We start from the raw sequence: 47,356 nt of genomic DNA, 5'->3' as shown, positions 1-47,356 counted from the left end.
TGAAAGCAGGTGTCTACGTTTCAGAAACGAAAGCCGTTATGCAGCAAAAAACGAAACCGGTTATAAAAGAAGGGGAAGCGCTTGTAAAGGTATCCCATGCTGGAATTTGCGGAACGGATATGATGATTTATTTTGGAAAACATCCTAGAGCACAGGTGCCACTGACTATGGGACATGAATTTAGCGGAGTGATAGAAGAGATTCGGGGAGAGACGGAATTTTCTTTAGGTGACCGCGTAGCAGTTGAACCTACGCTTAGCTGCGGAACGTGCGAAGCCTGTGTAAGAGGACAGTTTCACGTTTGTAAACAGTTAAAACTAATCGGCATTGATCAAGATGGAGGGTTTGCGCAGTACGTGGCTGTTCCGGTGAACCGCCTTCACCTCTTGCCAGAGAAACTGTCTAGCGCGCATGCAGCTCTTGCAGAACCTGTAGCGGTTGCCGTACATACAGTACGACGCTCACGGTTGAAAGTAGGAGACCAAGCTGTCATTTTAGGAGCAGGACCTATTGGACTGCTGATCGGGATGATTGCGAAACGAGCAGGAGCAAAAAAAGTAATGATCTCAGATATTAGTTCTTATCGCTTAACTAAAGCGAAAGAACTTGGCTTTATACCAATTGATGCAATGAAAAAAGACGTCGTAAAAGAAGTGCGTTTGCTTACGAATTACGTCGGTGCAGATGTTGTATTTGAAGTAGCCGGAAATCAAATTACAGCAAAACAAATGGTTGAAACAAGCCGTATTCAGGGAGAGATTGTGGTGGTGAGCGTATACAAAAACGCTCCAGAAGTAGATTTAGCAGCGATGCACTTTAAAGAAATTTCATTAACTACAACGAGATGTTATACAAGGGAAGATTTTCAGACGGCTATTGATTTACTGGCAAGCGGTGAAATAGCAGCAGATTCTTTAATTTCTCATAAACTGCCGCTTGAAAATATTCAAGCGGGGTTTGAGTTTATGCAGCGGCCTGATGAATCACTTAAGGTTTTATTTGCACCAAATGGAGAGGAGAATGAACAATGACAGTAGATTTATTTTCTTTAGATGGTAAAGTAGCAGCGATTACGGGAGCAACAAGAGGAATTGGAAGATCAATGGCGATTGCTTTGGCAGAAGCAGGTTCGGATATCGCTCTTTTGCAGCGATCAAAGGAATTTCTTGGAGTAAAAGAAGAAATTGAACGTCTTGGAAGAAAATGCTTTATTGTTAATTGTGATCTGGAAAATGCTTTTGAAGTAAGCGAAGCGATCTCATCGGTTGCTGCTTATTTTGGCAAGCTCGATATTTTAGTGAACAACGCTGGCATTCAAAGACGTTCACCCGCTGTAGACTTTGCAGAGGAAGATTGGGATGCTGTTATGAATGTTAATTTAAAAACCGTATGGCTGTTATGTCAGCAGGCAGGCTTCCAAATGCTTAAACAAGGAAGCGGAAAAATCATTAATATGGCATCTTTGCTTTCTTACCAAGGCGGTATTACCGTTCCGGCCTATGCTGCAGCAAAAGGCGGAGTTGCTCAGCTTACAAAGGCTTTATCTAATGAATGGGCAGCAAAAGGCGTAAATGTTAATGGAATTGTACCAGGGTATATTGCTACTGATATGAATGAAGCACTTATTAACGATGAAACGCGCAGCAGACAAATCATTGAACGTATTCCCGCAGGCAGATGGGGGGAAGCAGATGATTTTAAAGGAGCGGTTGTCTTTTTAGCATCTGATGCATCTGCCTATATTCATGGGCACTTACTTGCTGTAGACGGAGGCTGGCTAGGAAGATAACGCATGAATGAACGAATTTTTTCATATCATGAACAAACTTAATTAAAAGGAGCGTTCGTGGTATGAAAAGGTGGATGTTAAATATGGGTATTTCTGTCACAGTGCTCATAACTGCTTGGGCGGTGTATACAAAGCCTGAAGAGAAAGAGATTTCGCTATTTTCTTACGATCAGCCTTCTATCATTGTTCAAAAAGAAAGCACAGACTTTGAAAAAGCGTTAAAAGCTTTTTTGACGCAGCATGGCTTTCAAGAAGTTAGGGTGCTGAATAACTATGCGGAAGCTCAAATTCTAGTTCTTCTGCCCCGCGAACACCTTTCTTCTCATAAGAAAAGAGAAATTCAGCAAATGGTAAATCAAGTTGCCAAACAGTATCACGTTCATCCTGATGTAGTTAATGTTCAGCTATATGAAAAAAAGTAAAAAGCCTTTTAGAAAGGGGAATCCCCCTCGATAAAAGGCTTTTTTTACTCTTTCTTCTTCTCTTGTTCAGCGAGCTCTTCTTGTCTTTTAAAATGTGATTTTCCTAACGCATACACAAAACTAAAAAACAAAGGAAGTAAAATAGTCAGCAGCACAAGGCGGGTAAGCATATCGCCCAAATCATTTCTTGTTAAGTAAATATTAATAGCTGCAATGACAATATAAACAAAAATACCGAGGTTTCGTAAAAATCTCTTTAGCATAGATGCATTCATTTTTTTCACCTTACTTTTATATACTCACATTTAAGGTAAAGGAAACGATTCATAAAAGCAACCTATTTACTACAAAGCAAGAAGGAATATAGGAATTTATAATGAATATTTATAGGTTGCCTGAAAATCATGGAAATAAAAATCCTAACATGAAGTCGTTTTATAAAGCAGTTCGCTCCGAGTACACTGAATGCGCCGAGTCAGCTATAAACAGCTACCTTCTCTTCAATCAGCTTTATTTCTTAAAAAGGTAAGGTGATGAGATGAAAAGAGTACTGGTAATGGGCGTCTCTCCAGGAGTAGGAAAGTCTACATTTGCCAAGAAATTAGGGGAAAAGCTTGATCTAGAAGTATATCATTTAGACAGCCTGTATTGGCAGCCTGGCTGGACGGAAAGAGACAATGATAGCTTTAGAGAATTGCAGGAGCACATTGTAAAAAAAGACAGCTGGATTATCGACGGGAACTACAGCAATTCGTATGACGTGCGAGTGAAGCGTGCAGATACCATTATTTATTTAGAGCTGCCGCTAATCGTTTGTGTGTACCGAGTAATAAAGCGGAGAATCGTATATGCAAGAAAAACGCGTGAAGATATGGCAAAAGGATGCCCTGAAAAAGTAGATTGGTCATTTTTTACGTTTATTCTTACTACGTATCGAGAACGGAAAAAAAAGATGAGAAACCGGTTTAAAAAGCTTAAAAATGATGAGGATTACAAGGTTTTTATGCTGATGAACAGAAAGGACATCGAGAACTATATACACAACCTATAGGGGGAGTATGTGCTGAATTTTGAGCGAAAATAGCCACGTAACAAGTTCGCTTGTTACGTGGCTTTATTAAAAAAACAATCATTCTTGCGTAATCTTCAACATTCCTTCTTCGTCGAGCGCAAGCGTTAGAGAATGATTAACCTTTACCATTAATGGATGAACTTCAGAGTCTTGGTTCGAAAAAAACCACCGTCTTTTAGGCATCCCTACAAGAAAAAACGCACTGCCGCTTCCTAAAAAGTTAAAGGTCTCGTTTAATAGCCTGTTGTTGCGCACGTTGATACCGGAGTTAATAAGCTGTGTCCCTACAGAGTGGACATGAGGAGTTGTCAAGTTGATTTCTCCTATGCTTAAAAGCGACTTAGAAGAAAAGGGGTCCTTGGATGACGGGCAGTCCGAATGTCTTGAAATGTATTCAACAATATTATGAGCAGGGTCTTCAAAATAAAAGGAATGAGCATCAAATGCTTCAAAATAAATCTCATCTTTCTTCTCTTCCGTATTGAGGAAGACTCTCTGAGTAGCCCATTGCTTTGCTTCCATAAATCGGTTTGCTGGAACATTAAAAGCAAAATGGTAAAAGGGCTTTGTATGTAGAGAACTTTCTTTAAAGGTTAGCTCACTTTCACCAACCTTGATGGAAAAAGAATGCGGTGAAGCGGCGGTTAATGGGAAATCGAGAGAATTTACATAAAAATCCTTCATTGTGTCCAATAAGTGGGTGTACAGGACAGCTTGATTAATGATCATAAACCATTCCTCCTCGTTTAAGCGTTGTCTAAAATGGTATTACACAAATTTTTCGCTCTCTTTTTGATTACTGCTTTTCCAATGAAGCTGAAAAGAGCCTTTATGCTCAGAGCCTACAAAATTAATACGATATCTCCTCGTTTTTTCGGGTGTTAAATAAAGAGAGTTATTAGTCATTTCAAAAAATCGTGTCTGTTTTGGATCTTCTACGTACAGGGACAGGTCTCCGCTTTTGGTATTTTTAGATAGCGTAAAAGCGTAGGTTACACCTTTTTTGAGTTTAATGCTCCGGGAGTAGCGGCCCGTAAAGCTGTCGTATTCGCCAAAGAAAACCTCACTTCGCTCCTTTTTTATTTTGCCTCCTACAATTTGATTTTCCTGGCCGTTAAAGTTAATAAGTAAAAAAGCGATAAGAACAATAAGAAAACTATATTTAAACATAAAAACCTCCATCTACTAAATTATAGATAGTTTTGGATTTCGTCAAATAGTGTTATAGTTTAAAAGGGAAAAATTAACAAAAAACGAATTATCTTTTTGCATGTTACGTCTAACAGAAAGGAGAAAAGAATTGACTCAGCGTTTTTATCTTTTAGCAGCAAGTCAAGTAACCGCAAATGTAGGTTTTGTTCTTTATACATTGGCTGTCACTTCCTATATAAAGGAAAACACCGGTTCAACAGCTCTTGCGTCGATGATTACGATGACGAGCTTACTTGCACGGCTCCTTAGCGGCCTTAGCGTACCTTTACTAGACGATATGTATAAATCCATTCACATTATGCGGTTTGTTCAAGTGATACAGATAGGGATGCTTGTTGGATTGTATGTGCTGCTTACACAAGAATTTACAGTCACAGTACTAACGATGGGTTTTATCATTGTTGGAATCATTTCTTTTTTTAACGGCTTTTTTTCCATTTTTAAAACGTCAGTTGTACGCAGCTTAGTAAATGATAGTCAAAGAATGCAGGCGAATAGCTTGCTTTCAACAATTGATCAAACTTTTCTGTTTGCAGGGTGGTCGCTTGGTGGTTTCGTTTTGTCCTTAACGGGATCCACTCAGTCTCTATTTATAACGGCAGGTCTTCTATCGATCTCATTTGTTTGCTTACTGTTTATAAAAGAAGCCCACACATATAAACAAACACAAAAGCGAAGAGCGGCAAAACTAATGGAAGGATGGCGCTTTTTATGGATACATAAACGCATCAGAGCCCTCGTTATAATGGACATCATCGAGTCGCTTTTTGGAACCATTTGGATTGGAGCTATTACTCTTTCTTTTGTGAAAGAAGTGCTTGAAAAAGGAGAAGCGTGGTGGGGATATATAAACGGTGCGTATTATTTTGGAAGCATAGTTGGAGGAATTATTGTGTACCGCATGTCTTCTATGGTAAAAGGAAGGCTTTTGCTTTTTATGTTCTTAGGCTCAATTGGTTATGCTGTTTTAACCGGTTTTTACGGTCTAGTAACGAACCCGTATCTAGCTTTAGTACTTTTGATCATGATGGGTCCTGCCTATCAGCTTCGAGATGTAGCTCAGGAAACCATTTATCAAAATACCTGCAGCAACGGGATGTTTCCTAAAGTAATAGCGGCAAAATCAACTCTTGTACAGGCTGTGTTTATACTTTCCATCGCATTTGTAGGGACAGTAGCCGATCTGTTTGGGGTAAGGTTTGTATATCTATTTTCAAGCTTCATGCTACTTTTAACGGCTCTAATAGGCATGGCAGGATTAATGTATAACAAGCATTCTATCGAAATAAACAAGACACCTGCTGAACGGAGAGGAGGTATATGAGAATCATTAGGCTAACGTATCTTGTGGAGCATGATATAAAAGAGCTGTTAATAGAAAGCCAGGAGGCAGGCTTTTTCTTTCTTACCAAGCTAGTAGCGGAGTATAAAAACGGGCAAAACGTATTTAACAAAACAGGCGAAAGATTGTGGGGAGTTTACGGTAAAAAAAACAAATTAATTGGCGTAGCCGGCCTTAATCAAAATCCTTACAGCCAGTATGCTAACGCTGGGAGAGTAAGGAGGTTTTATGTTTCAGCTCAGTTTCGCAGAAAGGGTATAGGCAAACAACTTTTAAAAGAAATTATTCACTATGCAGAGAATTATTACGACAGTCTCGTTCTCTATACAGACACGGACAAAGCGAAACTATTTTATGAACGAAACGGTTTTAAACGCGTATACAATCAGCATAAAATCACTCATGAATATAAACTAAAAAATGTTCATTAGTCAAACTAACGAGCGTTTAATTCAAGTAGGACATTAAAATAATATACGAATAACGCCCAGAAAAAATCTGAGCGTTATTAGCATAAATCAACCGAACCCGTTACTCTTGTTAGTTTGCTTTTTTAAGTTTAAGAGCTGTTTTAGGAGCAGGGCTTTTTTTGACAATATACAAACCGCTAAAAATAATAAGTCCTCCAAGCAGCTGCATAGCATTGATGGTCTCTCCAATAGTTACAGCAGCAAAAACAACGGCGAACAAAGGAATAACATACATGTAAACCATTACTTTTGTCGAGCCGATTTTTCCAATTCCTACATACCACATCACGAGTCCGTACACCGTCACAAATAGAACAGAGTATGCCAGAGAGCTCCAGCTGACTATATCTGTGGGCCAGATAAGCGTTTGATAGGTGAAAAGACAGTAGACAGTAAGCGGAATAGCGCCGATTAAAGCAGACCACGCAGTCACGCGCAAAGCAGAATATTTTACGACTAAAGGTTTTGCTAAAATCGGGTACCAGCCCCAAGCAATGGCTGCCACAATCCCCATGATGTTTCCGAACCATGCAAGCTGCGACAGTGCATGACTAGAGTGACCAAATAACAGTACAAACGCAGCCCCGAAAAAAGCAAGCACAGAGCCTAGCTGTGTTTTTAATGAAAAAGCTTCATGCTTATATAATATAGCTAGGATTCCTGTGAAAATAGGAGACATCGAAATAAGTAAAGAAGCATTGGTAGCTGTCGTATACTTAACAGATACCATAAACAGCGTTTGGTAGAGCGTAACGCCTACTATACTGACCGCTATTAAGCGTCCCCAGTCTTTTTTTTCAATACGAATGCCTCGCTCTATTATTCCTGTGATAAGTAAAAGAATAGGAGCAACCATTATAAAACGCAGTGCGCTAAATTGAATGGAAGACATATGAGCAACTCCAAATTTTCCGATTGTATAATTAGCTCCCCAAATTAACGCCACGGATAATAATACCCATTCCAGCCAGCCTTTTTTCATGTAATCACCTCGAGTAAGTATAGAAACTAAATAAGTGCGAATATCCTTAGTTACAAAGTATACAGGAAGAAATTATGTAAAAGGCCAGCCAATTCAGCTATTTTTATCTCATCCACTTGTTTTTAATACAAACAAAAAAGCAGCTGCATTAGCTGCGTTCATGACTGTTATCCACATTGTTCTATCTCGTCTAATCGCACAAGTTCGACTTTAAAAGCATGATCAATCGGTCGGATTTCACAGTATCCTGAATCATATACGTGAATCAGTACAAAGCGTTTTCCTTTATATAATACTTCTTTGTAGGCTGTCATGAGATACACCCTTTCTTTTCATAGGTTTGTTTTTCATTCTATGAACAAAAAACGGCGTAATTGCCTAATATAAAAAGAATTTTTAAGGTTGATAAAATTGCTTGGCAAAACGAGTTCGCTTATACTGTACTGTGATTCTAGTTACGTATAAGTTCTAATTACTAGAACAGCTTTAGCATATAGACAACGAAACCAAACAGCAGTACATAAGGAGCAGCATATGGATATTAACTATTTATATACATTCAAAGAAGTAGCGAAGTGGGGGAGCTATACACGAACGGGCGAGGAGTTAGGGTATGCTCAGTCAAGCGTTACCACTCATATAAAAAAATTAGAGGATCATTACGGTCAAAAACTATTTGAACGAACAGGACAAAAAATGAAGCTGACTCAGCCTGGTGAAGAATTGCTTTATTATGTGAATCAAGTAATCGAGTTATTAAATGAAGCAAAAGAGCGCCTTACTACGAACGAAGATGCTAGAGGAACCGTTTCAATAGGAACCGTGGAGTCGCTGGCCGCTTATTTTATTACACCGTATATTCGTGAATTAAAAAAGCAGCACCCTTCTCTAAAGATTATGCTAGAAGCGGGTTTATGTCCAAATTTAACACAAGGAATTATTGACGGAAAGTATGATGTAGCCGTTTTACTTGATCGCCTTCAAACATCTTCAAGCTTAGAAGTGATTCCTATTCGAAAAGAAAAAATGGTTATGATTGCTTCGCCTTCCCATTCTTTTAGTAAAAGAAACAGCGTTCTAATGGAAGAGTTTGAGGGAGAGACCATCATTTTAACTGAGAGCGGCTGCCCTTATCGCACGCTTTTAGAAGAGATGATGCGCAGCAGCGGTATTCATATGCAATCGGTCATATCATTTAGCAGTCTTGAAGCGATTAAACAGTGCGTAGCGGATAATTTAGGTATTGCTCTTGTACCGGAAATAGCGGTAAAACAAGAGATGGAAAGTGGAAAGCTGATTAAAGTTCCGTTTGACCACGAAGAATTTTATCTTTATTCACAGCTCATATTCAAAAAGAAAAAATGGCTGACGGCACCTATTCAACAATTTATTTCACTTGTTCAAGAAGGTTATCAAAAATATTGATAATAGATATAGAGAATCTTCAATAATGATGAAGTTGTTTTCGTGCTACACTTTTTATAAGACATGAAACTAGAGGTGTAGAACATGAATATATTTTTGCAGCACAATCCTACAAAATTATACTTTGGAAAAAATCAAATTACGAAGCTATCGCAAGAGCTTGCTTCTTATCATAAACAAGTAAACGTTCTGTTAGTATACGGAGGAGGAAGCATCAAACGAAATGGCGTATACGACGAAGTGAAAGCTGAACTTCAGTCTATTAACGCAGTTGTTCACGAGCTGTCTGGTGTAGAACCGAACCCTCGTTTGACTACGGTTGCTAAAGGCGTTGACATATGTAAAAAAGAAAACATTGATTTTCTCTTAGCCGTTGGGGGAGGAAGTGTGATCGATTGTACAAAAGCTATTGCAGCTGGAGCCGTGTATGAAGGAAATACATGGGATTTAATTACACGTAAAAAAGAGATTACAGGTGCTCTTCCTTTTGGAACGGTCTTAACACTTGCAGCAACTGGGTCTGAAATGAATTCAACTTCTGTTATTACAAATTGGGAAACAAAAGAAAAGCTAGGTTGGACGTCTTCTCACGTATTTCCCGTCTTTTCTATCTTAGATCCGGCGTACACGTTTTCAGTGCCGCGCGACCAAACAGTCTATGGAATTGTTGACAGTATGTCGCATGCGCTTGAACACTATTTTCATCGCACGGAAAACACGCCGATGATCGACGGCTTTATTGAATCTTTACTAAGAACGGCTGTAAAAGAAGGTCCTAAGCTTCTTAAAGACCTGACTTCTTATAAGTATCGTGAAACGATGATGTATATCAGCACGACGGCATTTAACGGAAGCTTAGCAAACGGAACGGACGGAGGAGACTGGGCTACTCACCGTATCGAACATGCTCTGTCGGCCGTATATGATATTCCCCACGGAGGCGGTCTTGCTATCTTGTTCCCTAACTGGCTGGAGCACGTCTTAAAAGAAGACCCTTCCCGTGTAAAGCAATTGGCTGTAAACGTATTTGACATTGATCCAGCAGGAAAAAGCGATGAAGAAACAGCAATGGAAGGAGCAAAAGCGCTGCGCACTTTCTGGAATGACTTAGGAGCCCCGAACTGCTTGCGTGACTATGATATTGATGATCGTGAATTTGATGCGATTGTTGAAAAGACCTTTGTAAAACCAGGTGTTGGCACTTATAAAGAGCTTGACTATGCAAGCGTTCGAGATATTCTAGAAAGATCCAAATAAAAAAAGACGAGCTGCCTGCTCGTCTTTTTTATATGTACTCAATAATCCATTAGAAAATAAAGAAAAAGAAAAAAGCACAGCACAATGAATCCTGCTCCTACCGTTATTTCGGAAAAACCTTGAATAAACGTACTTTTAGGACTGCTTCCATCGTTTTGCAGATGAAATACACGTTTTCTTTTGCGCTCATGTACGATTACCAACGAACCAAAAGCAACCGATAATAAGGTGAAGAGCGGCACCGCGATTAAAAACAGTTTAATAGAATACGCCCAGTATGATAGATACAGCATATAATACATTGCTCCGGTACTTAAGGCAAAGAGTATTAAAGAAAATAAAAACCACTTCGTAAAACGGTTTTTGCTCATGTATCGTTCACTTCCTTTTATCAAGTGCGTCTTATGATGTAGACAATAAAATACGTCTATCATTTTACCAAAACTTTTTGGTACATTCTATTTTAACGGGAAAATAGGGTTTGTAAGTTTCTTAAAAGTGGTATAGTTCCTAAGAACTATCCATGTATACATACAAAAAACTGATGATAAATGAGGGAGAAGATGAGCTATGGGGTGCGACGCGTGTCTGCCAATTAGGACAGGATATACGGTTTCTTTTCAGAAATCAAGCGATGTGAAGAAATTGGAAAAATACTTTAAAGATATTTCTCAAAGCCAATGGAAGACTCTTGGAGAAGATATGGTCTGGATGAGGGAAGATATCTTTTGGAGTTTTATGGATTATGTTCATCAGCATCTAGACCCTCGGCATGTGTGGGCTGTAGAAGCCCAGCAGCGGAGCCCATTTGAAAACCTGCGGGGTATGGAGCCAATCACCGTTTTTCAAAAAATGAAAGATGCCTTGTGGATTGATGAGCTGATTGAAGACAAGCGAATTTGCTCATATTATCAGCCCATTGTATCGATTGATCACGAACGCGTGCATATCGTTGGCCACGAAATTTTATCAAGAGGATTAGAAGAAGATGGAAGTATTATACCGCCTTTTAAAATGTTTGAAGCTGCTCAAATAAGAAATAAAACCTTCGCTCTTGACCGAGCCTGCCGCTTAGAAGCTGTAAAAAATGCTAGTATTATTGATCGTCAGCTGATTTTTATTAACTTTATTCCTACAGCAATATATAATCCCGAGCATTGCTTGGCATCTACATTTGCGTTAATTCAAGAATTGAATATAAAACCCGAACAAATAGTGTTTGAAGTGATTGAAACCGAGGATGTTCAAGATATTGAGCATTTAAAAAACATTTTGAATTATTATCGTTCCCACGGATTTAAATATGCTTTAGATGACGTAGGGGTTGGTTATAACACGCTGAAGAGGCTTTTAGAAGTGGAGCCTGACGTGGTGAAGTTAGCATTTGAATTCACAAACGGAGTCAGTAAAAATGAGAAACAGAAAAAAGTGGCCCAAGAGATGTTAGCTATCACCCATAAAATGGGGGCGAAGGCTCTTGCGGAAGGAGTAGAGACAGAAGAAGATTTAAAATGCCTGATAGAGATGGGTTATGATTTGTTTCAAGGGTATTATTTTGCAAAGCCTAATCCTAAACCTTTAAAAGAGATTCATTCTATTTACGCTTAGCAGCAAAAAGCAGAAGAACAGAAACTTCTGCTTTTTGTATGACTAAAGGTAAGAATATTTAAAAAATAAACAATTCACTTTCATTTTGCTAAACAGTTTACAGGAGAAGGGAAGTGCTATAAGATGATAAATATTAATTCTTAGTATTTCTATCAGAAAAGGAGTGGATGGTGTGTCGCAAACGTTGCACTCATCATATAAATCAAAGCCTACTACTGTTGTAACAGAATTAAGTCCTATGCAAAAGCCATTATTTGCAGGAGGGGTTATAGCAGCAGTTATTTTATTTCTTGCGATTGTGCTCACGACTAATTGGACGCAAGGTGTTTTATTTATTATCGGCCTAGCGTTAGGGATGACGCTTCTATACGCACGTTTTGGCTTTACATCAGCATTTCGCCGCCTTGTATCTGTCGGCAATGTTCAAGGCTTGCAAGCGCATATGCTTATGCTTGCAATTGCGTCAACGCTGTTTGCTATTATTTTAAGTACAGGCTTTAGCTTTACAGGGGTAACGCCAAAAGGATATGTTTCACCTGTAGGAGTAAGCGTGATCGTTGGTTCGTTTATGTTTGGAATTGGCATGCAGTTAGGAAATGGATGTGCCTCAGGGACGCTTTATTCGTTAGGTGGCGGCTCTTCTTCTATGATTTTAACGCTTTTAGCTTTTATTGTAGGTTCTATGTTTGGGGCGTATCATTTGCCATTTTGGCAAAAGCAACCTTCGCTTCCCCCTATCTCATTAGCTGAATCGACAGGTCTTGGTTATTTTGGAGCTTGGATTATACAGCTTATCGCGTTCGCAGCGATTTACTGGATTACGATTCAAATTGCTAAAAAGAAAAATCCGCCTATGATGAAACAGCTTCCTACTACAAAAGGGTGGAAAAAGATTATTCGCGGCTCTTGGCCTCTATTCACAGCAGCGATTGTGCTGGCCGTATTAAATGCATTGACGCTTGCTGTAAGAGGAAACCCTTGGGGAATCACTTCTGCTTTTGCATTATGGGGCGGAAAAGCGATGATGGCAGCTGGAATAGATGTATCAAGCTGGGGATTTTTCCAAGGTGCAAATGGAGAAGCGCTAACGCAAAGTGTGCTAGCAGATTCTACCAGCGTGTTAAACTTTGGGATTATATTAGGTGCCTTCATTTCAGCGACGGCGCAAGGGACGTTCAAACCAGGAAAGATTAAGCCCGGAGTTGCAGGTGCAGCTGTTGTTGGCGGCCTTTTAATGGGGTATGGTGCGCGTCTTGCTTTTGGCTGTAACATCGGCGCTTACTTTGGCGGCATTGCTTCATTTAGTCTCCACGGATGGGTATGGATGGTTATGGCAATGCTTGGCACAGGCTTAGCACTATTTATCCGACCGATATTTGGACTCAAAAACCCTAAATCTAATGATTCGATTTGTTAAGTTTAGATAAAACCTTCTTTGCATGGGCAAAGGAGGTTTTTTATTTTAGATGATGTTTGAAAATCTCTATATTTTTGTAAATTCCTTGACGTTTATCAAAGATCATCAGTTTTCTTCATAACGCTTGTATTACAAAAACCTCTTGTTCTAACCCAAAAAGAAGATAGGAATTTCCTTTTTTTATAAAAATTTCACTTATTTTGCCGATATAACAGGAAGATTGTATGTATTTGGCGAAATGTACATTAAACACCATGTCCAAACACAGTTATTAAAACGTAAAAAGGGGTTTTAACGTTACATGAACAAGTATTTAAAAAAAGCTGTTATTTATGGAAGTTTGTGTTTTTTACTGGGAGCGTGCGGAGGAGCAGGAGAACAAACATCTTCTGAACCGCAGAAAAAAGAAGAAGCTGTAAAATCTAAAGAAGAAGCGACAAAAAAAGAGAAAAAAGAGGGCATTAATACAGCCATTAAAATTAGCGCAGCGGGAGATTTTACTTTAGGAAATGATGAAAGCTTCAGCTATGATTCTACTTTTAATGACGTAGCGGCAAGAAATGGCCTGCCGTATTTTACGCAAAATGTAAAGTCGATTTTTGAACAAGATGATTTAACAACGGTTAATTTAGAAACGACGCTGACAACTGCAACCGAAAAAGCAAGTAAAACATTTCGTTTTAAAGGTGATCCTTCTTTTGTGAATATTTTAAAACAAGGAAGTATTGAAACCGTTAACTTAGCTAATAATCATACACGTGATTATTTACAGCAAGGATATGATGATACAAGAGAGAACTTGAAGAAAAGCGGAATAGGCTATTTTGGCTATGAAGATACATACGTCACAACGGTAAAAGGAGTCAAAGTAGGGTTGCTTGGATATCCGGGCTGGGATGACACCAAAGAAATAAGAAGCCAGATTAAAGACGGAATTAAGTCTTTAAAAGAAAAAGGAGCTAAAATTATCATTGTGCATTTCCACTGGGGATCTGAACGACACTATGTTCCTGATACAGCGCAGCAAGCATTGGCAAAATATACAATTGATAACGGAGCAGATTTAATTTTAGGTCATCATCCTCATGTTGTTCAAGGAATTGAAGAGTACAAAAATAAATTTATTGTCTATAGCTTAGGAAACTTTATGTTTGGCGGAAACAAAAATCCAAGTGATAAAGATACATTTGTATTTCAGCAGACATTTACGATTAAAGATGGAAAGCTAACGACGAATAAAGACATCAACGTCATTCCATTCCGTATTTCTTCCACAACAGCACGAAACGACTACCGACCTACGCCTTTAACAGGACCGGAAAAGGACCGAGTGAAAAATAAACTAATTGATGTTTCCAATCAAATCAAACAGGAAAAGTGGACAGTTTACGATGAAGATAGTAAATGAAGCTCTCAGCATTGAGAGCTTTTTTTTATAAAATAAAACAAAAACAACCAAAAAAATGATATAATGTAAAAAAATAGATTAAAGGTGGAGTTATGGTTAATACAGGTGATATAATTTTTCAAATTCTTATGATGCTTATCCTGATAGGAATAGCAGGAGTAATAATTGCATTTATTATAGGCTTAAAAAGGTTGATTCAAAAGCAGGGGACAAATGAAAAAAGGCTTCAGCGTATGGAGCAAAAGTTAGATGATATGCTGAAAAATAAAGAGTCTTGACTATACAGAAGCACTGTCAATACATCAGTGCTTCTGCACTTGACATTTTATAAAAAAGCAGTAAGATATGTATACATCATTTATATAGGGAGGAAGTTACATGGCAAAGTCAAAAGCAAAAAAAATGCGTGATAAAATGACGCGTGAAGGAAAGCGAAATCCAGAATTAAACCGCAGTCTGTTTGTATTTGCAGACATGGAAACCCGCAAAACCAAAACAAAGAAGGAAAAACTTCAGCATCAGCAAACAAAACATAAAAAACGATTATCAGACGGAGCGTACAGTACCGGAGATGATCGTTTTTTTATTGCGTTTCATACATCTACAAAATGAAAAAAGAGCTTTTTGACTATCCATCTTCACTTTGCCCAAACATTTTTACTGTAAACTTTCACAAAAAACCCTTATGATAGGAAAAGAAGGGGATGAACTAAGAATGCTTACGATTGAAAAAGTACCTAAAAACCAAGCGGGCGTTTTGCAAAATTTGTATTCTCTTTATCTCCACGATTTATCTGCGTATACACCTTCTTTAGATATTCGCGAAGATGGAGCTTTTCACTTTGAAGAGCTGCCGCTGTTTTGGAAAGTAGAAGGTCTCTCGCCATACTTTATTAAAGTAGATGATAAGCTGACGGGCTTTTTTTTACTTCTTGAACAGCCCGCACTTCAGCAAGAAGCAGATTACTGCATCAATGATTTTTTTATCTTAAACAAATACCGAGGACAGGGCATCGCTTCCAAAACGGTAAAAGACATTTTCTCTCATCGAAAAGGAACATATATGATTATTGAGCTTGCAGGCAATAAGCGGGCTATTTCATTTTGGAAACATATTTATAAAAGCTTACATATTTCCTTTCAAGAAAAGAAAATTGAACTTGACGGAGAGCCAACTCTTATTCAAACATTTAGTGTGTAAAACCCTTCTGAAAAACAGAAGGGTTTTTTATTTAAACTAAATATTAACAATTTTCAACAAATTATGTATAATTAAAGATGCTTGTCGACATTTATTCACAGGAGTATTCCTGTAAAGGAGGAGTAAAATGAAAGCGTTATCTAATTTTTTTACGACGCTTGTGCAGCGTTTTTTACCTGATCCGTTTGTATTTGCTTTAATCCTGACGCTGATTTTATTTGTCTCAGGTATTGTTTTTACTCCTCACGGGCCGATTGAAATGGTTCAGTTTTGGGGAAGTGGCTTTTGGAACCTTTTGGCATTTGCGATGCAAATGAGCTTAGTCCTTGTCACGGGACATGCGCTTGCCAGCTCGCCGCTTGTAAAGAAGTGGCTTGTGAACATAGCACTATTAGCCAAAACTCCGGCACAAGGGGTAATTCTGGTCACGCTCGGCGCAGCTATGGCCTGTATGATTAACTGGGGGTTTGGCTTAATTGTAGGTGCGCTGTTTGCGAAAGAAGTAGCGAAACGCGTGCCGGGATCTGATTATCGGTTTTTAATTGCCTGTGCTTACATAGGGTTTTTAACATGGCACGGAGGCTTGTCGGGTTCGATTCCTCTTGTCGCTGCTACACCTGGAAACCCAATGGAAAAAACAGCTGGACTTATTCCGCTGTCAGACACGATTTTTACAGGCTACAACTTATTTATTACCCTCGGATTATTAATTGTCCTTCCTATTATGACAAGACTGATGATGCCGACGGGAAAAGAAGTGGTAGAAATTGATCCAAGACTGTTGGCAGAAGATGAAATGGCTCCGGCTACAGTTGTTGAGACAACTTCTTCTAAGCCAACATTTGCTGTACGCATGGAGAACAGCAGGTTTTTAAGTCTGACGATTGCGCTTCTTGGGTATTCATATTTAATTTATTATTTTGCTACAAACGGTTTTAAAATGGATATTAACACAGTGAATTTATTGTTTTTTACAACGGGTATTTTGCTTCACCGCACGCCTTTATCCTATATGAATGCCGTTTCTAATGCGGCGAAAGGAACCGCTGGGATTGTGATTCAGTTTCCGTTTTATGCAGGTATACAAGGCATGATGGAGCTATCAGGTTTAGGCGGGAAGCTAACAAACGCATTTATCTCGATTTCAAATGAAACGACATTTCCGTTTCTTGCGTTTTTAAGTTCTGGCGTTGTGAACTTTTTTGTTCCGTCTGGAGGAGGACACTGGGTTGTACAAGGACCTTTTATTATGCCGGCAGCTGAACAGCTCGGCGTAGATCCGGGAGTCGCTGCGATGGCCATTGCTTACGGAGAAGCATGGATGAATATGGCGCAGCCGTTTTGGGCACTGCCTGCACTAGCTATCGCAGGGCTCGGAGCACGCGATATAATGGGCTACTGCGTGACGACCTTAATTGTATCAGGCTTTATTTTTGCTATAGGACTAACGTTTTTCTAATACGAAAAGGTCAGCTGAAAAGCTGACCTTTTTTTATTCTACATTATAAGCCAACTTCGCGTGCACTCCAGTTCCAGAATTCTTCTGCAAGACGTTCATTTTTTGCTCTTGAAGAAGTGGGAGTCACGCGTTTTTTATAAAAGTAAGCGCCGCTAATATGCGTCACTTCCGGGCTGTCTGCTAAATAAATAGCTGTTTCGGCACCTTGAAGAGGTGTTAAAAAGAAAGGGCGAAGCACGGCGTGAACGCTTTTTCCAAAACCCGTTTGACGGTTAACGCCGATAGCGGTAGAGACTGCACCGGGGTGTAGGCAATTTACGGTTACAGAAGTATCTTTTAGCTTTTTACTTAAGTTGACCGTAAATAAGTTATTTGCTAATTTAGACTGAGAGTATCCTCGCCATATTCCGAATCCTGTTGTTAAGTGAGGGTTGTTGAAGTCTATTTTTCCAGATTTATGAGCACCGGACCCAACGTTTATAATGCGTCCTTGCTGAGATTTTTTCAGCAGCTCTAAAAGTAAATTAGTTAATAAAAAGTGACCTAAATGATTAACACCAAGCATCATTTCGAATCCGTCTTGTGTTGTTTCCCGCTTAACTGTCACCACGCCAGCGTTATTAATCAGCACGTCAAGCACGCTGTAGCGAGACATAAAATCATCACTGAAAGCCCGGATACTAGCGAGAGAAGCTAAGTCGCAGGTCATAAGAGATATGGAATCCGATCCGCTTTGACGCTTCGCTTCTTCTAAAGCCGTATTTCCTCTTTCTTCATTTCGGCATACCATAATGACTTCGAATCCTTTTTTAGCTAGTTCAATCGTTGTGGCCAGCCCCATTCCAGAATTGGCACCCGTAATTAACGCTCGTTTGACTGTCATGCGTATGTTCCTCCCAACTACATCTTTTTTCTAGTGTATAAGATAAGAAGATACGCCGTCCACTTCTAGCTTTTCTTTCATACATACTTTAAAAAAATGCGTAAAGTGTGCACAGGGGAGAAAATGTTGCACAAAGGTCAATATTTTACACCCTACTCGTCAATTAAAGCGGTTTCATAAATAACTGATTTCGCTAAAATAAGACATAGGGAGGTGCTAGTAAGATGAATAGCCAAAGTAAATTACAGGAGACAGAATATGTTCCTTTAGAGCAAGAACTTAAAAGAGAACCATCCATTAATACGAAAAGACGTAAAAATTTGAAAAATGTAGGTTTATTTGCACTATTTGTAGGACCCGCACTATTAGCATTTTGTGTGATTGTACTTATACCATTTTTTACAGGGATTTATTACTCATTTACAGACTGGAACGGAGTAAACGGTACGATTAACTGGGTGGGACTTGATAACTTTAAGTACTTATTCACTGAAGATAAACAGTTTCAGCAATCGTTTTGGATCACAACGAAATATACGGTCGTTGCAATTATCTTAACGAATGTGGTTGGGTTCGTGTTAGCAATCCTTGTTACTCAAATGTTAAAAACACGAAACATTTTACGTACGGTTTTCTTTATGCCGAATTTAATTGGCGGACTTTTACTAGGATTTGTATGGCAGTTCATTTTTGTAAAAGGATTTGCATCTATCGGACAAATCACGGGAATTTCGCTTTTTGAGCTTCCTTGGCTGGGAGACGCAAAAACAGCATTTTGGGGCATCGTGATTGTAAGTGTATGGCAAGGAGCGGGTTATATCATGCTTATTTACACAGCAGCACTGCAAAACGTACCGCAAGAGCTAATTGAAGCAGCAAAAATTGACGGAGCAAGCAGATGGCAAATTCTTCGTCACATTACAATTCCAATGGTAGCACCGGCAGTAACGGTTTGTTTATTCTTAACGATTTCATGGTCATTCAAAGTATTTGATGTCAACTTATCATTAACAAACGGTGGTCCATTTAAATCAACAGAAATGTTAGCGCTTAACATTTATACAGAAGCATTTGTTAATAACAGATACGGTCTAGGTGAAGCAAAAGCCTTAATTTTCTTCATCGTCGTAGCAGCAATTACAATTATTCAAGTAACATACACCAAGAAGAAGGAGGTTGAATCGTGATGGGAAACAAATATACGAGCAAAACCTTTATTGTTGAAATTTTAGCAGTCCTGCTTGGACTGGTGTTCTTGGTTCCATTTTATTACGTGCTTTCAAACTCACTGAAGTCATTTGCAGAAATTTTATCAAACACATCGGCGCTGCCGACAACGATTCAGTTTCAAAACTTTGTTAATGCATTCAACCAAATGAATTACTTAAAAGTGCTTAGCAACTCGCTGATCATTACAGTCATCAGTAACGCAGTTCTAGTCATCTTCTGCTCAATGGCCGCTTACATGCTGGTTCGAACAAAGAAAAAAATCAGCAGTATTATTTTTATGGCATTCGTAGCGGCAATGGTTATTCCGTTTCAATCTATCATGATTCCGCTTGTAAAAGTAGCAGGAAACTTAAATCTGTTAAACAGCATCTGGGGTATTGTGATCATGTATTTAGGCTTTGGTTCAGGTATGACGATTTTCTTGTACCACGGATTTATTAAAGGAATTCCAGTTGAGCTAGAAGAAGCGGCAATCATCGACGGATGCTCACGTCTAGGCGTATTCTGGAGAATTGTGTTCCCGTTATTAAAACCAATTACAGTAACCGTAGTTATCTTAAACAGCCTATGGATTTGGAATGACTTCTTACTTCCGTCTCTTGTTCTTCAAGATCCTGAGCTAAGAACGATTCCGCTTGCGACATTCTTCTTCTTTGGTCAGTATACAAAGCAGTGGGATTTAGCACTAGCAGCACTTGTAATCAGTATTATCCCGCTATTAATCTTCTTCTTTGCAATGCAAAAACACATTGTTAAAGGAATTACAAGCGGTTCAATTAAATAATAGTATCGGCAACAGGGCTGGTTTTGAGGCTGTGGCGTCAAAACCAGCAGCAAATAGGGAGGAACGGAAAATGGCATTTAAAATGAAAAAATGGCCTTTAGCAGCAGGTGTTTTATCGGCTACGCTTTTATTTTCAACCGCGTGTTCAAACGAAAGCGCATCGGGTAATAAAAAAAGCGGCGGAGATCAAGTAGTAGTAGATGTATTTCAAGGAAAAGTAGAAATCGCTGATCAGCTAAAAGCTCTAACTGATCAATACACAAAAGAACATCCAAATGTGAAGTTCAATATCCAAACGGTTGGTGGAGGAGCTGACGGTGCAGCAGCTTTAAAAGCGCAGTTTGCGTCGGGGAATGCACCTGACCTTTTCACAAACGGCGGATATCAAGAGGCAAAAACGTGGAAAAATAAATTAGAAGATTTATCCGATCAGCCTTGGATTGATGACGCGTACGAAAACACACTTACACCAATGACGATGGACGGTAAAGTATATGGACAGCCAATCAGTCTTGAAGGCTACGGATTTACATATAACAAAAAACTGTTCAAAAAAGCAGGCATCAAAGAACTTCCAAAAACATATTCAGAATTAGAAGCAGCGGCTAAAAAGCTGAAAGCTGCCGGTATTACGCCATTTTCTATCGGCTACGGCGAGTGGTGGGTGCTTGGAAACCACGGCTTAAATATTCCATTTGCTAGTCAAAAAGATCCGGATGCATTTATTAAAGGATTAAATGACGGCAGTACGAAAATCGCAGGAAACGAGCAATTCAAACAGTATGTAAAGCTGCTTGATTTAACGGTAAAATACGGAAATAAAAATCCGTTAACGACGGACTACAACACGCAAGTAACGAAGTTTGCGAACGGTGAAGCAGCGATGATTCAGCAAGGAAACTGGATTCAGCCAATGCTTGATAAAATTACGCCGAACATGGATGTAGGCATTCTGCCTATGCCGTTAAGCGATGATGCAGCTGTAGCTGACAAACTTGCAATCGACGTTCCAAGCAACTGGGTTATTCACAAACAAGCACCAGCGGCAGATAAAAAAGCAGCAAAAGACTTCTTAAACTGGATGGTCACATCTAAAGAAGGCCAAAAAGCACTAGTAGAAGACTTTAAGTACATTCCAGCCTTTAAGTCAATCGAAGCAAAAGACATCGGACCTTTAGGTGAAGAACTTCTTAAATATTCTAAGGAGCAAAAAACGCTTCCTTGGGAATGGACAAAATTCCCTGAAGGCGTAACGCAAAAATTTGGAGCGGATGTACAAGAATACATCGGCGGCCAAACGTCTGAAGAGGAGCTATTAAAATCATTAGATAAAAGATGGGCTGAATTGAAGTAATGAAAAAGACAACCTTTGGGTTGTCTTTTTTTGCAATCAAAAGCCTAATACTTTTAGGTTTCTATCCTTATGGTAGAATTAATTGTGAGTAAAAGGTTATATATTCCTATTCGGATAGAACAGTGGAAATTTTATAATGGATACACTTCCTATATAGAAACTAGAGGTGTTGTTTATGAAAATATGGAAATTAAGTACAAGTTTAGAAAGTGAGCAAATAGCCGCTGCTAACAAGGAAGATGACGAAATACTATTTAGAAATTTGCTGCAGCAAGGAGAGTATCTACATAGTAAAACAAATCTTCCAGTTGAAACATATGAAAAAGGAGGGTTAAATAACCTTTTAACTTATAAAGGTTTTGCAACTCCTCCAATTATCGATGGATATGCTGTTCAGAGCTTAGAAAAACTAATTTCTGAGTTTGTAGAATTTGTTCCTCTTACTCACCCTGAATACAAGTGCTACGCTGTTAATATTGTTAATGTGATAAACGAATGTGTGAACTATTCAGAATCAATATCTGATGATTTTGGAGGGTTTGAAAAGCTATCCTTTATAGAGGATAAGGTAAAGAGACAGCCAATTTTTCGAATAAAGTATACCGAACATAGTCTAGGAGATTTTCCTATTATCTCTCCAGAAATTTATGTTTCTGATGCATTTCGAGAGGTAGTGTTTGAGAACGGGCTAACCGGTTTTACTTTCTATGAAGTATGGTCATCACAAGAAGAAGAAGCATCAGTTGAAGAGGTAAATCCATTTGTTCGGGAATCACTCGATGAGGATATGGAAGCTCACTTACAAGCATATTATGGGCCCATTATCCGCCGTGTCGAAGCAGAATCAGCTGAGGTGACAGAGGCAGGTTTTTATGAAATGGCTCCTACAGAATCAGTGCCGTTTTATACGGTCGCAACACATGGTTATAGTACGCTTCGCCTGCCGACACCCCCTGGATTAGACAGCGCGTACGTTGAACTGGTGATGCATGCAGATCAAGATCCGTTTGAAGATGAAAAGTACAGCTGGATTCCACAAGTCATGCATCAAGTAGGAAACTTTGCGATAAACCATATGAATTGGATTGGTCAGTGGATGGTGTTTCCAAATCAAGAGCTGGATCGCTACGTGGATACTTATGAACGAACGTTAGCAGGTGAAAAGGTGAAGTTTCCTTTACACGTTAAACCGTATTCACCAGAAAGCGGCTTTTGTGGTGTTATGGTCGTGCCGCCTCTGCCGCAGTGCCAAGAGGCATTTACGATGTCGTATCTTGAAAATGGAAAAGAAATTGACGGAGAGTGGCCAGTCTATTTCCACACGCTTCTCCCTTTGTATGAAGAAGAAATGGAGTACTATTTCCAGCATGGACAAGAAGCGTTGCTAGAAAAGATGATGGAAAATGGCATCGAACACTTATTTAACTTACATAGACCTAATACGTTTAAGGAAAAAAGAAAAGGCTTTTTCGGCAGATTCAACAAGTGATAAATAAAAAGTAGCCTATATATAGGCTACTTTTTATTTTGGTTTCTCTTACAAAAAGGGAGAAAGCGCGCTCCTTTCTGTGTGATTACTTAACTTCTTGGCCAAAGCATAACGGCTACGCCAATCAGACACACAAGTCCGCCAATCCAATCATATGTATCGGGCATTTTTTTATCAACCCACCACGCCCAAAACAGGCTTAAAACAATAAAAATACCGCCGTAAGCTGCATATACACGTCCAAAGTCCGGGAACGACTGCCACGTAGCAATGACGCCGTACAGCACCAAAGCAATACCGCCCAGAAGTCCTAACCAGCTTGATGCTCCTTCGCGCAGCCACTGCCAAATCAGATAGCCTCCGCCAATTTCAGCAAGACCTGCTAAACTAAAAAGAAAAATTGCTTTAATCATAAACTATACTCCTTATATCATCATTCCATCTCTTTATTCTATCTTACTTTCTTAGATTGATGAATCATTCGTTTGCTTTAAATAAGTACACTGGAAAGCATTCCTTTATCAATTTGTCTTCAAACCTGCTAAACTATTAATAGTATGAGTTTATGTAGAATGTTTGTGAGAGTACAAAGAGTCATTCAATTATTGATGCTCAGGGTACTTTTACAAAAGGTAGAAGTTAGCAGTAAATGGACTATATAAAAGAATGCAGATATAGGGGTTTGGTAAAATGAGTTTAGATCATAAAGTAATACGCATTGAGCTGCCTACGCCATTTCCAATTGGACCAGTGAATGTGTTTTTATTAAAAGCAGACAAGTTAACGTTAATTGATGCAGGGATGAAAACCGAAGAAGCGTGGAATGTTTTTGATGAGGCGCTTCGTAAAGAAGGATATAAAGTAACAGATATTGAACAAGTGATTCTTACTCATCAGCATCCGGATCACACTGGATTTTTAGAATGGCTGCCGAGTGATATACCGGTTTACGGTCATAAGCTGGTGGAGCCTTGGATTTATCAAGATGAAGAGTTTGTTCAGCAGCATAATGAGCTATACCGTAATTTTCTTATGGAGTTTGGAGTTAGTGATGATGTAATGGATACATGGCTTCGTAAAGCAACGGCTGCGATTCAAGTGTATTCACCTAAAGGGCAGAAGCTAACCGGGTATTTACAGGAAGGAGATACACTTCCGTATGCGAGTGAGTGGGAAGTGATTGAAACGCCGGGACATTCCTTGAGTCAGCTGATGTTTTACAATCGAAAAGAAAAAGTCGCGTTTGGCGGAGATCATATTTTGCCAAAAGTACCGTCAAATCCATATTTAGAGCCGACCATTCAAAATCCTAAGCCAAAGCCGCTATTGGACTACTTGGCGTCTCTTGAAAAAACGTTGAACTACGACATTGATTTGATTTATAGCGGACATGGTGAACCGCTTAGTGATATTCATTCTTTAATTATGGAACGTATTCAAAAGCAGCATAAATGGGCGCTGCGCGTGTTACAAGCAATGGGGGAAGGAAAGAAAACAACGCTTGAAGTCAGCGCAGCTTTTTTCCCGGATATGTATCAAAAAGCACCGGACTTTATTTTCTCAGAAGTGTACGGCCAGCTTACGTATTTAGAGAAAGAAGGATACGTTGAATTAACAAAAAGTGAAGAAGGCGTCTTGCTGTGGGAAGCTGCACGTGTGCTTGCTCCTCAGTCATAACATAAAAAAACCAGCTTCTTTAAAGAAGCTGGTTTTGTCTGCTTACAGTGAATGCAAGCGCTCAATGCGTTTTTCAAGCGGCGGGTGAGTAGAGAATAAGCGTGAGAATTTTTCTTTGCCGCTAATTTTAAAAGCGGCAATTGATTTTTGGCGGTCATCTACTAATGAAGTAGTATGACGAAGCGATTCTAACGCATAAATCATTTTTTCTTTACCACCGAGTTTAGCTGCAAGCTCATCGGCTTTGAATTCACGTCTTCTTGAATGCCAGAAGATAATTGGGCTGCTTAAGATACTAAAGAGAATCTCAAATACAATCGATGTAAGGAAATAGACAACCATCGCAAACTCTTCTCGCACAAAGTTTGACACCGCTTTGGCTACTAAACGAGAGAAGAAAATAACAAATGTATTTAATACTCCTTGCAGAAGCGTAGTTGTGACCATATCACCGCTTTTAATATGCGCTATTTCGTGAGCGATAACGCCGCTGATCGCATCGCGGTCCATTCGTTCAAGCATTCCGCTTGAAACGGCAACAAGCGAGCGTCTTTTACTTGGTCCTGTTGCAAAAGCGTTAACTTCCGCTGAATGATAAATTCCGACCTGAGGCATTTTTCTTAATCCTGCAACAGATGCAAGTCGGTGCGTTTCTTCTAAAACAAATCGCTCATATTCACCTTGAGGAGAACGTTCATCAATAACTTGAACACCCATCATCCACTTTGCCATCACGCGTGACATCATAAGAGAAATAATCGCGCCGCTGAAGCCGGCAATTACGCTAAATGCCAGCAGGCCGCCGTAACCGCTGCTTCCCATATAGCTTTGAACACCTAATAAAGATGTAATCGTTGTGATTGTAATTAATACTAAAATATTAACGAAAATAAACAGTGAAATTCGTTTTAGCACAAGTCTTCCTCCTTTAACTAATACGTGCATGATAGGTATACGGTTGGAAGAGAGAAAAGGTTTCAATTATTTATTCAAAGTTATTAAAAAGGTTATTATGCTAAGTTATTAAATAGGAAATATCAAATTACAAAATGAGATACACGAAGTAGCGGAATGGATGATTTACTCTATAATTAAAAGAGCTTCATCTAAAAAATTTTATAATTTACGTCTATCTTCGGACGAGACGTATTAAAATAATAAAACAAGGTGTTCAAATCATGAACACCTTGTTGGCAAAAATATTTAAAGATTAATAGTAAATAACTTTATTACGCTTAAAAATTAACCTTTGGTTCTGTACCTAATTTAATACGTTTGAAGTTTTTAATATGCTTCCATGTAATGAAAACAAAAATAACGGCTGCAAATACCATTAATACTACATCCCCTACATAAATTGATGCTAAAAACGCAACCAATGCGCCAATAGGTGAAGATAAGGATACGTATTTAGAAATTTTGAGAGAAATTAAAAAAGCAAGAATTCCTAGAATGAAAGCTAATGGTGAAAATGCAAGGAATACACCAGCCGCAGTCGCTACAGATTTTCCTCCTTTAAACTTTGCAAAAACAGGATAGCTATGTCCAAGAATAGCGATAAATCCAGGGACAAGCATATGCAAGTGGCTATTCATCATAAGCGGTAAACAGACAGCTAGCGAACCTTTTGCTATATCGCCGATCAATACTATAATACCTGCTTTCTTTCCTAAAGTGCGAAAGGTATTAGTGGCTCCTAAGTTACCGCTTCCGTGCTTGCGAACATCGGTTTTGTAAAAGCCTTTTCCAATCACTAAAGCAAAAGGAATGGACCCAATTAAATAAGCTAATAAGATAATTATAGCGTTTGTTAATACGTTCATTGTTGGCACCTCAAATTGTGTTGTTATTATTCAATTTATAGCAAGATATCAAGAGTAAAGTTTATTTTGTTTCTGAACACTTCTATCAGTATGTATTGCTTCCCAGCGAGTAAATTGTGGTTTCTTAAATAGTGGAAGGCAGCTTTTATATGGATAGAGGGTGCTGGCTGTTTCGGTAGAGTATTTGTAAATTCAACTGTATTTTTAGCGGAATAGCTTCATGACTTTATGCTGAGATGTTTTTGAATTTTCAAGCCTTCCTACGTATTAGGACGAATCCATATGTCCATTATAAATATGTAAAAAAGAAAAGAGAGTAGGCGGAAAGGCAAAAATAAAAAACTTGCTACAACACCAGCGAAGTTTTTTGCGCATCAGCCGTTCTGATTTTTTCTGCAAAAATAAAAAACTTGTAATACAATTTTTAAAATATAACATAAATGTTTAAGGATTAAAAGATATTTTGGGTATATTGTATTAGAAGGAATGTCTTTTAATATTTTTTTATAAAAAATAAGACAAATAAATTAACAAATCAAAAAAAATATAATAGAATGTAAAACAGTGTTTCGAAATATTAACTTCTTAAAGTTGAAAGGGGTTCTGCACTTGTTGTGGACAGATATCAAAGAACGAGAAGTAGTTATGTACAAAAACTGCCAGGCGAAAATTTTGGAAAAAAAGGTGCCGAATAAAATAGTCGTGCGCAATCTAGAATTCCCGGAAAAAGGCGATTGGATATCAGCCGAGCTTGATTTTGAAGCTGTTGAAAAATTTGAGAAGAGTCGAGAACACTAATACAAAAAACATTTTACAATAATTCTATTTATCATATAAGAAAAAGCCGAGCTGACATTTTGAGTTCGGCTTTTTTGTTTATATCTCATTCGTTCTCTTTACGAAGAGCTCCTCGTTATTACATGTAAAACCACGCCTTTTCCTCTCATTCATTTTCCACTATTACACTAGTCCCGTATAAAAACGTATCTTTATAAGGGACTATCGATTCATTTTTAGTACACGTATTTTTGCCATTTTTTTCATATGCTAACGTTCAGAAATAAAACCTCTGTGCATACATTGAAGACAAAGGGGGAGGATACATTGGGAAAAACAAGTCGTATATTGAAATGGGTCAGCGGGGGATTAGAGGCTCTTTGGGGGATTCCCCTCTTAGGCGGCACCTTGGTTATAAGCCTAGCCTACACGCCGCTTATTCTAATGCTCGCATTGCACATCGTAGGTTTAGTATTTTCGATTAAAACAAACAAAGTTCGGACAGGGCATATCATGGGAATTGTCTGTTCTGCTATTGCGTGGATTCCAATTGTCGGCATGATTATGCATATTTTAACGGCTATTTTCTTACTTATAGAAGCAGCCAAAGATAACGAGCCATCTGAAGACGCAGCATAAAAGAAAAGCCGCCTGATTTTTAGGTGGTTTTTTGTATTTAACACCACAGACTTGGAGGCTATATTGTTTTGGAAAATCCTTTTTATGTTAGGATATTAGAAGTATTTTCTAAAAAAGGGGGTAAACATAATAGGCAAAGCCAATCGAAAAAACAAAAGACTTTTTACAGTAGGACTCATATTAGTCGCTCTTGTAAGCTTTATATTTTTACTATGGAGTAAAGGATGGGTAATTCCTAATGCGATAAGTGCCAACCGCTATGATGTAAAAGGCGTAGACGTATCTTCTTATCAAGGGGAGATTGATTGGAGTGTGCTGAGTAAACAAGATATTCAGTTTGCTTTTATCAAAGCAACGGAAGGAAGTTCATTTCAAGATCCTTTATTTAAACAAAACTGGGAACAAGCAAATCGGAAAAACATGCGGATCGGAGCTTATCACTTTTTTAGCTACGATAGCAAAGGTTCCACACAAGCGGCTAATTTTATCAAAGCGGTCTCTCTTAAAAATAACGATTTGCCTCCAGTGATTGATGTAGAATTTTACGGAGATAAAAAACAAAGCCTGCCGTCTCAGAAACATGTATACAAGGAGCTTTCTAGCATGATTAAATATCTTGAATCTCATTATGACAAGCGCGTCATTCTTTATACGACGCCTAAAGCGTATAACTTGTATATTAAAAACAGATATCCTGAGTGTGATATTTGGATTCGCGATGTTGTGAAAAAGCCTACTCTTGAAGAACAGAAGAAATGGGCGTTTTGGCAGTATACGGACAAAGGGCGGTTAAGCGGCTATAAAGGTAAAGAAACGTTTATTGATTTAAATGTGTTTAACGGAAATCAAGCAGAATTTGAAAAATACTAGTTTACTAGAAAGGTAAGAGATGGAGGGAAAAATAATGCCTACTTATAACAAGCTAGTGCGAGATAAAATTCCTACGGTTATTGAACAAAGCGGAAAAACCTTCAAATCACGTGTGCTCCAGCGAGAGGAATATCAACATGAGCTGACGAAAAAGGCAAAAGAAGAACTTCAAGAGTACGTAGAAGCCCAAACGCATCAGGAGGCAATTGAAGAGCTCGCGGATTTACTAGAAGTTATGCAGGCGCTAGCAGCTGTGCACGGGGCCACGCCAGAACAACTTGAGAAAGTGCGTGAGGAGAAGGCCAGGGAGCGCGGGAAGTTTGATGATCGGATTTATTTAGTGGAAACAGAAGAAGTGTAGACCCGTGTTTTGTTATCTTAAATTGGTCACCGTCCTTCCTTAGTATTTCTCTTTTCAACCCAGTTACAAAATCCCCTCTTGAAATTTTGTTCACCAAACAAGTAAACTAAAGACATAAGTTTGGTAAAATTGGGATAAGAAATTCATGAGGTAGGGGAGAACAAGTCGATGGAGATGGATCAAGAGAAATTTAATAAAGTGATTGAAGCGGCAAGGATGTATTATATTCTTGATTATAATCAAAGTGAAATTGCAAAAAAGCTTGGTGTATCAAGGCCTACGGTTTCTCGATTGCTGCAAACAGCAAAAGAAGAAGGCATTGTTCAAATTAAAATTGTGGATTCATCTATCAATAGTGAAAAATTGTCTTCTCAACTTGAACAAAAATTCAATTTAAAAAAAGCAATCGTCACACCGGTGCCTCAATATGAAAATCACATTATTAAAAGTCATCTAGGCGTGGCAGCAGCTGACTATCTCTATGACATCGTAAAAGACGGAGATATTATTGGGGTGACGTGGGGAACAACTCTTTATCAAGTGGCCATCGATTTAAAACAAAAGTATGTGAATGACGTGCAGGTTGTGCAGTTAAAAGGCGGAGTAAGCCATTCGGAAACGAGCACGTATGCTTCTGAAATTATGTACTTATTTGGAAAGGCATACAATACGCCTCCTATGCATCTTCCTTTGCCTGTAATTGTCGATCACGTGGTAGTCAAAAAAGCAATGGAAACGGATCGTCATATTAAGCGCATTTTAGATTTAGGCAAACAAGCCAATATTGCCGTCTTTACTACGGGACCCATTAAAACCGATTCGCTGCTTTTTCAGCTTGGCTACTTTTCCGAACAAGATGTAGAGATGATTTCCTCGCGAGCAGTAGGAGACATTTGTTCACGTTTTTTTGATAAAGATGGACAAATTTGCAATGAAAGCCTGGATGAACGGACGCTTGGACTTGATCTGGAAGAACTAAAGAAGAAAGAGTACGCCATTTTAGTAGCGGGCGGGGATCAGAAAATTGACAGCATTTACGGAGCACTGCAAGGGAATTTTGCAAATGTGCTCGTTACAGATCAGTTCACGGCGCGCTTTTTGTTAGATAAACAAGAGTAAGGGAGATGAAAACGCTGTTTTTTCAAGAGCAAAAGCTTCATCGAATCGAAATAGTAGAAGATATTGTATCTTATTCGGCGTCATCTCTGCAGGCGCAGCGAAACCGGTATCCTTTTCAAACAGACGTCTCAAAAGACGGGGTAATTGCTAAAGGAACCACAGGCTATATTATTAAACGGTGGGGAAGAATGTATTTCTCTCCGGATGCTAATCAAAAAGGAATTGAACGATTTACGCCGCCTGATCAGCCATACGTATTAATTCCTTATAAAAAGGTAAAGAATAAGTACCGAATCATGTTGTCATTTGTGATAAAAGCTGAAAAATAAGGGAAGACTTCCGAGTGCGGAAGTCTTTTTTTATTCACTAAAACAGCGGCTATAAATATTTTTGAACAAATGTAAATATATCTGTTTACAATTGTTCAAAGCTATTATATAGTAAGGGTGTAAGTTGTTGAAAACGTTTTAGTGGATGCACAATATGCAGATACTTTTAGGGGGAAAACGTCATGAGAATGGTTGACTTAATTGAAAAAAAACGTAATGGACATGAATTAAATAAAGCTGAAATCGATTTTATTATCGAAGGTTATACAAAAGGGGATTTACCTGATTATCAGCTATCGGCATTTGCGATGGCGATTTACTTTCAAGGAATGACGCAGGAAGAACGCGTAAATTTAACGCAAGCAATGGTTGAATCAGGCGATCAAATCGACTTATCAAAAATTGAAGGTATTAAAGTAGACAAACACAGCACAGGCGGCGTAGGTGATACAACAACACTTGTATTAGGACCTTTAGTAGCTGCGGTTGATGTACCAGTTGCCAAAATGTCTGGCCGTGGCTTAGGACACACTGGCGGTACGATTGATAAACTTGAAGCAGTGCCTGGCTTCCACGTTGAAATTACAAATGAAGAATTCATTCGTTTAGTAAATACAAATAAAATTGCCGTTATCGGTCAAAGCGGAGACTTAACGCCGGCGGATAAAAAACTTTATGCACTTCGTGATGTAACAGCAACGGTTGATTCGATTCCGTTAATTGCAAGCTCAATTATGAGTAAGAAAATTGCAGCTGGAGCAGATGCCATTTGCCTCGATGTAAAAACGGGGAACGGCGCATTTATGAAAAAGCTTGAAGACGCTGAAGAATTAGCAAAAGCAATGGTTGAAATCGGAAAAGGCGTAGGACGAAACACAAAAGCAATCATTTCCGATATGAGCCAGCCTCTAGGTTTTGCGGTGGGTAATGCGCTTGAAGTGAAAGAAGCGATTGACACGTTAAAAGGCGAAGGACCTGAAGATTTAACAGAGCTTTGCTTAACATTAGGAAGTCACATGGTTGTACTTGCTGAAAAAGCAAGCAGCTTAGATGAAGCGCGTGTAATGCTTCAAGAAGTAATTAAAAACGGAAAAGCATTAGAATCATTCAAAACGTTCTTAAGCGCACAAGGCGGAGACGCTTCTGTTGCAGACGATCCGTCTAAATTACCTGATGCAGCGCACAAAATTGAAGTGCCAGCAAAAGAAGATGGCTACATTTCAGAAATCGTTGCAGAAAAAATCGGCGTAGCAGCAATGAAGCTAGGTGCAGGACGTGCAACAAAAGAATCTGAAATCGACTTAGCAGTTGGTATCATGCTTAATAAAAAAGTTGGCGATTCAGTGAAAAAAGGCGACTCTCTTGTTACAATTCACAGCAACAGTGAAGATGTACAGGAAGTAATGGATATCGTTTATGATTCTTACAGCACGGTCGCTGAAAAAGTGGAAGCTCCAACGTTAATTTATAAAGAAATTCATTAAGAGACAGAGAGGAAGAACAAAATGAGTCAAAACATTACGGGTATTATTGATCATACATTATTAAAAGCAGATGCAACAGAAGAGCAAATTACGGTTTTAGCACAAGAAGCAAAAGAATATTCATTCGCTTCAGTTTGTGTAAATCCAACGTGGGTAAAAAAAGCAGCTGAGTTATTAAAAGATGCTCCAGAAGTGAAAGTATGTACGGTAATCGGCTTCCCTCTTGGAGCTACTACTTCAGCAGTAAAAGCATTCGAAACAACAAATGCAATCGAAAACGGTGCAGATGAAGTAGATATGGTAATCAACATCGGCGCGTTAAAAGATAAAAACTATGACTTAGTGCAAAGCGACATTCAAGCAGTAGTAGATGCTGCAAAAGGCAAAGCGCTAGTAAAAGTAATTATTGAAACAGCTCTTTTAACAGACGAAGAAAAAGCAAAAGTTTCTGAGCTAGCTGTAAAAGCTGGAGCTGATTTTGTTAAAACTTCAACGGGCTTCTCTACAGGAGGCGCAACGGTAGAAGACGTAGCGCTTATGAGAAAAACGGTTGGACCAGATGTAGGTGTAAAAGCTTCTGGCGGCGTTCGAGGCTTAGAAGATGCAAAAGCAATGATTGAAGCTGGTGCAACACGTATTGGTGCAAGCTCTGGCGTATCAATTGCAAAAGGTCAATTAAGCAACTCTAATTATTAATAAATGACAGCAGGTTAGTACTAGCTAACCTGCTGTAAACTAAGCAAAGGATGATGACGGTGGAGCCAAAACAATTAATAGATGAAGCAATCGCAGCAAGCAAACAAGCACATGTACCATATTCTCAATTCCATGTTGGTGCAGCTCTTTTAACAACCGATGGGAAGATTTATCGTGGATGCAATATTGAAAACGCTTCCTATGGATTGACGAACTGCGCTGAGCGAACGGCTATTTTTAAAGCTGTTTCAGAAGGGGACAAGCAGTTTTCAGCTATTGCAGTTGTAGGAGATACGGACGGCCCAATTTCTCCTTGCGGCGCATGCAGACAAGTATTAGCTGAGTTCTGTGATGATCACACACAAATTATCTTAGCAAACCTAAAAGGAGATTTTGTGATTACCAACATCAACGAAATCTTACCAGGCTATTTTTCATCAAAAGACTTACAAAAATAAGTAAGCAGTGGAGGATACTATGAAATATTTAATTGGCATCTTAGGGTTACTCGTTGTCTTTGGATTAGCGTATCTTGCAAGTAATAACCGTAAAGAAATCAAATATAAACCAATCGTTATTATGGTTGTCATTCAAGTTCTTTTATCAGCTTTACTTCTGAATACAAAGTTTGGCTTGATTATTATCAATGCGATTGCCAGCGTTTTTGGAAAGCTGCTTTCATACGCAAATGAAGGCGTAGAGTTCGTATTTGGCGGAATCGCGAACAAAGGATCAATGCCGTTTTTCTTAAACGTGCTGCTTCCTATCGTTTTTATCTCTGTCTTGATTGGGATTTTACAGCACTTTAAAATCCTTCCGTTCATTATGAAATGGATTGGCTTAGTTCTCAGCAAGATTAACGGAATGGGAAAATTAGAGTCTTATAACGCAGTAGCTTCTGCGATTGTAGGTCAGTCAGAAGTATTTATTACCGTTAAAAAGCAACTAGACAAACTGCCGCCAAATCGTTTATATACGCTTTGTGCATCAGCTATGTCGACGGTTTCAATGTCTATTGTCGGTGCTTATATGACAATGATTGAACCAAAATATGTAGTAACAGCGATCGTTATTAACTTATTTGGCGGATTTATTATTTCTTCTATTATTAACCCTTACACAGTAACGGATCAAGAAGATATTTTAGAAGTACAAACTGGTCATAAACAAACGTTCTTCGAAATGCTTGGCGAATACATTATGGATGGATTTAAAGTAGCGATTATCGTAGGTGCGATGCTAATTGGTTTCGTTGCGCTGATGGCTGCGATTGATAACGTGTTTGAAATGTTATTTGGTCTATCGTTCCAGCATTTGCTTGGCTATGTGTTTGCACCGTTTGCATTCATCATGGGTGTTCCTGCTTCAGAAGTTGTGGCAGCGGGTGGAATTATGGCAACAAAACTTGTAACAAATGAATTTGTGGCAATGATGAGTCTGTCGGATATGGCTTCAACATTCAGTGCTAAAACGCTTGGAATTGTATCTGTATTCTTAGTATCATTTGCTAACTTCTCATCAATTGGAATCGTGTCAGGAGCTGTTAAAGGCTTAAGCGAAAAGCAAGGAAATACAGTAGCGCGCTTTGGTCTTCGTTTACTGTACGGAGCTACGCTTGTAAGCGTACTGTCAGCAATTGTTGTCAGCTTTATTTTATAAGTGTAATAGAAACAGAAAGAAAAGCAGTTTCCTTTTTAAAAGGAATTGCTTTTTCTTTTTTACATGTAAACCACAACTCCGTACATCCTAAAAAAAAACATAGACGCAGAGGAGGACAAGAAAAGCTGGGGGCTTTTCTTACTGAAAAATGGATCAAATTGGACTGTTGCTGTCAGGTGCAGCGTTATTTTTAAATGGCCTTATGCTGCTTGGGAAAGCAGATGAAAAAAACGTAGGCGTATTTAACTTGTTTGTTGGAGCTTTTCAAGTTATTGTTCCGTTTTATTTAATTATTACGTCAGATCAAAGCAACTGGATTTTGTACGAAAGAACGGCGATTTTTTTATTTGGTCTTACGTATTTATATGTAGGCGTGACGGTATTAAAAGGAATGCAGGGAACAGGACTTGGCTATTACTCGCTTTGGGTATCGATTATCGCTTTAGTGTACGTGACCGTTTCTCTTGTTCATTATCATGACGTAGTGAACGCCATCACATGGATTCTTTGGTCGTTTTTATGGTTTTTATTTTATGTGCTTAATACGAGCAAAAAAGATGTATCTGCATATGTTGGGAAAGTGGCGATTGTCCAGTCGTGGGTGACGTTGACGATTCCAGCGCTGTTTTCACTAACAGGCGTATGGGGAAATAAGGATATGTACAATATGTGGGGAATCGTGCTGGTGGCGTCCATCATTTATTTCGTATATCTAGGGTATCGACTATTCTTTTCTCAGCCGCAAAAAATGATTTTGAAATAAAGTATTTACAAAAAATAGATAATAATGGTAAGATGTTAGAAATTAAATGCCGTGAAGAGAAAAGTAGCCAGCGCGTATTCTTAGCAGAGAGCTCCGGAAGCTGAAAAGGAGCAAGAGAAACGCTGTTGAAACAAGCCTCTGAGCAGCGCATTGGATCTAACGTGATAGTGCGACGGCTGCTTCCGTTACAAAGCTAGAGTATAAGCGAAAGCCGTACTCGATAAGGTTTATATGGCGACATATGAACAAACTAGGGTGGCACCGCGATTCATAATCTCGCCCCTAAGACACATGTCTTGGGGGTGGGATTTTTTTATTGACCGAAATCAATAGTGAAGCGGAGGCCTTTCTTTTATGAAAAGTAAGCTGTTGTCTTGGAAATACCCGTGTTTATTGCTGTTTGGAATTGGTACTAGCAATATCGGCGACTGGATTTATTTAATTGCTTTAAATGTAATGATGCTTGATATGACGAATTCGCCGCTTGCGGTTTCAGGGCTATACATGATAAAGCCGCTTGCTGCGCTATGTACAAATATATGGTCTGGAAGCTTAATTGACCGCATGAACAAACGGAAGCTTATGATGGTTTTAGATTGGACGCGCGCTGGAATTATTGCTTGCCTTCCGTTTTTCTCATCCATACTGATCATTTATGTGCTGGTATTTATCATCAGTATGGCAAGTTCAATGTTTCGGCCGGCATCGATGGTTTATATCACAAAGCTTATTCCACGTGAAAAACGACAAAGATTTAATTCGCTGCGCAGTTTGATTGACTCAGGCGGTTTTCTTATTGGACCAGCCGCAGCAGGTGCGCTATTTATGATTGGAACGCCTGCGTTTGCTATCTATGCCAATGCTGCAGCGCTGCTATTGTCAGGGGGAGTTACTTTGTTTATGCCAAACCTGGATACAAAAACAGAAGTTAAAGAAAATAAGCTGTCTGTAAACACCATTAGAGAAGACTGGAAAGCGGTGTTTCGTTTCAGTAGAGCCAACAGATACATTATAACCATTTATGTATTATTCAGTTTCTTGATGGTCATGGCCACGGCAATTGATTCTCTTGAAGTTTCATTTGCAACAAAATTCATTCATTTGTCCGAAAGCGAGTACGGGTTTTTAGTGAGCATAGCAGGTGCAGGCATTATGATTGGCGCAGTTGTGAATACACTGTTTGCTAAGAAGCTGTCAACGAACTTTCTCATAGGCGCCGGCAGTGTAGGAGTATCGCTTGGCTATTTGCTGTATGCGTGTTCGTCTTCTTTTCAAACTATCGGAGCAGGATTTTTCAGCTTATCCTTTGCGTTAGCTTTTGCAAGTGCTGGTTTTCAAACCTTTTATCAAAATAGCATTCCCGTTGACATGATGGGTCGAGTAGGAAGTATCTATGGACTGCTTGAGTCATTTCTGATCATTATCATGACTTTTTTATGCGGCATGGCTGCGCACATCTTTTCGATTCAAGGAGCTGTAATTGGTGGAAGCCTGATTATGCTTTTAAGTACAATTGTATTGTTTTTGTGCACGTTAAAGCCTACGTTTTATAAAGTGAATTTGGTCAAAAAGCAAAGAATCTAACGCAAGGGTACTAGTGGACAAATAAGCTAAGAAGCCGATAAAAAGAAATGAATACAGGATAAAGGATGGAAAAGCACAGTGAAAATGAAAGATGCGTTAAAGAAAAAAGGAATGTTTGTTAAAAAGTTATCGAATCAAGGTGAACTCTTTCGAAAGAGATGGGAAAATGAATTTGCAAATGCTTTAAGCGCATCGCAAAAAAAGAAAATTTATATGGACCAATTTTTATGGCATGCGTTTAGCTATGAAAAGCTACCTTGTTTACAAGGAGAACAAGCGGTTCAAGCGTTTGAGCACCAAGTTAAGAACGACTGTTATTTGTTATTTGAGCATGATGAACGAGTGCTGCAGCTATCTAAATGTAAGCATCTAACAAGCGCTGATTTAAGTGAAAATACAAACATGTATTTAGAAGATTTATATGTGGTTGATAAAAACTTCACGTGGACTTACGTGATTACCCATGAAAGCTCATGTGGACCTTACTTTTACCGCACGTAAGTAAAGATAGAGCCTGCCGTGTTTATCAACATGACAGTTTTTTCTATAAAAGAACATTTTATTAATTAAAAGTAATTTTAGGTATAAAATGGTTTTTTTGATCTGAAAACTTTGGGTGTTTATTACTAACTATTATCCATCTCTCTCCTATATCTATATTACCATTTGGGATTTTTTTAAAAATAGGATATGAAATTAATTTTTGTATTCTAAGGTAATTACTGCTAGTAAGCTTGTCTTACAAAATTCGGTTTAAAAAGGAGGTTTTTATATGAAGTGGTATTTACATGCACTAAAAAACTATGCAACGTTTCAAGGAAGAGCAACGCGTAAAGAGTATTGGATGTTTGTCTTATTTAATTTTATTATTTCGTGTGTGCTTTCAGCTATTGAATTTATGACAGAGAAGCCTACGTTTTTGCTTACCATTTACGTTGTGGCAGTCTTCATTCCATCACTGGCTGTGACAGCACGCCGATTGCAAGACACTGGAAGAAGCGGTTGGTGGCAGCTCATTAGTATCATTCCAGTTATCGGAAGTATCTGGTTGTTAATTCTTCTTTGTCTAGGAAGTGAGTCGCAGCTAAATCGTTTTGATGTACCTAATAAAGTTGCGTAGGACTTAAACGATTAGATAATTTAATTTAATAAATAAAGAGAGGGTTTAAAAATGCACTGGTATATAAAAGCGTTAAAAAATTATGCAACGTTTCGAGGAAGAGCAACGCGTACGGAGTATTGGATGTTTACATTGTTTAGTTATATCTTTGCGCTTGTTCCATTTATATTTATTTTCATTGATTCACTTACAGTCTTTGCACCTATTTTAATATGGTTATACGCAGCAGCAATGATTTTGCCTTCACTTGCCGTTACTATTCGCCGGCTGCATGATACAGGAAGAAGCGGCTGGTGGTATTTAATTAACTTTGTTCCAGTTATCGGAGGTATTTGGCTGCTCATCTTACTTTGCCAAAGAAGCGAAGTAACAGCCAATATTTACAATACAGACACGCAGGCATCTTAACCAGAGTAGTTTATTAGTTTAAAAGTTGATAAACTAATAGCCAAATTATTTTTAGCTAAAAAGAAAACTCCTGTTAAAAAGGAGTTTTCTTTTTTTTATTTTCCCACACGCTGCTGGGAAGTTCTTTTCGAAGAACAGGTGCAATATCATCTGCAAAACGCTCTAGCTGTTCGAGCTGCTCTGCTTCGCTTAGACCGTCTACGCTGATGCTCAGCACTTCGTTTCCATAAGCATGGTGATAGTCTATTATTTTTTCAATGATTTGCTCAGGGCTTCCTACTAAAGCAGGACCATGTTGAACGATATCTTCTAGTGACGTGAACGGCGATTGATTATGTTTGGCTGCTTCTGTATTGCTAAAGGCGTTATAATACGGGCGATAGCGGCGAATCGCTTCTTCCCCTGTATTAGAAATATAGAGGCTACTCGCCCCCGAACCGACGATGGCCTTGCGTGGGTCATGGCCATAATAAGCCAAACGTTCGCGGTAGTGGTCAATCAGCGCTTTATATTTAGCCTGAGGATGGAAGGAATTAGATGAAAATAGAGGCTCTCCGTATTTAGCCGCCAGTTCTGTAGACAGCGGGCTTGACGCGCTTCCATGCCAAACGGGAATAGAAGTTTGAAACGGACGAGGCTGAGTCGTAACGTTTGTCAAAGGCGAACGATAACGGCCGCTCCACGTGACATTTTCTTCTGTCCAAAGCTGTTTTAAAAGAGCGTATCTTTCAGCAAGAGATTCCCATTGTTCTTCTTCTGTAATACCAAAAAGCGGATAATGACGCGGGTCATTGCCTTTTCCGATAATCAGTTCAAGGCGTCCACCCGATAGGTGATCAAGCGTTGCATAATCTTCAGCTACTCGTACAGGGTCTAAAATGCTTAGAACGGTAACGGTCGTAAGGAGACGGATGTGTGACGTTTTAGCCGCAATTGCACTTAAAACAACAGGAGGAGAAGAAGACAAAAAAGGAGTTCCGTGTCTTTCGCCGACTCCGTAAGCATCAAAACCTAACTTTTCTGCCAGCACTGCTTGATTTAACACATGCTGAAACTTTTCTTGAGCAGTGAATGTTTCTCCAGTAACCGGGTTCGGGATGTTTTGAATAAGACTAAATAAAGCAAATTTCATACGTTTTACCTCCAAAAGATAAAATGGTGGACGAAAATAAAAAAAGCAAACGTACACGCATTATCGTGTCCATTTGCCTCCAGTTGACTGGTAGATATGTAGTTTCAATGTTTTATTAGTTGTATCTTAAGCGGTAGATACCAAGCTGTCAAGATAATCTTTTTCTAAAAACCTACTTGATTTATCGGTTAACTAGTATTATGATGTGAATAATCTTACACGAAGTAAGCCCACTGGTTAACCAGAGGCTCTTGAGGAAGCAGCTGCTTCCTCAAGAGCCTCTTTTTATTACATAATATAGGGATTTAGGGGAGGAACGTATGAAAAAATATTGGCTGTTTTTACTTTCAATTGTAGTAGCTGTGAGCGTGGCAGGATGCGGAACAAACGCATCTTCAAGTGCAGGAGAAAAGAAAGAAAAAGATGTTCAAACGATTGTGGTTGGAACAGGCACTCAGTTTCCTAATATTTGCTTTATCGATGATAAAGGCAAACTGACCGGCTATGATGTAGAAGTAGTAAGAGCAATCGACAAAGAGCTAAAGGATTATAAATTTGAATTTAAAACGATGGAATTTTCAAATCTGCTTCTCAGCTTAGAAAGTAATAAAATTGATATGATTGCTCATAACATGGCTCAGAACGCTGAGCGAAAGAAAAAGTTTTTATTTAATGATGAAACATATAATTATTCTCCGCTTTATGTAACAGTTCCTAAAAATCGAAATGATATTCATTCATTAAAAGATTTAGAAGGTAAAAAAATGATTGTAGGAGCTACAAGCAATGCGGCAGTTTATCTAGACAAATACAATCAAAAACACGGCAATAAAATCGATGTAGTTTATGCCGGTCAAGGTGCGGATGATGCTACTACTCAATTAAAAACAGGCCGGGCAGATGCTACGCTTGCAACACCATTTTCCATCGACTTTAGCAATCAAGCGCTGAAATTTCAGCAAAAAAAGGTTGGAGACATCGTGATTAATTCAAAAGTATATTTTATGTTTAACAAAAAAGACGAAAAGTTAAAGTCGGAAGTCGATCAGGCGATTAAAAAGCTGAAAAAAGACGGTACATTAAAAAAACTCAGCACAAAATGGCTAGGAGAAGACTATACCGTGCAAAATTGACTATAGCAAAAAAGCAGCTGCCCATACAGCTGCTTTTTTTGTATGATATAAATCCAATAGATAGAAGAAACGATCTGCAAAGAAAACAAAAATTAGTGTATAGTAGAGCTATAAGTACTATAAAAGCAGGACCGCAGTAGGAGGCAATTCATTGATTACGGATTTACAGCGCGGAGATTTCTTTCAAAAAGGACATCGTTATCGCAGAAAACAAATTCATAAGCTTTATAAAGGACAGGAACAAAGTGAAATATCAACGCCGAAAGCGCATCCATATATTTTTATTTTCACAAAAGAAAGCGGAAGTGAATACGGAACAGGACACGGATGGAATAGAGATAAGACCTCTTTTTTCTATACCGGAGAAGGTCAAAGAGGATCAATGCAGCTCATTAAAGGCAATAAAGCGCTTCGTGAACATTTTTTATCAGGAAAAGCCGTTTACTTGTTTCACTACGTGGAGCCGGGAGTAGTCGAGTTTATTGATGAAGTGACGTATATTAATCATCAATTAGAAATTATGTGGGACTCAGACGGAGAGCTTCGTGAAGCCATTATTTTTGAACTTGAACGAAATCCTGTGATGGAGGAAAAAGCAGCAAAGCTGGATGTTTCAGCTTACTCAACTGAACAACTTTGTCACATAGCGCTAGGGGAAGACAAAAAGACAAATATTTATGAGCAAACCGCAGCTCTTAAACAATATGTTTACAAACGCGCAGCTGGTATTTGTGAAGCCTGCGGAGAAAGCGCGCCGTTTATCGCAAAAGATGGAAGCTCCTTTTTGCAAATGTATTATCTTTCAAAGCTGTCAGAGGGCGGGCTCGCTAAGCCAAAGGACGCTGCGGCACTATGTCCCAACTGTCATAGCCGTCTACGCTACGGGAAAGATAGTGAAGTATATAAAGAAGAGCTGATTATTAAAATTAATGAAAAAGAAGCAGGAAAGAAAAATGAGTAATATCGTCTCTTTTCATTTTATAAAAAACCGTCTCTAAGCAGGTCAGCTGCCGAGGCGGTTTTTTTGTATATAGAATGACTTCAAAAAATAAAGACAGTAAAGCGTATAAAAATAATAGAAGAACAGATAATGAAAAACTGAAGCTTTCGTTTAAAAATAGTAAAAGCTGGGGTGATGTGCTGTGGCAGACAAGTATGACTGTGTCATTATAGGTGGAGGAATTGCAGGACTTCAAGCTGCTATTCAGCTTGGAAGATATAAGCGTAGTGTATTGGTTATTGATTCAAACGATGGACGTTCCAATCTTTGCAAAAATTATCAAAATATATTGGGGTGGCCAGAGGGAATAAGCGGTCAAACTTTAAGAGAAACGGGAAGGCAGCAAGCAAAAAGCTACGGCATTCAATTTGCAGAAGAGCGGGTCCTTCAGTGTGAAAAAGAAATAGAAGAGTTTAACGTCATTACAAACTCTGCGAACTACGAAGCAGCTACTTTACTGCTTGCGACGGGAGTAGTAGATCGGATTCCGCCTGAACTTCAGCAAGAGCTATATCCGTGCATGGGAACAACCGTATATGTATGTCCCGACTGTGATGGGTATGAAGTAAATAATAGAAGGGTATTAGTACTAGGGTCAGGAAAAGCAGGAGCCAGTTTATCTCTTACGTTAACATATTGGACAAATGACATTACATACATTAATCACGACAAAAAAGAAATTGGACCTTTAGCAGATACCTTGATGCAAAAAGGAATTACCTATAAAGAAGGGGCCATAAAAAAAGTCATAACTGAAGCAGAAAGGTTAAAAGGAGTCATCCTCGAAGACAATGAATTTATCTATGGAGAAAGAGGTTTTTTAGCGTTCGGAGGAAATAAAGTTCGAACAGAATTAGCGCATGGGCTCGGAGTAGAACTCCTAGAAAATCAGCACACTATCGTAAATCCGCGTACAAAAGAAACAAATGTTTCAAACGTGTGGGCAGCAGGAGACATTGTGGCTCATTCTGAACAAGTTACGGTAGCGATGGGAGAAGGTTTACAAGCCGCTATTTGGATACACAAACGCTTGTTAGAGCTTTATGAAAAATAATTGGTTTTTTATCCGTTTCTGAACACGCTACATTCTAAGTGGGAAAAGTCGATTTTTAGTATTTTGTTTGTAATAAAACTCTGTACAGTATTCTGTGTTCAATAACCTTTCTTAGTCTATTTTATACTACAATCGGATAAGACAAAAATAAGAAAAGTGATAATAGGTGTTTATTGGATATGCACGTGTATCAACAGGATTATAAAAATAAAAGGTATTTTCTACAAATAGAAAATACCCCCCGTTGGTTGCTACATTAAAAAGGTTAGGTTTGTTATAGCGTGACTTTATTTACCTGATAGCATGGATGATTTAGGACAATAAAAAGGGTTAGATTTTCTCAATGACCATTTAAAAGATGAACTATGTATAAATTTGAGAATAGAAACTTTGCAAAAACGAATAGAAGAAAGTATTAGAGCTTTTGATTTACGAAAAGTTGGATTTATTGTAAATGAATTGGCTAAAGACTCCAAATCTGACGTTAGTAAATATTCTGCACGTTCATTTGCCCAAGCCATAGCAACAGGACATATGAGAAGACAGGCAATGGTTAGCAGTGACTACGCAATAAAGGTAACAAATCTTTTAACACATAACTCCTTAGATTCCTCAACAAAGGAAAGGGTAAGGCAATTAAAGATAATAGATGAATTGTTAGAATCGCCAAGCTGATAATCAACAATAAGAAACAAGGACACTATGTTTTATTCCATATAGTGTTTTTCTTTATTCAAAAAATCAACAATAAAGTTTAACAGAGCCTTATAAAACTATTCTTTTTATAATTTAGTTTGTTATTTTACTCCTTTACATAGAAGATGTGATCTTTTTGTTTTTAATAAATTTTATCTTATTTAAAGTATATTAACATTAGATACTTTATTATTTACTTAATGTAACGTACTTTCTGGGAAGATAGGAAGGTAATAAAAGTAATGACCATCTTTTGAAATAAATGGGTATGATATATAATAAATCTTTAATCAAAACATTTTGAAGGGAAATAGAATATGATAATTTCTAAGCCGCGTAAAAAACATAAAGTGAAGCATCTGGAACCTGCAAGTATCTTGTTCGTGGGGTTTTTAGGATTAATATTGCTCGGCACCGGCTTATTAATGATTCCTGCTGCTACAAGCGATAGACATCATCTAAGCTTTATTGATGCTCTTTTTGAAGCCACTTCTGCTGTATGTGTAACAGGCCTAGCCGTGGTAGATACGGGGACAACATTTACTTTATTTGGACAGCTCATTTTGCTTGTGCTCATTCAAGTTGGTGGCTGGGGATTCATGACTATTGGTATACTCATGTTTATTGTACTGGGTAAAAAAATAGGATTACAACAAAGATTAATACTTAAGGAATCTCTAAATGCTTTTTCGCTACAAGGCGTTATTGCATTAGTCCAACGTGTTGTGCTAATTACATTGGCTGTGGAAGGTATAGGAGCGCTTATCCTAGCTATTCGTTGGTCCCGAGAAATGAGCTGGGGAAAGGCTATTTATTATGGCATATTCCATTCTATCTCTGCTTTTAATAATGCAGGATTTGGTTTGGAACCAGATAATTTAAGCAAATGGGTAGGAGATCCAACCGTAAATATTATGATTACGTTACTTTTCATAATAGGAGGGACTGGATTTTTTGTCATTGCAGACATTTTTCAGAAACGAAACATAAGAAAGTTTTCTCTTCACACTAAAATTGTATTAGTTTCAACTATCCTACTAAATGCCGTGAGTACACTCATTATTTTTACTCTAGAATATCATAACTCTCATACTTTAGGTCAATTAAGCATGGGGGATAAATGGTGGGCAGCTTACTTTCAGGGTGTAGTTCCTCGTACTGCTGGTTTTAATACCTTGGATATAGGGGCGCTCACATTGCCTTCAAAAGTGTATATGATGGGTCTTATGTTTATTGGAGCGGCTCCAGGTTCAACAGGCGGTGGAATTAAAATAACTACGTTTGTCTTAATATTGTTTGCTTTATGGTCAGTATTGACAAATAAAGAAGAGATTAATGTTTTTCGACGCCGAATTCCTAAATCGCTTGTGTATAGAGCTTTTTCTATTGCTACTTCTGGCATTATTTTTGTTTCTATTATTTTCTTTCTACTCACAATCACAGAAAAAGGTATAGATATGTCTACCCTTTTGTTTGAAACGTTCTCTGCTTCTGGAACAGTTGGATTAAGTGCTAACTTTACAGGAGATTTAAGTCCTATAGGCCGAATTCTGATTACAATTATGATGTTTATTGGCAGAGTGGGACCTCTTACCATTGGCTTTGTACTTGCGATTCGTTCAAACAAACAATCTAAAATTAGGTATGCAGAAGAAAAGATTCTTATTGGTTAAAAATTTATTTTAAATATATAATTTGGTCAACATATTCATGATTTAGGCACAAGTAGCCTAAACCACGAATATCTCTTTTTATTATGAACAAACTACTCAAGTTGCTGAGAATTATCTTCGATCTAAATCTCATTAACCTGTAGAAAAACTCCCTATTTATTGGAGGGAGTTTTTTCTAATTTTAAACTGTATATGATTTTAGTTAACATAAACACTCTTTCCGGAAGACATACAAAAAAAGAACCCTTATCGCAGAATGGTTCTGCCAAGGGTTCTTTTTCCGGAGTATTCAGCTTTTTATACATCCTTGATATGACGACATTTACTCGATACCTAAGTGGGAGGTGGATGAATAAAAAGTGCACCTTTTATTCATATGCCTGTACGGTAAAATATAGTCTATATGGAGACTGAACCCCAAAAAGAATTGATATTTAATATAAGTTTCATTAAAAGAAATACTTACTCATGCCATTTTTAAATATAGGTAGGGTCTTAGTCACTAGCTCTTCTGGTGAAATAGGTCTTCCATCTTTATTCCATGAGTATGTAGCTCCGTATATACTCCAACTCAGTATAGTAGATAGGGTCGTTACCAATTGTTTGTCCTCTAATACAATGGTATTTTTAGTGCCTTTTAGCACAAGATCAGCTATTAGCTTTTGTAACTCTTCTTTAATTTTACTTTCTATAATAGTTCCTAAAGAATTGTAACCTTTAGGACATAAGTCACTTAACTCTTTATGGTGATCACACATGGCTAGAAAAATATTTGCAATGACTTCTTCATTGAATTCCTCGTGACCATTTAGTCCTTTTTTCAATTTGTCTGTAAAAGTATTGGTGATGGTGGAATGTAATAAATCAAATTTATCGTCAAAGTGCGCATAAAATGTAGCGCGGTTAATAGTAGCCTTTTCAGTGATATCACGTACCGTTATATTGTTGAAATCTTTTTCACTAGCTAACGAGATAAAAGAGTCTACAATCAATTGTCTTGTACGAAGTATTCTCGGATCTTTTTTTGGCATAATCAATTTTTTCTTCTCCTTTTTAGGCTACACAATGGTGTTTAAAAACGACAATTCAATAGAAGTGTTGTGTAAACAACATATTAGCCATTTTGGTGGTTGTTAATAGTTCTTTTTCATCTTATCATCAACTATACAACGCGCGTTGCTTAAATAACACATGTTTTTGTGGAAGGGTTTTTGATCAAGTAAATTGTTGTGACCATTCAGAATCATACCCAAAAGATTGAAAATACGATTGGTTCTTAATAAATAAAGTAGTACCTATTGTAACAAATGAACTCTCTTAGAAAAAAGAATTAGCTAAGAAGTTATGGAGGGAATTATATTATGAAAAATATTGTAATTGTTGGGGCAGGACCAGGATTAGGAATGTCTATTGCGAAGAAGTTCGGAAAAAACGGATTTCGTGTAGCGCTTATAGCCCGTAATGAAGAAAAGTTGAACCAACTGGTTATTGAACTAGAACAATTAGGCATTGAAGCAGCATCATTTCAAGCTGATATATTAAATAAAGATCAAATTAGTTTAGCTTTCACAACGATCAAAGAGAAATACGGATTTATTGATGTGGTTGAATACAGTCCAACTCCAAGTATCGATACAGTAACAAACGCATTAGATGTAACAGAAGAAAATGCGCTATACCAATTTCAATTCAACGTTTTAGGTGCGATATCGAGTATTCGAGAAGTGCTTCCGGATATGTTGGATAAACAAAGTGGAGCTCTGTTATTTACGACAGGTGGAGCCGCAGTCAATCCAGTACCAATGATGGGCAATGTCGGAATTGCAGTTTCCGGTCTTCGTAATTATATCTTCAATTTAAATAGTGAATTAAAGGACAAAGGTATTTATGCAGGGCACATTTCAATCGGAATCTGGATGCAGCCGAATTCGGGAGTTCAAGACAAAATCGCCGACATTTGGTATGACATGTACACCAAAAGAGATCGAGTCGAAGAATTTATTACGGAAGATAAAGTATGAATCGGACAGATTAAAAATCAATCATCTCGGTTATGAATTCGGCATCAATCACCAAAAAGGTAGCCGTTTTTGATGTGAGAAACGGATACGCTGATCGAAGCACAGAAATGGGTGGATTAACCCCAACTCTACATGTAGAGTTGGGGTTAATGCGTTTTTATGTGTCCGTACATGTATTTTATTTTATTTACTATGATAATTACTTTAACGTCTTGTAATAGAATTGAATATATCGTTCGCAAAAGTATACCTTTACGGACTTTTCTTTTATATAAGGAATCTATCACTTTGATCGTTCGTTTTAGTTTTAAAGCAAATTACGAGCGTCTTCATATGTTTATGCACTTTTATGAACGTTTTTGATGAAATAAAAGGAGTTTGATATTTGAATAAATAAGTTAGATTGGAAAAGCTGGCGCAGGGAAAGCAATTTCAATACCTCAAGTAGTATTGGACGGTCCTAAAGAAATTGTTGATAGAAGATGCATCTATGTTATTATGTATACTAATGCTCTAAGAGACCGTATAAAAAAT

At 38.2% G+C, this 47,356-nt stretch carries 52 protein-coding genes, 1 pseudogene and 1 other annotated feature; of the genes and pseudogenes, 41 read left to right on the top strand and 12 right to left on the bottom strand.

From position 1 onward, the window contains the following. The 3 genes from AC3WJG_RS25800 to AC3WJG_RS25790 all read left to right on the top strand — a co-directional run. Positions 1-1,031: zinc-dependent alcohol dehydrogenase (locus AC3WJG_RS25800; RefSeq protein ID WP_492588860.1), on the top strand; the 1,031-nt coding region annotated here is incomplete at its 5' end. Continuing rightward, complete coding sequence (locus AC3WJG_RS25795) at positions 1,028-1,789, top strand: SDR family oxidoreductase (RefSeq protein ID WP_337134522.1); 762 nt, start codon at positions 1,028-1,030, stop codon at positions 1,787-1,789. The genes AC3WJG_RS25800 and AC3WJG_RS25795, both read left to right, overlap by 4 nt. Positions 1,790-1,851: 62 nt before the next feature. Beyond that, positions 1,852-2,211 (top strand): hypothetical protein, encoded by a 360-nt coding sequence (locus AC3WJG_RS25790; protein ID WP_098334470.1) that lies wholly within the window; start codon positions 1,852-1,854, stop codon positions 2,209-2,211. Positions 2,212-2,255: 44 nt separating this feature from the next. Here AC3WJG_RS25790 and AC3WJG_RS25785 read toward each other — a convergent pair whose 3' ends face one another. After that, complete coding sequence (locus AC3WJG_RS25785; RefSeq protein ID WP_043981603.1) at positions 2,256-2,486, bottom strand: hypothetical protein; 231 nt, start codon at positions 2,484-2,486, stop codon at positions 2,256-2,258. A 263-nt stretch (positions 2,487-2,749) separates the two neighbouring features. Between AC3WJG_RS25785 and AC3WJG_RS25780 the strand changes: the two genes are divergently transcribed. Continuing rightward, positions 2,750-3,262, top strand: coding sequence for a P-loop NTPase family protein (locus tag AC3WJG_RS25780; RefSeq protein ID WP_028408994.1), 513 nt, complete (start codon positions 2,750-2,752; stop codon positions 3,260-3,262). Positions 3,263-3,340: 78 nt separating this feature from the next. Here AC3WJG_RS25780 and AC3WJG_RS25775 read toward each other — a convergent pair whose 3' ends face one another. Together AC3WJG_RS25775 and AC3WJG_RS25770 are read right to left on the bottom strand one after the other, a co-directional pair. Further along, a complete protein-coding gene (locus tag AC3WJG_RS25775) occupies positions 3,341-4,012 on the bottom strand; it encodes a VOC family protein (protein ID WP_337134521.1) in 672 nt (223 codons plus the stop codon). Between the two features lie 39 nt (positions 4,013-4,051). Then, positions 4,052-4,453, bottom strand: coding sequence for a hypothetical protein (locus tag AC3WJG_RS25770; protein ID WP_028408992.1), 402 nt, complete (start codon positions 4,451-4,453; stop codon positions 4,052-4,054). 130 nt (positions 4,454-4,583) lie between these two features. Between AC3WJG_RS25770 and AC3WJG_RS25765 the strand changes: the two genes are divergently transcribed. Both AC3WJG_RS25765 and AC3WJG_RS25760 read left to right on the top strand, forming a co-directional pair. Continuing rightward, positions 4,584-5,819 (top strand): MFS transporter, encoded by a 1,236-nt coding sequence (locus AC3WJG_RS25765; protein WP_337134520.1) that lies wholly within the window; start codon positions 4,584-4,586, stop codon positions 5,817-5,819. Beyond that, entirely contained in the window at positions 5,816-6,268 is a 453-nt protein-coding gene (locus tag AC3WJG_RS25760) for a GNAT family N-acetyltransferase (RefSeq protein WP_098790571.1), read from the top strand. The genes AC3WJG_RS25765 and AC3WJG_RS25760 overlap by 4 nt, the downstream gene beginning before the upstream one ends. Before the next feature lie 109 nt (positions 6,269-6,377). Here the strand turns inward: AC3WJG_RS25760 and AC3WJG_RS25755 are convergent, their stop codons facing one another. Next, complete coding sequence (locus tag AC3WJG_RS25755) at positions 6,378-7,289, bottom strand: DMT family transporter (protein ID WP_102813012.1); 912 nt, start codon at positions 7,287-7,289, stop codon at positions 6,378-6,380. A gap of 167 nt (positions 7,290-7,456) precedes the next feature. Next, positions 7,457-7,603 carry a hypothetical protein gene (locus tag AC3WJG_RS25750; RefSeq protein WP_013057506.1) on the bottom strand — a complete coding sequence of 49 codons (147 nt, stop codon included), beginning with the start codon at positions 7,601-7,603 and terminating at the stop codon, positions 7,457-7,459. Between the two features lie 220 nt (positions 7,604-7,823). On the opposite strand from AC3WJG_RS25750, the gene AC3WJG_RS25745 reads away from it, so the two are divergent. Beyond that, the gene (locus AC3WJG_RS25745) at positions 7,824-8,714 is read left to right on the top strand and encodes a LysR family transcriptional regulator (protein ID WP_098659255.1); all 891 of its coding nucleotides are present in this window, start codon (positions 7,824-7,826) and stop codon (positions 8,712-8,714) included. A gap of 84 nt (positions 8,715-8,798) precedes the next feature. Continuing rightward, complete coding sequence (locus tag AC3WJG_RS25740; RefSeq protein WP_098659256.1) at positions 8,799-9,971, top strand: iron-containing alcohol dehydrogenase; 1,173 nt, start codon at positions 8,799-8,801, stop codon at positions 9,969-9,971. Positions 9,972-10,009: 38 nt separating this feature from the next. Here the strand turns inward: AC3WJG_RS25740 and AC3WJG_RS25735 are convergent, their stop codons facing one another. Continuing rightward, entirely contained in the window at positions 10,010-10,342 is a 333-nt protein-coding gene (locus AC3WJG_RS25735) for a hypothetical protein (protein ID WP_337134517.1), read from the bottom strand. A 199-nt stretch (positions 10,343-10,541) separates the two neighbouring features. On the opposite strand from AC3WJG_RS25735, the gene AC3WJG_RS25730 reads away from it, so the two are divergent. From AC3WJG_RS25730 to AC3WJG_RS25700, 7 genes are all read left to right on the top strand, one after another. Next, entirely contained in the window at positions 10,542-11,579 is a 1,038-nt protein-coding gene (locus tag AC3WJG_RS25730) for an EAL domain-containing protein (RefSeq protein WP_098659257.1), read from the top strand. Between the two features lie 172 nt (positions 11,580-11,751). After that, entirely contained in the window at positions 11,752-12,996 is a 1,245-nt protein-coding gene (locus AC3WJG_RS25725; RefSeq protein WP_098248237.1) for a YeeE/YedE family protein, read from the top strand. Positions 12,997-13,297: 301 nt separating this feature from the next. Continuing rightward, complete coding sequence (locus AC3WJG_RS25720) at positions 13,298-14,404, top strand: CapA family protein (protein ID WP_098659258.1); 1,107 nt, start codon at positions 13,298-13,300, stop codon at positions 14,402-14,404. 92 nt (positions 14,405-14,496) lie between these two features. Then, on the top strand, positions 14,497-14,682 hold the full coding sequence (locus tag AC3WJG_RS25715; protein ID WP_102813011.1) for a DUF4083 family protein: 186 nt from the start codon (positions 14,497-14,499) through the stop codon (positions 14,680-14,682). A gap of 100 nt (positions 14,683-14,782) precedes the next feature. Further along, positions 14,783-15,016: a ribosome rescue factor BrfA gene (brfA, locus tag AC3WJG_RS25710; RefSeq protein ID WP_028408981.1), complete on the top strand. Its 234-nt coding sequence runs from the start codon at positions 14,783-14,785 to the stop codon at positions 15,014-15,016. A 103-nt stretch (positions 15,017-15,119) separates the two neighbouring features. Beyond that, positions 15,120-15,605: a GNAT family N-acetyltransferase gene (locus tag AC3WJG_RS25705; protein ID WP_013057497.1), complete on the top strand. Its 486-nt coding sequence runs from the start codon at positions 15,120-15,122 to the stop codon at positions 15,603-15,605. Between the two features lie 127 nt (positions 15,606-15,732). Further along, positions 15,733-17,064, top strand: a complete 1,332-nt coding sequence (locus tag AC3WJG_RS25700; RefSeq protein WP_098248239.1) for a TIGR00366 family protein — start codon at positions 15,733-15,735, stop codon at positions 17,062-17,064. Between the two features lie 43 nt (positions 17,065-17,107). Here AC3WJG_RS25700 and AC3WJG_RS25695 read toward each other — a convergent pair whose 3' ends face one another. Next, positions 17,108-17,947 carry an SDR family oxidoreductase gene (locus AC3WJG_RS25695; protein ID WP_102813010.1) on the bottom strand — a complete coding sequence of 280 codons (840 nt, stop codon included), beginning with the start codon at positions 17,945-17,947 and terminating at the stop codon, positions 17,108-17,110. Between the two features lie 224 nt (positions 17,948-18,171). On the opposite strand from AC3WJG_RS25695, the gene AC3WJG_RS25690 reads away from it, so the two are divergent. The 4 genes from AC3WJG_RS25690 (at position 18,172) to AC3WJG_RS25675 (ending at position 22,804) form a co-directional block, all read left to right on the top strand. Next, positions 18,172-19,134 carry a carbohydrate ABC transporter permease gene (locus AC3WJG_RS25690; RefSeq protein ID WP_028408977.1) on the top strand — a complete coding sequence of 321 codons (963 nt, stop codon included), beginning with the start codon at positions 18,172-18,174 and terminating at the stop codon, positions 19,132-19,134. Further along, positions 19,134-19,961, top strand: a complete 828-nt coding sequence (locus tag AC3WJG_RS25685; protein ID WP_013057493.1) for a carbohydrate ABC transporter permease — start codon at positions 19,134-19,136, stop codon at positions 19,959-19,961. The genes AC3WJG_RS25690 and AC3WJG_RS25685 overlap by 1 nt, the downstream gene beginning before the upstream one ends. Before the next feature lie 70 nt (positions 19,962-20,031). Continuing rightward, entirely contained in the window at positions 20,032-21,315 is a 1,284-nt protein-coding gene (locus AC3WJG_RS25680) for an ABC transporter substrate-binding protein (RefSeq protein ID WP_060746821.1), read from the top strand. A gap of 175 nt (positions 21,316-21,490) precedes the next feature. Beyond that, on the top strand, positions 21,491-22,804 hold the full coding sequence (locus AC3WJG_RS25675) for a suppressor of fused domain protein (RefSeq protein WP_060746820.1): 1,314 nt from the start codon (positions 21,491-21,493) through the stop codon (positions 22,802-22,804). 89 nt (positions 22,805-22,893) lie between these two features. On the opposite strand, the gene AC3WJG_RS25670 is transcribed toward AC3WJG_RS25675, so the two are convergent. Beyond that, positions 22,894-23,217: a YnfA family protein gene (locus AC3WJG_RS25670; protein ID WP_060747327.1), complete on the bottom strand. Its 324-nt coding sequence runs from the start codon at positions 23,215-23,217 to the stop codon at positions 22,894-22,896. A gap of 277 nt (positions 23,218-23,494) precedes the next feature. Between AC3WJG_RS25670 and AC3WJG_RS25665 the strand changes: the two genes are divergently transcribed. Next, positions 23,495-24,481 (top strand): MBL fold metallo-hydrolase, encoded by a 987-nt coding sequence (locus tag AC3WJG_RS25665; protein ID WP_028408975.1) that lies wholly within the window; start codon positions 23,495-23,497, stop codon positions 24,479-24,481. A 42-nt stretch (positions 24,482-24,523) separates the two neighbouring features. On the opposite strand, the gene htpX is transcribed toward AC3WJG_RS25665, so the two are convergent. Together htpX and plsY are read right to left on the bottom strand one after the other, a co-directional pair. Beyond that, complete coding sequence (htpX, locus tag AC3WJG_RS25660) at positions 24,524-25,396, bottom strand: protease HtpX (protein WP_013057489.1); 873 nt, start codon at positions 25,394-25,396, stop codon at positions 24,524-24,526. Between the two features lie 320 nt (positions 25,397-25,716). Further along, positions 25,717-26,304, bottom strand: coding sequence for a glycerol-3-phosphate 1-O-acyltransferase PlsY (plsY, locus tag AC3WJG_RS25655; protein WP_098332896.1), 588 nt, complete (start codon positions 26,302-26,304; stop codon positions 25,717-25,719). A gap of 609 nt (positions 26,305-26,913) precedes the next feature. Here plsY and AC3WJG_RS25650 point away from each other — a divergent pair. From AC3WJG_RS25650 to AC3WJG_RS25580, 15 genes are all read left to right on the top strand, one after another. Continuing rightward, on the top strand, positions 26,914-27,102 hold the full coding sequence (locus AC3WJG_RS25650; RefSeq protein ID WP_225049418.1) for a hypothetical protein: 189 nt from the start codon (positions 26,914-26,916) through the stop codon (positions 27,100-27,102). 306 nt (positions 27,103-27,408) lie between these two features. Beyond that, positions 27,409-27,720: a hypothetical protein gene (locus tag AC3WJG_RS25645; RefSeq protein ID WP_060747325.1), complete on the top strand. Its 312-nt coding sequence runs from the start codon at positions 27,409-27,411 to the stop codon at positions 27,718-27,720. Between the two features lie 129 nt (positions 27,721-27,849). Then, the gene (locus tag AC3WJG_RS25640) at positions 27,850-28,590 is read left to right on the top strand and encodes a GH25 family lysozyme (RefSeq protein ID WP_081085332.1); all 741 of its coding nucleotides are present in this window, start codon (positions 27,850-27,852) and stop codon (positions 28,588-28,590) included. Between the two features lie 34 nt (positions 28,591-28,624). Beyond that, complete coding sequence (locus AC3WJG_RS25635; RefSeq protein WP_336075673.1) at positions 28,625-28,951, top strand: pyrophosphohydrolase domain-containing protein; 327 nt, start codon at positions 28,625-28,627, stop codon at positions 28,949-28,951. Positions 28,952-29,125: 174 nt separating this feature from the next. Beyond that, positions 29,126-30,070 carry a DNA-binding transcriptional repressor DeoR gene (gene deoR, locus AC3WJG_RS25630; protein WP_183128468.1) on the top strand — a complete coding sequence of 315 codons (945 nt, stop codon included), beginning with the start codon at positions 29,126-29,128 and terminating at the stop codon, positions 30,068-30,070. Between the two features lie 5 nt (positions 30,071-30,075). Next, positions 30,076-30,399 (top strand): hypothetical protein, encoded by a 324-nt coding sequence (locus tag AC3WJG_RS25625; RefSeq protein WP_098248249.1) that lies wholly within the window; start codon positions 30,076-30,078, stop codon positions 30,397-30,399. 182 nt (positions 30,400-30,581) lie between these two features. Further along, the gene (locus AC3WJG_RS25620; RefSeq protein ID WP_336075672.1) at positions 30,582-31,883 is read left to right on the top strand and encodes a pyrimidine-nucleoside phosphorylase; all 1,302 of its coding nucleotides are present in this window, start codon (positions 30,582-30,584) and stop codon (positions 31,881-31,883) included. Positions 31,884-31,904: 21 nt separating this feature from the next. Beyond that, on the top strand, positions 31,905-32,579 hold the full coding sequence (gene deoC / locus AC3WJG_RS25615) for a deoxyribose-phosphate aldolase (RefSeq protein ID WP_337134502.1): 675 nt from the start codon (positions 31,905-31,907) through the stop codon (positions 32,577-32,579). Positions 32,580-32,638: 59 nt separating this feature from the next. Further along, positions 32,639-33,037: a cytidine deaminase gene (locus AC3WJG_RS25610; protein WP_028408960.1), complete on the top strand. Its 399-nt coding sequence runs from the start codon at positions 32,639-32,641 to the stop codon at positions 33,035-33,037. A 19-nt stretch (positions 33,038-33,056) separates the two neighbouring features. Then, entirely contained in the window at positions 33,057-34,238 is a 1,182-nt protein-coding gene (locus AC3WJG_RS25605) for a NupC/NupG family nucleoside CNT transporter (protein ID WP_028408959.1), read from the top strand. Positions 34,239-34,386: 148 nt separating this feature from the next. Further along, the gene (locus tag AC3WJG_RS25600) at positions 34,387-35,001 is read left to right on the top strand and encodes an AmiS/UreI family transporter (protein WP_025751370.1); all 615 of its coding nucleotides are present in this window, start codon (positions 34,387-34,389) and stop codon (positions 34,999-35,001) included. 42 nt (positions 35,002-35,043) lie between these two features. Next, positions 35,044-35,288, top strand: a binding site (T-box leader). A 67-nt stretch (positions 35,289-35,355) separates the two neighbouring features. Next, positions 35,356-36,585 carry an MFS transporter gene (locus tag AC3WJG_RS25595; RefSeq protein WP_337134501.1) on the top strand — a complete coding sequence of 410 codons (1,230 nt, stop codon included), beginning with the start codon at positions 35,356-35,358 and terminating at the stop codon, positions 36,583-36,585. A gap of 78 nt (positions 36,586-36,663) precedes the next feature. Continuing rightward, entirely contained in the window at positions 36,664-37,086 is a 423-nt protein-coding gene (locus AC3WJG_RS25590) for a DUF4275 family protein (RefSeq protein WP_102813005.1), read from the top strand. 271 nt (positions 37,087-37,357) lie between these two features. Further along, the gene (locus AC3WJG_RS25585; protein WP_102813004.1) at positions 37,358-37,705 is read left to right on the top strand and encodes a DUF805 domain-containing protein; all 348 of its coding nucleotides are present in this window, start codon (positions 37,358-37,360) and stop codon (positions 37,703-37,705) included. 51 nt (positions 37,706-37,756) lie between these two features. After that, positions 37,757-38,113 (top strand): DUF805 domain-containing protein, encoded by a 357-nt coding sequence (locus AC3WJG_RS25580; RefSeq protein ID WP_102813003.1) that lies wholly within the window; start codon positions 37,757-37,759, stop codon positions 38,111-38,113. A gap of 73 nt (positions 38,114-38,186) precedes the next feature. Here AC3WJG_RS25580 and AC3WJG_RS25575 read toward each other — a convergent pair whose 3' ends face one another. Beyond that, positions 38,187-39,245, bottom strand: a complete 1,059-nt coding sequence (locus AC3WJG_RS25575) for an LLM class flavin-dependent oxidoreductase (protein WP_337134499.1) — start codon at positions 39,243-39,245, stop codon at positions 38,187-38,189. 320 nt (positions 39,246-39,565) lie between these two features. Between AC3WJG_RS25575 and AC3WJG_RS25570 the strand changes: the two genes are divergently transcribed. From AC3WJG_RS25570 to AC3WJG_RS25550, 5 genes and pseudogenes are all read left to right on the top strand, one after another. Beyond that, positions 39,566-40,378: an amino acid ABC transporter substrate-binding protein gene (locus AC3WJG_RS25570; RefSeq protein ID WP_102813001.1), complete on the top strand. Its 813-nt coding sequence runs from the start codon at positions 39,566-39,568 to the stop codon at positions 40,376-40,378. Between the two features lie 151 nt (positions 40,379-40,529). Then, positions 40,530-41,339 (top strand): HNH endonuclease, encoded by an 810-nt coding sequence (locus AC3WJG_RS25565; RefSeq protein WP_098524675.1) that lies wholly within the window; start codon positions 40,530-40,532, stop codon positions 41,337-41,339. 181 nt (positions 41,340-41,520) lie between these two features. Next, on the top strand, positions 41,521-42,432 hold the full coding sequence (locus AC3WJG_RS25560; RefSeq protein WP_102813000.1) for an NAD(P)/FAD-dependent oxidoreductase: 912 nt from the start codon (positions 41,521-41,523) through the stop codon (positions 42,430-42,432). A gap of 342 nt (positions 42,433-42,774) precedes the next feature. After that, positions 42,775-43,107: pseudogene (locus AC3WJG_RS25555) on the top strand (putative immunity protein); the annotation flags it as partial. A 338-nt stretch (positions 43,108-43,445) separates the two neighbouring features. Then, positions 43,446-44,801, top strand: a complete 1,356-nt coding sequence (locus AC3WJG_RS25550) for a TrkH family potassium uptake protein (protein WP_098248261.1) — start codon at positions 43,446-43,448, stop codon at positions 44,799-44,801. A gap of 449 nt (positions 44,802-45,250) precedes the next feature. Here the strand turns inward: AC3WJG_RS25550 and AC3WJG_RS25545 are convergent, their stop codons facing one another. Continuing rightward, on the bottom strand, positions 45,251-45,832 hold the full coding sequence (locus tag AC3WJG_RS25545; RefSeq protein WP_337134550.1) for a TetR/AcrR family transcriptional regulator: 582 nt from the start codon (positions 45,830-45,832) through the stop codon (positions 45,251-45,253). 330 nt (positions 45,833-46,162) lie between these two features. Here AC3WJG_RS25545 and AC3WJG_RS25540 point away from each other — a divergent pair, with 330 nt between their 5' ends. Further along, entirely contained in the window at positions 46,163-46,822 is a 660-nt protein-coding gene (locus tag AC3WJG_RS25540) for an SDR family NAD(P)-dependent oxidoreductase (protein WP_028408948.1), read from the top strand. The last annotated feature ends 534 nt before the right edge of the window (positions 46,823-47,356 follow it).

The organism is Priestia sp. FW507-14D1A (assembly GCF_058781295.1).
Note: the sequence above shows the minus strand (reverse complement) of the source record. Positions and strands in the feature narration are given on the sequence as shown.

Coding starts and splice junctions, on each gene's coding strand:
- AC3WJG_RS25795 (WP_337134522.1), top strand. CDS start 1,028: ATGACAGTAGATTTATTTTCTTTAGATGGTAAAGTAGCAGCGATTACG.
- AC3WJG_RS25790 (WP_098334470.1), top strand. CDS start 1,852: ATGAAAAGGTGGATGTTAAATATGGGTATTTCTGTCACAGTGCTCATA.
- AC3WJG_RS25785 (WP_043981603.1), bottom strand. CDS start 2,486: ATGAATGCATCTATGCTAAAGAGATTTTTACGAAACCTCGGTATTTTT.
- AC3WJG_RS25780 (WP_028408994.1), top strand. CDS start 2,750: ATGAAAAGAGTACTGGTAATGGGCGTCTCTCCAGGAGTAGGAAAGTCT.
- AC3WJG_RS25775 (WP_337134521.1), bottom strand. CDS start 4,012: ATGATCATTAATCAAGCTGTCCTGTACACCCACTTATTGGACACAATG.
- AC3WJG_RS25770 (WP_028408992.1), bottom strand. CDS start 4,453: ATGTTTAAATATAGTTTTCTTATTGTTCTTATCGCTTTTTTACTTATT.
- AC3WJG_RS25760 (WP_098790571.1), top strand. CDS start 5,816: ATGAGAATCATTAGGCTAACGTATCTTGTGGAGCATGATATAAAAGAG.
- AC3WJG_RS25755 (WP_102813012.1), bottom strand. CDS start 7,289: ATGAAAAAAGGCTGGCTGGAATGGGTATTATTATCCGTGGCGTTAATT.
- AC3WJG_RS25750 (WP_013057506.1), bottom strand. CDS start 7,603: ATGACAGCCTACAAAGAAGTATTATATAAAGGAAAACGCTTTGTACTG.
- AC3WJG_RS25745 (WP_098659255.1), top strand. CDS start 7,824: ATGGATATTAACTATTTATATACATTCAAAGAAGTAGCGAAGTGGGGG.
- AC3WJG_RS25740 (WP_098659256.1), top strand. CDS start 8,799: ATGAATATATTTTTGCAGCACAATCCTACAAAATTATACTTTGGAAAA.
- AC3WJG_RS25735 (WP_337134517.1), bottom strand. CDS start 10,342: ATGAGCAAAAACCGTTTTACGAAGTGGTTTTTATTTTCTTTAATACTC.
- AC3WJG_RS25730 (WP_098659257.1), top strand. CDS start 10,542: ATGGGGTGCGACGCGTGTCTGCCAATTAGGACAGGATATACGGTTTCT.
- AC3WJG_RS25720 (WP_098659258.1), top strand. CDS start 13,298: ATGAACAAGTATTTAAAAAAAGCTGTTATTTATGGAAGTTTGTGTTTT.
- AC3WJG_RS25715 (WP_102813011.1), top strand. CDS start 14,497: ATGGTTAATACAGGTGATATAATTTTTCAAATTCTTATGATGCTTATC.
- brfA (WP_028408981.1), top strand. CDS start 14,783: ATGGCAAAGTCAAAAGCAAAAAAAATGCGTGATAAAATGACGCGTGAA.
- AC3WJG_RS25705 (WP_013057497.1), top strand. CDS start 15,120: ATGCTTACGATTGAAAAAGTACCTAAAAACCAAGCGGGCGTTTTGCAA.
- AC3WJG_RS25700 (WP_098248239.1), top strand. CDS start 15,733: ATGAAAGCGTTATCTAATTTTTTTACGACGCTTGTGCAGCGTTTTTTA.
- AC3WJG_RS25695 (WP_102813010.1), bottom strand. CDS start 17,947: ATGACAGTCAAACGAGCGTTAATTACGGGTGCCAATTCTGGAATGGGG.
- AC3WJG_RS25690 (WP_028408977.1), top strand. CDS start 18,172: ATGAATAGCCAAAGTAAATTACAGGAGACAGAATATGTTCCTTTAGAG.
- AC3WJG_RS25685 (WP_013057493.1), top strand. CDS start 19,134: ATGGGAAACAAATATACGAGCAAAACCTTTATTGTTGAAATTTTAGCA.
- AC3WJG_RS25680 (WP_060746821.1), top strand. CDS start 20,032: ATGGCATTTAAAATGAAAAAATGGCCTTTAGCAGCAGGTGTTTTATCG.
- AC3WJG_RS25675 (WP_060746820.1), top strand. CDS start 21,491: ATGAAAATATGGAAATTAAGTACAAGTTTAGAAAGTGAGCAAATAGCC.
- AC3WJG_RS25670 (WP_060747327.1), bottom strand. CDS start 23,217: ATGATTAAAGCAATTTTTCTTTTTAGTTTAGCAGGTCTTGCTGAAATT.
- AC3WJG_RS25665 (WP_028408975.1), top strand. CDS start 23,495: ATGAGTTTAGATCATAAAGTAATACGCATTGAGCTGCCTACGCCATTT.
- plsY (WP_098332896.1), bottom strand. CDS start 26,304: ATGAACGTATTAACAAACGCTATAATTATCTTATTAGCTTATTTAATT.
- AC3WJG_RS25635 (WP_336075673.1), top strand. CDS start 28,625: ATGCCTACTTATAACAAGCTAGTGCGAGATAAAATTCCTACGGTTATT.
- deoR (WP_183128468.1), top strand. CDS start 29,126: ATGGATCAAGAGAAATTTAATAAAGTGATTGAAGCGGCAAGGATGTAT.
- AC3WJG_RS25625 (WP_098248249.1), top strand. CDS start 30,076: ATGAAAACGCTGTTTTTTCAAGAGCAAAAGCTTCATCGAATCGAAATA.
- AC3WJG_RS25620 (WP_336075672.1), top strand. CDS start 30,582: ATGAGAATGGTTGACTTAATTGAAAAAAAACGTAATGGACATGAATTA.
- deoC (WP_337134502.1), top strand. CDS start 31,905: ATGAGTCAAAACATTACGGGTATTATTGATCATACATTATTAAAAGCA.
- AC3WJG_RS25605 (WP_028408959.1), top strand. CDS start 33,057: ATGAAATATTTAATTGGCATCTTAGGGTTACTCGTTGTCTTTGGATTA.
- AC3WJG_RS25600 (WP_025751370.1), top strand. CDS start 34,387: ATGGATCAAATTGGACTGTTGCTGTCAGGTGCAGCGTTATTTTTAAAT.
- AC3WJG_RS25595 (WP_337134501.1), top strand. CDS start 35,356: ATGAAAAGTAAGCTGTTGTCTTGGAAATACCCGTGTTTATTGCTGTTT.
- AC3WJG_RS25585 (WP_102813004.1), top strand. CDS start 37,358: ATGAAGTGGTATTTACATGCACTAAAAAACTATGCAACGTTTCAAGGA.
- AC3WJG_RS25580 (WP_102813003.1), top strand. CDS start 37,757: ATGCACTGGTATATAAAAGCGTTAAAAAATTATGCAACGTTTCGAGGA.
- AC3WJG_RS25575 (WP_337134499.1), bottom strand. CDS start 39,245: ATGAAATTTGCTTTATTTAGTCTTATTCAAAACATCCCGAACCCGGTT.
- AC3WJG_RS25570 (WP_102813001.1), top strand. CDS start 39,566: ATGAAAAAATATTGGCTGTTTTTACTTTCAATTGTAGTAGCTGTGAGC.
- AC3WJG_RS25550 (WP_098248261.1), top strand. CDS start 43,446: ATGATAATTTCTAAGCCGCGTAAAAAACATAAAGTGAAGCATCTGGAA.
- AC3WJG_RS25545 (WP_337134550.1), bottom strand. CDS start 45,832: ATGCCAAAAAAAGATCCGAGAATACTTCGTACAAGACAATTGATTGTA.
- AC3WJG_RS25540 (WP_028408948.1), top strand. CDS start 46,163: ATGAAAAATATTGTAATTGTTGGGGCAGGACCAGGATTAGGAATGTCT.